This window comes from Serratia sp. NPDC087055, from assembly GCF_044900985.1.
In the GTDB taxonomy this organism is placed as follows: Bacteria; Pseudomonadota; Gammaproteobacteria; order Enterobacterales; family Enterobacteriaceae; genus Serratia.
Genome location: NZ_JBJDOG010000001.1, coordinates 2,754,197 through 2,810,756, shown reverse-complemented (window position 1 = coordinate 2,810,756; position 56,560 = coordinate 2,754,197). Strand labels below are relative to the sequence as shown.

Genomic DNA, 56,560 nt, shown 5'->3' with positions numbered 1-56,560 from the left:
ATCCATCACCATTTAGTGTCGGTCACGGTGTTAAGCCCTACCTGTATGGCTGCCGATGGTTTGTCGACCGGGCTGAACGTTTTGGGGCCGGAACGCGGCATGGCGCTGGCGAACCTGATGGGGATCCCGGTGTTTATGATTGTGAAAACCGCGACTGGCTTTGAAGAGCGCTACTCCGATGCGTTTAAACCCTATTTGAACAATAACTCGTGAGGTCGCTATGTTGACCGTATTTATCGCCAGCTTCGTGTTGTTTCTGCTGATTGTCGGCGGGATGTCATTGGGCTACGTGTTCAAACGCAAAAGCCTGCAAGGCAGCTGTGGGGGTATTACCGCGCTGGGGATGGATAAAGTGTGTGATTGCCCTGAACCTTGCGATGCACGCAAGAAGCGTCTGGAGAAAGAGGCGATGCGTCAGAAGCAGTTGGACAAGCACCGGATTATTTGAATACAAGGGGCGCATGCAGCGCCCCTTTCGCTATCTGTTATTTGGCTTGGCGAAAGCTTTTCGCCTCGGCCGGTGAGTTGACCATCACGCCGTCTACACCCAACGCCAGCGCCTGTTGGTGTTCCGCCGGTGAGTTAATGCCGAACAGAATAATGTGTGCAGGCCCCTGCGAACGGAAGCAGTCGATCGACTCTTTATCCCAGGTCAAAAACGCCTTGGAACGCCCTTCACCCAGCGTAAATTTCTCCACGACTTCCACTTCTCGCTTCAGTTCCAACCCGTACCAGCGCGGTTGCTGATTATCGGGTTTCAGCTCGCACTGATGTGACAGGCTGATATTTGCCAGCAGATCGCGGGTTTCATCGCGCGTCTCAAAACGTTTGATGGCTTTCGGTAGCGCCTGCAGATAGTTGGCATCGGTGGAATACACGCGGGTGCGGTCCAGGCTGTTGGTTTTCTCCAATGTCGCCAACAGGGCTTTGCCGAATTGAACAGGGTCTGCGTCCGGCGACTTGATATCCAGATAGAAGTTGACCTTGGGGAACGCCGCCAGAATCTCATCCAACCTTGGAATGCCAATGCCTTTTCCGCGGAACGGGTGTGCCTCGCCTTGGGTGAATGACCAACCGGCATCGACTTTTGCCAACTGCGCGGCGGTAAAGGCGGAAACCAATCCCTGTTCGTTGGTCAGCGCTTTCAGATCAGAAGGGCGATACAGCACGATCGCGCCGTCTTTGGATTCCTGTAAGGTGATCCAAATGGCGTCTGCGCCGTTTTTCAGTGCCGTTTCTATAGCGACGCGGGTGTTTTCAGGCGCGTCGGCGGTGCCACCCCGGTGCGCAATAATGGCAGGGGCGGCCTGAGTGGCAATGGATATCAGAGATAAAGCAGAAGCCAACAAATAGACAGATAATGTTTTCATGTAGGGCACCATCCTGTGCGAGGCGTTATGGTTGTCAGTCACTGGGGGGATTAATTTTCACAGCGTACTATTGAAAAATTACGCTTTTTTAACAAGTCGAAGATAATTGGTTGAAACCCTGTTTTCTTCGAACTGAACCGAGGCTTGAGCTTTCTCTTTTTGCCTGTATACTTATACAGTATTATTGGAGGCGCAATGCGTAAAATCATTCATGTCGATATGGACTGCTTCTTCGCAGCGGTAGAAATGCGCGACGATCCCAGTTTGCGTGAGATTCCGCTGGCGATCGGCGGCAGTGCCGATCGGCGCGGGGTGATCAGCACCGCCAATTATCCTGCGCGTCGTTATGGTGTGCACAGCGCGATGTCGACAGCGATGGCACTCAAGCTTTGCCCGCATCTTAAACTGCTGCCAGGCCGTATGGCTGCCTATAAAGAAGCCTCGCAACACATCCGCGAAATATTTGCGCGCTACACCCCGCTGATTGAACCGTTATCCCTGGATGAAGCCTATCTGGATGTGACCGACTGCACCCAGTGCAACGGTTCGGCGACGCTGATCGCCCAGCAAATCCGTCAGGCTATTTCCGATGAGCTGAACCTCACCGCGTCTGCCGGTATTGCCCCCATCAAGTTCCTCGCCAAGATTGCTTCAGAGCTCAATAAGCCGAATGGCCAATACGTCATCACGCCGGCACAGGTGCCGGCATTTTTACAGCAACTGCCGCTGAGCAAAATCCCCGGCGTGGGGAAGGTGACCGCAAAACGGTTGGAAGAGGTGGGGCTGATCACCTGCGCAGACGTGCAACAGTACGATCTTGCTGCTCTGTTAAAGCGCTTCGGCAAGTTTGGCCGTGTGCTGTGGGAGCGCTGCCAGGGGATAGATCTGCGTGAGGTTTCGCCAGAACGGCTGCGTAAGTCGGTGGGGGTTGAGCGTACGCTGGCGGAAGATATCCATGACTGGGAGGAGTGTGAAACCTTGATCGTCGATAAGCTCTATCCCGAGCTGGAGACGCGGTTGCGTAAAGTGAAACCGGATCTGCACATTGCCCGCCAAGGGGTGAAGCTGAAGTTCCAGGATTTCCAGCAAACGACGCAGGAACACGTCTGGCCGGTGCTCAATAAAGACGACTTGATCAACGTGGCACGGCAGGTATGGCGCGAGCGGCGTGAAGGGCGTGGGGTGCGGCTGGTCGGCTTGCACGTAACGCTGTTGGACCCGCAACTGGAGCGTCAGCTGCTGCTGCCGTGGGAATAATAAAGGCGCAATGCAAGATTGCGCCTTTATGTAAACGGCTCGGTCATTTTTGGGGTTCAGCGTGCCGAACCCGGCAGATTACGCGCGCTCCGGGATAGCCTTCAACAGTGCGGTCAGCAGCTTCCAGTACAGGCCCACGCTTTCGATATGCACTTGTTCATCCGGCGAGTGTGGCCCGGTAATGGTTGGCCCAATTGATACCATATCCATATTTGGATACGGCTTTTTGAACAGGCCGCATTCCAGACCGGCGTGGATCACCATGATGTTTGGCGTCTTGTTAAACAGATCCTGGTAGATCTCACGCACCAGGTGCATGACCGGTGAGTCAGCATCTGGCTGCCAGCCCGGGTAGCCCCCTTTTGGTGCCACTTTGGCGTTAGCCAATTGGCCCAGAGCGGTCAGCATACCCACCACATAATCTTTGCCACTGTCGATCAGTGAACGGATCAGGCAGATGATTTCTGCTTCGCTGTCGTTGGTGGTGACCACGCCCACGTTCAATGAGGTTTCTACCACGCCTTTGACTGCGTCGCTCATGCGGATCACGCCGTTTGGCGTGCCATTAAGCAGCGCGACGAAACGCTGTTGGCAGTCGGCGGTCATTGCCTGAGATGCACTGGTGGTTGGCTCCAACAGCACGGTAATGTTTTTCTCTTTCGCGGCCAGTTCGTTTTGCAAGGTTGCCAGAAACGCCTGGGTCAGCGCTTTCAAGGCATCGGCTTTTTCGGCCGGTACGGCAACCACTGCAGAGGCTTCACGCGGGATAGCATTGCGCAGGGTACCGCCGTTCAGATCCAGCAGGCGCAGGCTCAACTCAGCGGTATGATCAAACAGGAAGCGTGCCAGCAGTTTGTTGGCGTTGCCCAGACCCACGTGGATATCGGCACCGGAGTGACCGCCTTTCAGGCCCTTGATCGTCAGCTTCAGGGTCTGATAACCGGCAGGTACGGCTTCGCGCTGCAGTGGCAGGGTGGTGATGAAATCAATACCACCGGCGCAACCCATGTAGATCTCGCCTTCTTCTTCGGAGTCGGTGTTGATCAGGATATCCGCTTGCAGCCAGTTAGCTTGCAGCCCGAACGCGCCGTCCATACCGGCTTCTTCGGTCATGGTCAGCAGCACTTCCAGCGGGCCGTGCTCAACGCTGTCGTCGGCCAGCACTGCCAGGGCAGAAGCCATACCGATACCGTTGTCGGCCCCCAGCGTGGTACCGCGTGCTTTAATCCACTCGCCGTCAATGTACGGCTGAATCGGATCCTTGGTGAAGTCGTGCACCGTGTCGTTATTCTTCTGTGGCACCATATCCAGGTGCGCCTGCAGGGCGACGGGCTTGCGGTTTTCCATGCCTTTGGTGGCAGGTTTACGCAGCAGAATGTTGCCTACATGGTCACGTTCGGCGTGCAGGTGTTTCTCTTTCGCCCACTCGAGGATGTGCTGTGCCAGCGCTTCTTCATGATAAGAAGGATGCGGAATAGAGCAGATTTTGGCAAAAATATCCCACAGCGGCTGTGGTGAAAGTTGAGACAATTCAGACACTATAAGTCTCCTGTAACAGCATTCTCGGCAAGGCGGGAATGCCGCTCGGTTAGGGTTAGGGGCATCTGTGCGGCTTTGGCACGATCTCCAGAGAATATCACTTTATTCCGGGCGGTGCCCGTACCGTATTGCGCTGTTTAAGCGCTTGATCACACTCGTTTGACGCGTCATTGCTCATTTATTCAGCATCAATCACCAGACGAATTACTTATGAATTCCACGGTTCAACTGGTATTTGGTGCGTCCAGTCTTTATAATCTCGCGCAACCTTTTTTCCCCTGATTACTGAGTAAGCCGCACCACTGCTGGCTGGGACACCATTCTATGAGCGAAAAATACGTTGTTACCTGGGATATGCTGCAAATGCAAGCGCGCAAGCTGGCTCACCGCCTGCTGCCTGCTGACCAATGGACAGGCATTATTGCCGTAAGCCGCGGCGGCCTGGTGCCGGCAGCCTTACTGGCCCGTGAGTTGGGTATTCGCCACGTGGATACCGTCTGCATTTCCAGCTATGACCATGACAACCAACGCGAAATGAAAGTGCTCAAGCGTGCGGAAGGCGACGGCGAAGGCTTTATCGTGATCGACGATCTGGTGGATACCGGCGGCACCGCGAAAGCGATCCGTGATATGTACCCGAAAGCGCATTTCGTCACCATCTTCGCCAAGCCGGCGGGTCGCCCGCTGGTGGATGACTATGTGGTTGATATCCCGCAAGACACCTGGATCGAACAGCCATGGGACATGGCGGTGACCTTCGTGCCACCGATCGGCGGCCGTTAAGTTCGCCACACTGATTCGTGAAAACGCCCGGCTTTGCCGGGCGTTTTTGTTTCTGATATTCGCCACTGGGCCATGGGGTGTGCATCAAGGTAGCAAGCGAGCGGGGCCGGCACAGATGTCGCTTCAAGTATGACGGGTATATCGCGCCAGAGTTCGGTACACTACCTCGAGTTAATTAGTAGGCTGTTTGCGGCCTACGGCCAGATTTACGGAGGCTGTTGTTACCATGGCACAGGCCAACCTTTCTGAAATCCTGTTTAAACCCTCATTTAAGCACCCAGAGACCTCGACACTGGTCATGCGTGCGCGCAACAAAGTCAGTGCAGAGCTGCATTCCACGCTAGAAGGCAATACCGTCAGTAACTGGTATCGCATGCTTAACCCCCTACTGTGGACCTGGCGCGGTGTCGATCCGATCGAGATCAACGAAGTGCTGGCGCGCATTGCGGTCGCAGATGTGGAACACACCAACGACAAGTGGCTCGATACCGTGGTCGGTTACCGTAACGGCAACTGGATCTACGAGTGGGTACACCAGGGCATGCGCTGGCAGCAGAGCGCGCTGGAACAGCAAGATCCCCTGATCGGTGGGCAGCACTGGCTGAACGCCGCCAATTTTTACAGCATCGCCGGTTACCCGCACCTGAAAGGGGATGAGCTGGCCGAACAGGCTGAAGCGCTGTCCTGTCGGGCCTACGAAGAGGCCGCGCTGTTACTGCCGTACCAGTTGAAAGAGCTGGAGTTCCGCATTGAGGGCGGCAGCAGTATCACCGGGTTCCTGCATATGCCAGAGAAAGGCGAAGCGCCGTTCCCAACGGTACTGATGTGCGGCAGTTTGGACACGTTACAGACCGATTATCACCGCTTTTTCCGCGACTATCTGGCACCGCATGGCATTGCCATGCTGACCATTGATATGCCTTCTATCGGTTCTTCTTATAAGTGGAAACTCACGCAAGATTCCAGCTTCCTGCACCAGCAGGTGCTCACTCAACTGGCCTCGGTGCCGTGGGTTGATCATCAGCGGGTGACGGCGTTTGGCTTCCGTTTCGGCGCCAACGTCGCCGTCCGTCTTGCCTACCTGGAGCCGCAGCGGCTGCGGGGTGTGGCTTGTCTGGGGCCGGTGGTGCACCGCTTGTTGTGCGACATCAACACGCAGCGACACGTGCCGGATATGTATATGGACGTGCTGGCCAGCCGCATGGGCATGGCCAACGCGTCGGATAACGTGTTGAAGATTGAGCTGAACAGTTATTCGCTGAAAACCCAGGGATTGTTGGGCCGCCGCTGTCCGACGCCGATGTTGGCCGGTTACTGGGATCAAGATCCCCTCAGCCCGAAAGAGGAAGCGCAACTGATCGCGTCGTCTTCTATGGACGGCAAGCTGATCGCCATACCGCGCGCGCCTGTCTACAGCAGTTTCCACAAGGCATTGCTACAGATGACACATTGGATGAAAGATAAAATGCGTTAAATAGTTGCTAAATTTTAACAATTTGTTAAAAAGAGTGGTCTACATTGAGGAGGTTAAAGAATGACGTTACCGAGTGGTCACCCTAAAAGCCGACTAATGAAACGTTTCGCCAGCTTGGGGCCGTATCTGCGTGAAGGGCAGTGTGAGAACGACCGTTTTTTCTTTGATTGTTTAGCCGTTTGCGTCAATGTTAAGCCCGCACCAGAGAAACGCGAGTTCTGGGGCTGGTGGATCGAACTGCATGCTGAAGATACGCGCTTCACCTACGCCTATCAGTTCGGCCTGTTTGATAAAGAAGGGCATTGGACGCCGGAAAAGATTAAAGATACTGAAGTCAAAACCAAGCTGGAAACTACCCTGCGTGATTTCCACCGCCGCCTGGGCGAACTGCTGAACACAATGGAACTGACGTTAGAGCCCGCCGCTGATTTCAAAGAAAAACTGATTAAACTTTCCGCCTGACCCCGTTTGACCACAAGTATTCTGCTGATTTCGCGTTGTGCCTGTTGGCATAACGCGTCTCTCCTGTTACAAAGTCCCTAGTATTATTCTTCTCATCTTATACGGCAGAAACACTATGAACGGCAGCCAGACACTGGTTGTGAAATTGGGCACCAGCGTGTTGACCGGCGGATCGCTGCGTCTTAACCGTGCCCATATTGTCGAACTGGTACGCCAGTGCGCACAACAGCATGCAGCGGGTCACCGCATCGTTATCGTGACTTCCGGCGCGATTGCCGCCGGGCGCGAGCATTTGGGTTACCCCGAACTCCCCGCCACCATCGCCTCTAAGCAGCTGCTGGCGGCGGTTGGGCAGAGCCGGTTGATCCAACTGTGGGAACAACTGTTTTCCATTTACGGTATCCACGTCGGGCAGATGCTGCTGACGCGTGCCGATCTGGAAGACCGTGAACGCTTCCTCAACGCACGCGACACCATGACGGCGCTGCTGGACAACCGTATCGTGCCGGTAATCAATGAGAATGACGCGGTCGCGACCGCAGAAATCAAGGTGGGCGACAACGATAATCTGTCGGCACTGGCGGCGATCCTCGCCGGGGCCGATAAGCTGTTGTTGCTGACCGATCAGCAGGGGTTATACACCGCAGACCCACGTAACAACCCGCAGGCGGAGCTCATCCGTGAAGTGCACGGCATCGACGACGCACTGCGCGCCATCGCTGGCGACAGTGTTTCCGGCCTGGGTACCGGCGGTATGGGGACCAAACTGCAAGCCGCTGACGTGGCCTGCCGCGCCGGTATCGACGTGATCATCGCCGCCGGCAGCAAGCCAGGCGTCGTGGGCGACGTGATTGAAGGCAAACCGGTGGGCACGCGTTTCCATGCGCTGGAAACCCCGCTGGAAAACCGCAAACGTTGGATCTTTGGTGCACCACCGGCCGGCGAGATCACCGTAGACGACGGTGCCGTCGACGCCATTATGGCGCGTGGCAGTTCGCTGCTGCCGAAGGGCATCCGCGAAGTTAAAGGCGATTTCTCCCGTGGTGAAGTGATCCGCATTCGCAACCTGGCGGGGCGCGATCTGGCGCACGGCGTCAGCCGCTACAACAGCGACGCGATGCGCATGATTGCCGGGCATCACTCACAGGAAATCAGCGAAATTCTCGGTTATGAATACGGCCCGGTGGCAGTGCACCGCGACGATATGATAGTCAGTTAAGGAGTGAGCATGCTAGAGCAAATGGGGAAGGCCGCCAAACAGGCTTCCTGGCAACTGGCGGTGCTGAGCACGGCGAAGAAAAATCAGGTGTTGTCGGTGATTGCCGACAGACTGGAAGCCGAAAGCGAAGTGATTTTACAGGCTAATGAACAGGACATGGCACAGGCACGCGCCAGCGGGATGACCGAAGCGCTGCTCGATCGCCTGTTGCTGACCCCGGCGCGGCTGGCAGCGATCGCCAACGACGTGCGCCAGGTGTGCCGTTTGAACGACCCGGTCGGCCACGTATTGGACGGCAGCCTGCTGGACAGCGGGCTGAAGCTGGAGCGCCGCCGTGTGCCACTCGGCGTGATTGGCGTGATTTATGAAGCGCGGCCGAACGTCACCATCGACGTCGCCAGCCTGTGCCTGAAAACCGGCAACGCGGTTATCCTGCGTGGCGGCAAAGAAACGCACCACACCAACCAGGCGACGGTGAAAGTGATCCAGCAGGCGCTGGAACAGTGCGGCCTGCCGGCTGCAGCGGTGCAGGCGATTGAAAGCCCGGATCGCGCACTGGTGAATGAGCTGCTGCGTCTGGATCGCTACGTTGATATGCTGATCCCACGCGGTGGTGCTGGCCTGCACAAGCTGTGCCGCGAACAGTCGACCATTCCGGTGATCACCGGTGGTATCGGTGTTTGCCACACTTACGTTGACGACAGCGTTGATTTCGACAAGGCGTTGACGGTCATCGAGAATGCCAAAATCCAACGTCCAAGCGCCTGTAACTCGCTGGAGACGTTGCTGGTGAACCGTAATATCGCTGCTGAGTTCCTGCCTGCGCTGAGCACCCGAATGGCTGCAGTTGGCGTCACTCTGCATGCCGCAGAGAACGCGATGCCGCTGTTGCAAGACGGCCCGGCAACGGTGGTGGCGGTAGCGGCGGAGGATTATGACGACGAATGGCTGTCGCTGGACCTGAACGTGGCGCTGGTGGATGACATCGATCAGGCCATCGACCATATCCGTACCCACGGCACCAGCCACTCCGACGCGATCCTTACCCGCTCACTGAGCAGCGCCGAGCACTTTGTGCGTGCGGTGGACTCCAGCGCGGTATACGTCAACGCCAGCACCCGCTTCACCGACGGCGGCCAGTTTGGCCTGGGCGCAGAAGTGGCCGTCAGCACCCAGAAACTGCATGCCCGCGGCCCAATGGGCCTGGACGCACTGACCACCTATAAGTGGATCGGCTATGGCGACGATTTGGTTCGCAGTTAACTTTTAGTACGGCGTTTAGATTACGGTAGGGGCGCAGCATGCTGCGCCCTTTTTGCATTTGAGGGATATCAAAACGTTTGAAGACCGATACTAATATATCTTAGTTTGTAGTGTTGCTGGCTTAAGCGAAACCGAATCTAACGGTCGGCTTTGCGCTAGAGGTGGGCGCAAAAATTAGGGATCAACTCAAATCCACAATGTCCCCTGAGGCTGAATCATTCCATCCAGCCACGAGCTGGAAACTTTGTGATTAAGATCTAAGTCGGTACATATGTTACATATGCATATCTGACTTCCGGCAGTGCATCCTCCACAGATTCCTCTACGATACGTTTTAATTCAGCATGCTGACGATCACTGCGACGTAGAATTTCTCCCGCAAGTCTGACACATGCGGCACGGACAAATGAGACACTGACTGATTCTCTGCTGAAAGGGACAATATTACTGTATGCCGCGTTATCAAAAATAATAGGTAAGGTATCAATTAACGATGCATTGCTATCTGCGTCCAGAAAACCTTTACAGTACATCTCATTTGCTGTCCAGATAAGCGACTGGAGTCCGGTCATCCGACCCGACTCAACAACCATGATAAAACGAGCTATCAGGTTTTCGATTATGGGTGACTGCGTTTGCTCTCGCCAAGCTAGTAAAGCATATGCGGCATACGCGATTGTATTAGAATCTTTTGTTTGTAATTCCCTGCGGAGAATTTTTTCCAGACTTGATGGAGGGACTGTGCCTTCACAAACAAAACGTGGTAGTGCAACAAGTAATACCGGGATATTGTATTCTTTAAAGAAATCATAAATTCTCTTAAAGTTCATCTCTGTAAGCGCCGACTGAGGCAGAGACGGTACGATCGAGCGGGCGAGTGCTTTGCCAATCATATTTGCGCATTGTTCGTTTTCATGCTGTGAGAACCCCAGAACATCTTTCTTTTCCCTTTGCGCTCGCCACATTACCATTCGGTTGAAGAAATCACTTGCCTGCTCTGGCTCAGGCAATTCCTTTGCCCTTTCATCCAGCGCTACATTAATAATATTTGCAAGACGGGTTTGATTGAACAAGCTGTCACCCTCTGCATCAAAGAGATATTTTCTAACGAGCTTTCTTACGACATTCGGGGCCGGGGAAGGAATCTCAAGCAATACATAAGTAAATAATCCCGTTGCCGGTAAAACCGTGATATCAGGTTTATCACCCCATACTCGTTTCTGGATTTTTCCCAGTTCATCTTTCGTCAGAAAGCCCTTTGATATCAGCGGGAGCAAGCGTTCCAGTGCGGGCCCGCTTTTTGGGGTATTAGGTACAATCTGGTCAATAATGGCATCTATCCGGCGATCGATTGCCGAATTCTGCGATCGCTCTCCGGGAAATTGAATAACGGGATTTATCCATTCGCGCTGGTCACTGTTATTAGTTTCAGACGTAAGCGGAACGCTTAATGCATCAGAAAGAATGCGGAATTGCTGGTTTTCTGGGATGCTTTCAAGGGAAAACTCTGCCAAATGGCGCAGCGCATCGCTGAGCCAAGCATGCTGGAGCTCGGAATTATTACACAACGAACAGGCAAGCTGAAAATGCGTGATTGCCTGTTCAGGTGTTGTTCGTACGGAAATTCGCGCCAGGACCTCAATAAACACGCGTAACCGGCCCAGAGCATAACCACGACCATTCTCGGGGTCTCTGGCCAGCTTTGCCACCCAGTAATCAATAGCCGGTTTACACCGGCTGAGTAAGGTATCCACATCCGTCTGTGGCAAGCATGCAATTTTGATCCTGGAAAAAACGCTATTTATGACATCGCAGTTATCGCTGTTTGCCGAGCGGATAGCGAGTGTGAGGCAGTGGAGATTACTCATCTCCTCCAGGTCTGTAAGTCTGGCTGCTGCGTCTGTTAGGAAACTTGAATGCTGCCAGCGCAGTGGGATACCTACCGTAGCAGAAAGCCCTTCAAACAACTGGAGCGGATGCAATTCATTACTGTGTGTTATCCGGTTGGCGTTATCTCTGTAATATCCAGCTTCGAATGAGGGTTCAATAGTCTTTTGTTTCTGCTGTTCTTCACGCGCCTTGTTGATACTTTTACGGAGATTTTCAAGATGATCCCAGGGATTGCATTTTGAACTCTGATGATCCGCTGAAATCGTTTCAGAATCATTTTTAGTGGACCAGAAAGTTGTCGTCCGCAGCATCCACTGTACCCATGCCAACCGGGACTGGATATATAACGAGTTTCGACTGTGCCGGTATTGACCAAGAAGTTCACGATGGGCTTCAGCAATGTATTTTTCACCTTGTTCAAACTTTCCCAGTTCTGAAAAGAGAGCTGCCTTTCTCAGCTTCCATACAGCACTGAGGTCTTCAATCTGATCGGCATATTTATCCAGTGCTGAATAATCAAAGATATCACGTGCAATAAGTGCCTGTTGATAGGTCAGTTCGTTGTGGCTTTCAGGCCAGTATTTTGCCCCTTTTTCGAGGATCGTGTGGGTGAGCTGGTAAACGTAGCTACTTTCTTCAGATATTATCCAGCGAGTGTTTTTCAAAAGAAAAAGTGCAATTTCCAGTTGCTGCTTTTTACTGAGCGTACAGGGGAATGCAGGATCACACACCTTGAGTAATTCCTTTGACAGCCAGGAAGGAGCTACGTCGAATGTTTTTTCAAGGCGCCAGACCATTTCATACAAGAGTGATTCCCGGCTGTTTGCAGACATCAGTGGTAAATGCTGTGGGCGAGGCCAAGGATAATTGATCTGCGTTCTCAGTTCCCAGCGTATGTATTCTGGACAAATCAACCAGCCGGGATAAGACTCCCGGTCTTGCCTGAGTGACGGTAGTTGATCTTCCAGCATCTTTGCGCCATATGCTGGATCCTGTTTTTTATTATATTCATCTTCAGTAAAGGTTTTAGGATGCAGTTGCGTAGGTTGCCATTCCCAGGTTGGGGCGGGTTTACTATCTTCAAGAAACCGGAGAAACAGTTTTGTTGCTTCAAGATGTTTCGTGTCGTGATCGTCAAATTCTGCAACGAGGTCGCTAAGATCGATTGGAGCAACATTGATGGAATCAAGGTATTTCCGCTTCGGACCATTTAGATGCAGTGCACCGACAAGGTAAATACGTCGGGAGTGTGTGGCGAGATTATCTCTTACCCATCCGGCCCATTGTAAAAAATTAGGGTCATCGCCGGAGAAGCCCAGTAAGCAGAGTTCATTTTCGATAAAGACCTGACGAGCAAAATTAACGAACGCGGCACAGGATTGCGGATATCTTCGATAATCTTCTTGGGTAAAAATCAGTTCACTCGTAACATCTATTGTACCATGAAGTTTCACGATTCGCGGGGATCTGCAGCCAGAAAGATCGCCCTGTTTATTGACAACACTGTATACGCGGCTGTGAAGCTCGGCGGAGGCGCGTTCAAGTAGAGTATCCCAGTTAGTTGTTAACACTTCTGACCAGGGAAACTTCAGGAGGTTCTGGTGGAGTTCGCCCGGGCACCAGGCTACATCATTTATCTCATTCTTGATCAAATCATGGAGCGCCTGTTTACCGAAAAAAGCACAGTATTCCTCTGCCAGACGAAGTGGATCATTACTCCAGGATTTTAGCTCTGTGGTAAGTGTTTGTGAAAAATCATTCCACAATGGCAGTTTCTTACGTGCATCGCCGGACGTGGCAGCACTTCTGCTGAATCCCGCGCCAACCATTACTGCAGCACCATGATAGGTGTTGTCCTGTTGCCACAATGAAGACGCTAGTTTTTTTAACGCCGGGTAGTCAGGGAGAGATGAAATTTTCTTATCCACGCGCCTAAATCCAGATTTGTTCAAAAAGTTGAAACAACTATGATTACTTTATCACTCATGCAGGTCATAAAACACTAACATGAGATCCCTTATGAGCTATTGAGGTGAGTATTACAGTTACTACCTCAAAGTGAGGCTGTTTCCAAAGCGAAGATCGCAGGTATGAGATTACCGGAGAAAACGATATCGGTTGACTTTTACAGCTATCGTACATCCTTAGGTTTCTTTAAAGTGGGTTTGCATTCATGCAGCATTCAGAATATTAATATATATTGAGAGAGTGCGAAATTTAGCCGCCATAGAATATTTATTTCTGTAGGATGGAGGATACGCTTGTGCCCGGAAAGCGGAAATATCATTACAGTCGTAAAGATAAAATCTACCTTTCTTTTCCTCCTTTGCCAAGTAACCGAGAATCCAATGGATTTTGATGATATGAAGTGTGTTGTTGCAAAAGACTGTCTGGTTAATATCAGTGATTTAGTGCTCATTTAATTCACAATGATGAAAACTACCTTCTTGAACGGTCAGTCTATTCTGAATAGCGGATACTCTTCGTGATGCTGGCTATATGGTCTTTGTAATATGTCTATCTAACAAGAATTACATATGTGAAGATTTTTCATTAACCAATTTTTATCAAATGATTATATTGATTTTTGTGATATGTAGTGAGATATGCTGAAATTGATCTTTTTAATCTCATAATGCAAAAGTCGTAGGTTCGATTACGCGTTTACAACAAATGAATTCGCCCACCAATCCGTTCCATAACCGCTCCAGCATCCACCCCAAGCAGCCTGGAGATAAGAGCAAACTCCACCACATCCAGCTTGCGTTCGCCGTTCTCAACCTTGGCGACAAAGGACTGCGGGCGGCCCAGCGCCTCGGCCAGCTTGGCCTGAGTGATGCTTTTTTCTATACGAGCATCCCGAAGTATTTTTATAACTAATTGATACTCGGTTGAATAAACTGAAGTCATGGCGTTTTCCGCGAGTGATATCCCAAAATCGAATATCTGCCATTGCTGCAATTATCCCAAAACGGGATAATTAAGTCATCAGATAACCAGGAGGATTAAGCATGATGGATAAACGTGATTGGCACCCAGCGGACGTGATTGCTGCTTTAAAGAAGAAGGGAACAACGTTATCAGCAGTGCCCAGAGAGGCGGGACTGGCTTCCTCTACTTTGGGCAATGCACTGGCGCGGCATTGGCCGAAGGGTGAGCGATTGATTGGCGAGGCTTTGAATCTGTCACCTGCGGAGATATGGCCTTCAAGATACACTGAACCTGTAAACAGGGAATGAGCAGGGCGAGCATTTTGCATCAAAACTCGGCAAAGTTTAGCGATGATAACAGTAGATACAAATATGGGGGCTGGACAGTAAACACCACCCACGCCCCCATTATTACCCATCAATATCCCACGCTATTTCTTAACCATAAGGTGCTTACGTTCTTCTTTGCTCATCGCCTTGTTTGAGCTGGAAATAACGCAGTTATATTCTTTGCCTTTATTAATAATCATAAAGGTGCTGACGGGGTTTTTAAAATCCTTGTCGATGGTGAAATAAACATAGTCCTGCGGCAACACATTAGGTTTAAAGGCACCAAACGCATAAACCCCTTCCAGACCCAGTGCCGATAAATCAATCGTCAACTCCATCGGTTGCGTGGCCATTGGGGACGGCAGCATAGATTTTGCGGACATCATCATAGAGCTGGGGTTAACGGTGTATTCGCTGGTGACTTTCATGCCGACATACTTGGATGTGGGCATCGAAAGCTCTTTCATACAGGCGGCATCGTGCTTGGGTGCAGGGCTGCCATTTTCTTGTACGGCATGGACGTGTTCCAGGGTGACCGTCTCTTTGCCGGTCACCGGTTGTTTGCTGTCTGCTGCCTGTGCCATACCAACCATAGTGATGGCGGCAACTGTCGGTAGAATAATGCCAGTCATTACTTTCATTACTTTTCTCCTGACTTTTTATGAATGGAAAGCCTTATTAACTTTCCTGTGTGTGTAGTCGGTGGGATCTAATTAATAAAGTCATAGGCAGCACTCTGTCGTCTCATATAAATATGAGAAATGACGAGTTAACCCGAAAATTAACTGGCGTTTTTAAGCTGTATAAAATGAATGTTGTTTTAACGTTGTCGGCCAGTTGGCTGGCATATTCGTTGTATGAATAACCTTAGTCAAAATCTGGAATAGATACAACTCGACATATAAGAATTTTTTATCTTGAATTTAAGGTCGAGTTGGCGGGTTGATATAACTCATTTTCTTACAGAGGGTTATGTTTTTCTACGGTAAATTTGTCAGCTCTGTTTGCCTGCAATCAGGTCTTCCTCTAATTAATGAGGATATTTATTATTTAAATTGATATGTATGCATGTGGTCATTATTGCTTTGATTATTTTCTTACCTGGAATAGGTGCTCTGTAATAAACAGCCCTTTAACCAAGGGTCTATCAGCCGCAGGGCGGTTTATTAACATTTGATGTTAGCGCTTATTTAACCACGGCAGCATCCGCACCAGCGCGTTGTCCTTCACGATGTAGTGATGGAACAGCGCAGCGGCGGCATGCAGCCCAATCAGCCAGTAGCCAAAAGAGGCGAGCGTCTTGTGCCAGCCGATGATAGCCCGCGCCTGCGGGCGGTCGGCAACGTCGGCAAAGGGCATTGGCAAACCGAATAGAAACCACTCTTTACCGCCCAGATAGCGGGAATAGACACCCAGAACCGGCAGTGTCAGCAGTAAGAGGTAAATCAGGCTATGCACCAAATGAGCCGCGCCGGTTTGCCATTTTGCCGGTTTAGGGGCAATAGCGGGGCTGGTGTGGCGCCAGCGCAGGAACAGGCGGGCGATCATCAAGACAAAGACCGTTACGCCGCAACTGAAGTGGGTCACGACCAGCACGTACCATAACGGGGTGCCTGGCAGGGTAAAACCTCTCAGCTCAATCGTTGTGCAGGTCACGACCAGCAGGATCGCCACCAACCAGTGCAGGCGGATCTGCATTGGCATATAAGAGTTCTGCACCGGGTTACCTTTTGATGTTAAATCGTCTAGCTGCTGAGAGTAACGAAATGTTACAGGCGAGGAAAGCGCCGGATGCGAATTTCATCCGGCGCGGCAGTCACACTCAGTTTACCTTGGCTTTGGCAAAGTCACTGCCGTTAACGTCAACCACATAACCGCTAACGTTGCTGCGGGTGGCGTAGAACACCTTGCCGTTAGCCAGTGGCAGCAGCGGAGCCTGTTGGGCAAAAATCACCTGCGCTTGCTGATAAAGCTTGGCGCGTTCGGCAGGGACGCTGACCTGAATCGCCTGCTGGATCAGTTTGTCATAGCTGCTGTCGCACCAGCGGGCCGCGTTGGCACCGGTTTGCACGCCAGCGCAGTTGAGCAGGGTAGCGAAGTTATCCGGGTCGCCGTTATCCGACATCCAGCCGTACAGGGCGCTCTGTTGTTCCCCTTTGCGCAGCCCGGCCAGGTACTGGCCCCACTCCCAGGTGACGATTTTGGCTTTCACACCCACTTTCGCCCAGTCGTTTTGGATCATCTGGGCAATTCGCCGTGAATTAGGGTTGTAAGGTCGCGCCACCGGCATCGACCAGATGTCGGTCTCAAACCCTTTCTCCAAACCGGCCTGCTTCAGCAGTTCACGGGCTTTTTCCGGGTTGTAAGCGTATTCAGGCAGTTTGTCGTTATAGCCCAGCATGCCCGGCGGCAATATCGAATAGGCCGGTGTGCCGCTGTCTTTAAATACCGCAGCCACAATCGCCTTTTTGTCTACCGCGTAGCTCAGCGCCTGGCGCACCAGCACGTTATCAAACGGCTTCTTCTGGGTATTGAACGCCAGATAGCCGACGTTCAGGCCGTCGATACTGTTCAACTGCAAGTTTTTGTCGCTCTTGATGGCGTCAAATTGCTCCGCCAGCGGAGCAGGGATGATCTGGCACTCGTTGGTTTTCAGCTTGGCCAGCCGGGTTTCAGGGTTGGGTGTAATGGAAAAAATCAGGTGCTTGCTGGCCACTTCGCCCTGCCAGTAATGGGGGTTGGCGATGTAGCGGATCAGTGAGTCCTGTTTGTACTGTTGCAGTGCGAACGGACCGGTGCCGATAGGCCAGTTATCGACATTTTCCGGCGTGCCTTTTTTCAGCATGGCGTCGGCATATTCGGCGGAAAGGATCGACGCAAAATCCATTGTCCAGTCAGCCAGGAACGCGGCGTTAGGCTGGCTCAGCGTAAAGCGCACGTGGTCGTTATCCACTGCCTCTACCTTGGTGATCAACGTGTCCAGCCCGGTGTCGGTAAAGTACTCGTAGTTGCCGCCGGATACCTTGTGATACGGATTATTGGGGTCTTTTTGACGCATCACGGTGAACACGACGTCCTCGGCGTTGAAGTCACGCGTGGGGGTGAAGAACTTGTTGCTGTTGAATTTCACGCCTTTACGCAGCGTAAAGGTGTAGGTTTTGCCATCCGGGCTGATGGTCCACTCGGTCGCCAGTGAAGGCGCCGGAGTTTTATCGCTTTCACGCAACGTCAGCAGGCGGTTGTACAACACCTGCGACGTCGCGATAAAGGTGGTCCCAGAGCTGGAAAGCTGCGGGTTGAATGATTCGGGTGAGGCCACGGTGCAATAGACCAGAGTATCCGTGGCGGCCAGTGCGCTGCCCGCCGCCAACAAACCGGTTCCCGCCAATAACAGACCCACAGTGCTTTGTTTAAAATGCATAAAATGGATGGCTCCCTCAGGTTAATCGAGGACACTGCCGCCGCTGTGGCATTCAGGCAGCCCTCAATTTAAATATAAGTGATTGATCGCGAATATGGGAGCTAGCTGTCGATTGTTGTTTTTGTCACAGCATCCTCAACAGCGCTTTTCGGTATAGAGCCTTCCCGGTCAGGCAAATTTACAGTATGAACAGGTTGTTCTATATTCATGAAAATGATAATAAGTGTTATTATCATTTTCATTTGTAACCGAACCGAAACATCTTCTGTGCGTTGTCATGGCCTTGCAAAAGGCGGATGCGCCGTCCCGTTTTACGTGCGCCAGGGGGGCAAGCACGCAAACCACAATAAAAAGGATCACGCCAGGTTGCCTGTGTATAGGGCGGCAGGCCGTATCCGGTATTTACCCCGTATTGGCCGTTATTAGACGCAATCTGCGGCGGCGGGGTTTTGGCTTCCGTTGTTTCAACATTTGTTTATGGCTTATCAAAGGTAGGTAACATGTCGGAAACTGTTTTGGCTACAGAATGGCTGCCGCTGACACCGGCTCAGTTAGACTTCTGGGAAGAGTTTACTTTGCATCCCGGGCAGCCGTTTTCCACCGTCGCCCACGCCACTGAATTACGCGGAGCGGTAGACGAGATAGCGCTGTGCCGGGCGATTACCCTCACGCTTGCCGAAACGCAGGCATTTGCACTGCGCTTTAATGCGGGTATTGGCGACCGTCCGCCGCAGCAGCGTTATGATCCTTCCTGGGCACCGGCGTTGAATTGTATCGACCTGCAAGAGCAACCCGATCCCTACCTATCCGCGATGCGCTTGATCCAGGCGGATATTGGGCAACCGATGGATCTGTGCAATCGGCCGCTGGCGGCAATGTGGTTAATCAAACTGGGGCCGTCACGCTTTATCTGGTTCGTTCGTGCGCACCATATCGTGATTGATGGATTCGGCATGGCGCTGATCGAACACCGCTGTGCCGCGCTGTATGCGCACTTCCTTGGCAAGGGTGCGGCAGGGCAAGCATTGGGGGCGTTCGACACCTTCCAACGTCATGAGCTGGCCTATGCCACGTCTGAACGCTGCACTAAGGATCGTCTTTTTTGGCAGCGTTATTTACCGCCGTCACAGACGTTACCCACGGTACGCAAAGGCGGCAGAGAATATGGCGTGAAATGTCTGAGCACCAGCACGGCGCTGCCGGGCGAGATCTCACAGCGGCTGCGTGGGTTATCGGAACGTAGCGGCATCGGCTGGCCCGATTTGCTGCTGGCACTGTCCGCCGCCTGGCTGTTCTTTACCTTACCGCCGCTACCGCACGATAAGGGCGATACGCGCACCATGTGGATGCCGGTAATGAACCGTCGTAGTAGCAAGGCGACCAGTACACCAGCACTGGCGGTCAATACACTGCCGTTTTTGGTGTCGCTGCGCGTGGAAGAGACTCTCGGGCATTTTCTTTCCAACCTGGCGCAGACGCTGCGTGAGCTACGCAGCCACGCCGGTTATCGCCTGCGGCAGATCGCCGCCGATCGTGGCGTGACGCCGGCTTCGCGTCTGTTTATTTCCCCGTTTATCAACGTTCAGCCGTTTGATCCTGCGGGTTTCAGCGGGTGCAACAGCACACGCAAGGTATTGGCGGGTGGCTCGGGTGACGGCGCTAATCTGACCTTCCGCGGGCGCACCGATGCCGACGATTTACATCTGGATATTGATATCTACGTGCAGCAGTTCCCTGGCATTGGGGTTGCTGACTACGGTAACGCCCTGCAGGATTTTTTACTGCGAGCATTGCGGGAAGAGGCGTTGGAGACCGCGGTGGGTGAACTGATGGCGGTGCCCGCCTGAGGGGGAATAACCCGGCATAATAGCGCAACCGGTAGGGGTCGAACACGTTCGACCCGATTTGCCTTTGTGAGCGGGCGCAGCATGCTGCGCCACGACGTTTAAAGGGTGTTAACGCGCCAGCAGCGCTGCGACCTCCCGCGCATTTTTACAAGGAATGAGCAGCGTGGGGGGGAGCCGGGTGCCAAAAGCATCATTGAGCTGGGTAGCCACTTGCCGGATATGTGGCAGCTTCAGCCCCATGCTGATAAAGGCCGTTTCTTCCCCCCACTCAGGGCGCGGCGTTGCACCGATGGCCTGCAAATAGATAGCCAAAATCTTGCCGCTGTTTGCCGCGGGGGCATGTGGCAACGGCGCCGCGCAGGCGTTTAGCCCCGGTGCTGCACGCTCAGCGCTGAACGCCGCCCGGATGCGGTGACGGTCCGTTTTACCGTTGCCGGAAAGCGGCAGCGTTTCGGCGTGGATAAAGCGCGTTGGAATATGGGTGCAAGGCAGATAGCCGGTGGAAAAGGCGCGGATGGCCGCTAGCGACAGCGGTTTGCCGTCATGGGTAAGGTACATCGCCCCCAGCGTGGCTTCGGCATTGTCGCCGCCTGGGTAATCCACGACCACGATATCGAGAATGGCCTCATGCCCGCGCAGCACGTCTTCAATCTCCGGTAATGAGACGCGCACGCCACGGATTTTCACATAACCGTTCACCCGGCTGGCGAACAGAATATTGCCGTCTGCACGATAGTAACCCTGATCGCCGGTGCGGAAGGCTCGCAGCGATTGCCCGTCGGGGCCGTCCAGGGTGACAAAGTCATGTTGCTTTAGAGCGCCGTCTTCCAGATAGCCCAATGCCAGATTAACCCCCGCCGTATGAATACGTCCAACCACCCCTGCCGGGCAATGGGTGCCGTCGTCATGGCAGATAAAGTATTGGTTGGCCGGCAACGGCTGGCCATAAGGCACGGTGCCGGTATCCTGTTCCGCAATCGGGTGCCAGATGCTCCAGATGGTGGTTTCGGTCGGGCCACCGAGTGAGAACAGGCTGATGTCGGGGCGCAAACCACGTAACAGCTGCACCGTTGCCGGTTTGATGTAATCACCGCCTTGGGCCACCAAGCGCAGTGAGCGCAGGCTGTCGTCTGTTTTGCAGGTGAGCAGCATTTCCAAAATGGCGGGCACCGAACACCACAGGCTAACGCGATGGCGCTCTACCAACTGGTTCCAACTGATGGCGTCTTTTTCCTGATGCGGTGCCGGTAGTACCAGCGTCGCCCCGGCGCTGAGCGAACCGAACAGATCAAACATCGACATATCGTGGTGCGGCGGCGTGACTGAGATCATCACGTCATCAGCGGTAACCACCCAGCGTTGCAGGGTTTGGCCGATGACGTTGGCCGTTGCGCGGTTGTTGAGCACCACGCATTTTGGTTTGCCGGTCGTGCCGGAGGTATACAGGTAATAACTGGCCTCGGTGCTGGCGCTGCGATCGGCCAGCGTCTGGCTGTCCGGTAGCTTGGCTGCGTCTGCCGTGGGGGCCAGCAGTTCCTCTGGCGTCACCCCGTGCTCTGTTTCCAGCTCACCCTGGTGTACCACCAGATCCGGCCGACAGTTGCTCAGCAGATAAGCGGTGCGCTCAGGGGGGGAGTTGATGTCGATCGGCACCCAAATAATACCCAGCAGTGCACAGGCGAGGGAGATCGTCACATGCTCTGGGCTGCGTGCCAGATACAAGGCCAGCACGCTGCCAGGTTTCAGGCCACGCCGTTGCAGATTGGCCATTACGCTGCCGACTTGCCGGCCAAGTTCTGGGTATGTCAGGCTCTGTTGATCGCAGATCAAGGCCGGTCGCGGCTGTGGATCGTTAAACAGCCGGTCAGCCAACTGCGCCAGGTATGGATAGGCGGTAAATGCCGTCTCGCTGTGGTTATGGCGATAGTGCTGATAATCGATAAATTGCGCTGGGGCGATCTCCAAATCGCCGTCCCGGCACATTAACGTTATCCGACGTTGCAGCGCACTCAGCATCGCCTGCACTTGCTCACCGTCCAGTGCCTGTTCGGCATAGTCGACGCACAGCAGCAGATTCTTGTCGGCGTCCTGCGTCAGCCGAATATCGATCGCCACCTGCGGTGTCTGCGTCACGCCGTCATGGTAGCGCACCGGGGCATTGGCTGGCAGCGTCTCCCAGCCTAAGCAATTGGTGAGGATCACCGGCAGCGCAGGCGATCCCTGGCTGTGGTTCAGCAACTGTCGCGCCAAATCAACACCGGAAAATGTCAGGTGATCGAGCGCACCTAATACGTCGTCTTGCAATGCCTGCGCGCGGCTGACAAAGGTGCCACCCTGACGCGCATAGCGCACCGCCACGAAGGTGGAGGCGTTGCTGAGTGCGCCGTCCGCAGCGGGAAAGGCGACGGGGACGCCGACGCACAACTCGCCGTCGGTGGTCCACTGCGCCAGAGTATCGAGGATCAGTGCCGACAGGCTGCTGTTGCGCAGCAATGCGTGGGCAGAGCCCAGGCGTGAGAACTGTTTTAACGTTTCGCGTGGCAGCGTCAACGTGGCGCGGCGGTAGCGTGAAGACTTGATATTAGCCAGCGGAGTACGCCAGGGTAGCGCCGACGGCGTGGTGACGTTCTGCAACTTGGCCTGCCAATAGGCCGCATCCGTCTGGCGCTGTTCTGCGCTGGCGGCGGCGGGTGGTGCCGGGGGGGCGACGGGTCGCAGCGGGGTGTCGTCAAATAACCGGGCAATCACGGTAGAAATGCCCTGGCCGTCGAGGATCAGCGCGTCGAAGCTGGTGAAAACCACGCTGTCGTGATGGGCGTCCTGCATCTCTGGCAATTGAATGACGGCGATACGCCACAAAGGCTGCGTAGGATCGTGCCGCTGGTGCGAGTATTGATCGCGCAGGGCTGCCAGCCGTTGTTGTGCAACCTCATGATCGCACTCACGCAGATCGTGACGATCCAGGTTTAGCGTGGCTTCCTGTCGTACATGCTGGGTGAAACGGTGAGGATCGATACAGGTGCGCAGCGCCGGATAGTGCTGCACCAGTTCACTCAGTCGGTTTTCCAACCGCGCCACGTCCAACTGCAGACCGCGATATTCGCGAAAGTCGTGCATTGCCACGCCGCCTAGCGGCCATTGTTCGCTGCGCCCGAGCAGGTAAGCCTGCTGCAGCGTGCTTAATGGTGTCTCCATGGTATTTCCCTATTGTCGCTAACCAACGAAAAAGAAAACAGGGCGCGTGAGGCCACGCACCCGGAACCGATATCAAGCTTTGGGTGCCAGCACCTTTAGCAGCATGTGCACACCTTCAGCGGCATTGGGGGCCCGTTCACAGATCAGGGCGGCAAGTGCCGTAGGGGTAGGGTGAGCCGCCACATCTTCTGGGGTCAGCGCCACCGACAGATATTTGTTAAGCACGGCCAGTAAGGCCAGCAGGCCATCCTGCGGTAGCTGCAGGGTGTTGATGTCGTCGTCATCACCCAGCTGGGTGTCCGGCGCGACGCGCGCTAACAGCCGGTGTAACAGTTGGCGTACCGGCGCCTGGCGGCTCAATGCCTGCGCGGAACATTGTGACAGCCACTGCGCCAACGGCTGGTTGAAACTGTCCGGCTGGTTGGCGGCCCGTTTTAACAAGGCACCGTAGGTAGCGAACAACTGCGGCAGCAGCCGATCCGGGAAAGCGTCCTGACGCACATCCCAGTTGATCAGAATGCCGCCGTTGGCGTGCGCGACCTGGGCATCAAGCGCAACCTGCGGGCCCTGGGAAATCACCCATTCCAGCGGACCAAAGGTACGGGTGACATCATCAGAAAACAGCGCTTTACCCTGGATGCCAAAACCGGCGGTAAACACCACCGGCGAAGGTTGCATGCTGCCTTGCAGGCGCGACAGGTCGCGCATCACGCTGACGCCGGGGTAGTCGGCGTTCGCGATCAGTTCCGCCAGTTGGTCCATCAGGCGGCGGCTGAACGTTGACAGGTTTTCCGTCGGATTCAGCGTGATGCCGAGAAGCACCAGATTAGAAAAATCGCCAATGATGTTATCGACGTTTTCTGCTTCCCGGTGGAACAGCGGCACATTCAACCGGAAGCGTGACAGGTTCCAGCCATGGCCGACGGTCACGGCAAACAGCGCCAGAAACAGTGATGACAGCGTGACGTGGTGTGCCTTGGCGGCCTCTTCCAGCGCTTGGGTTTCTCTTGCGCTCAGTTGCAGCGCCAGCCGATCGCTACGGCAGCGATCCGGCGTGCGCAACAGATGCGGTGCGGGCGGTAACTGAGTCAGACGTTCACGCCACCAGGCTTGGGCACGGGCGCGGCGTGCCTGTAGCGCCGTGTCGGCACGGTGACGGTCCAGGTAATCAAAATAGGGAATACTGCTGTCATCGGGTGCTGTTGGGCATTGATGATAAAAACGCGCCAGATCCTCCATCAATACACGAAAACCCATCGCATCACCGGCAATCATGTCCAGATCCACATGCAGTCTGCTGTGACCACCGGGCAGCAGGCTAAGGCTGATATCGCAGGGGACACCCTGTTCCAGCGGCAATTTTTGGCTGCTTTTCGTTTGGCGTTTATGGGCTAGCCGGTTGGCAACATCAGGAGCATCGGCGTGGCTAAAATCGTCCAGATGCAGGCGATGTTGAGGGCCACTGGCATCGATTGTCTGCTGGCCATCCGCCGTCACGCGCAGGCGCAACATGGGGTGATGCAGGTAAAGAGCGGTAACGGCCTGTCTCAGTCGTTCGACGTCCAGGTCACTGCAGTTAAATTCCGCATACAGGTGGGCAGATACGCCCCCCAGCGGCGCTTCAGATTGCCTGCCAACCCAGTAGGCAGCCTGCATCGTGGTCAACGCTTTCATCGGGTTTCCATCAGTATTGAGAGACTGTAAGAATATATGTCAATGTTAATGGGAATGAAAATTATTACTATTTTTATTTGTTTCAATAACGCATGTAAATAATACGGTTAATACCGGTTTTTGCTCGACGGGTGAAATTGTTAATTCCAATATAGTTATGTTTTGTATTCATTTTAAATGAAATTATTGGTTTTTATCGTTACGGGTAACTTCGATTTTATTTCTGTGCGTTGTGGCTTTTTATCTGCACGGTTATTTTCTTAAGTGATAATGATTTGCATTAAAATATGTAAAATATTATCATTATTAACATTTCTTTACGTTTCCAGACAAAAGAACTGCTCTCGCCCGCTGTGCGTCTGGGGTGGGGCGGTCGTCTGCGGCAGGGATATGCAATAGCAAGGTCAGGAAGGCCGTAATGCCATTGTTAGTGTGAGAATCAGCGTCGTTACCTATGTGAAAACAAGTAAATTTTTGTGCATCTGGGATGAAAGGAGAATACATCTATGAGCAAGCATTCAGCGGCTCAAAGGCATAAAATCGTAGGAAACAAGGAAAAAGCAGGCTTACAGGCCATTGGGGCATTTTCCTCACTATTTCTGGGTCTTTGTTCTTTATCTGTAGGGAGCGTTAACGCCGCCGCAGTGGACGAAAAGGTTCAGGAAGCCGCAGACAGCAAACGTAAGGACAACTGGCAGGACTCAGAGAGCCTGCTGGTAACCGGTGAAAAAATTAAACGCAGCATTTTTGATACTGGCTCCAGCGTGCAAGTCTTTGACAGCGAGCGGATATCTTCCATGCCCAATGCGTTGCAGGTCCCCGATTTGCTGCGCATGACCCCCAACGTGGTGGATTTGGGAATTGGTAACAATCTCCCGACCGTGCGCGGTATTGACGGTTCCGGGCCGAATGTCGGCGCCAATGCCTTCCTCAGCGGCACCCGTCCGCGCCTCAATCTGTCACTCGACGGCCGCTCATTGACTTACAACGAGCAGGCGTTCGGCCCGCAGTCGCTGTGGGATCTGGATCGTGTTGAAGTGTTCCTCGGCCCGCAAAGCTATATTCAGGGGCGTAATGCCATTGCCGGCGCCATCGTGATGACCAGTAAAGATCCGACATTTGACTGGGAAAGCGCCTTCAAGGGCGGGGCGGGTAATCAGCATTCTTCACAGCTGTCTGCCATGGCCTCCGGCCCGCTGGTGGAAGACCAACTGGCATTCCGCGTCAGCGTCGATCGCCAGCGCCGCCGCAGTGATGTCGACCTGCCCGCCTATGCACCCGTGGGCGATCCACGAGAAATTGAAGCCACCACGGCGCGTGCCAAACTGTTATTCAACCCGGCTGGCCTGCGTGATGTGACCACCAAGCTGACCTTTAACCATTTTGGCAGTACCTCACCACAGAACGAAAGCCTCAACCCGCAAGTCCACCCAACCAACCTGCGCCACGATCCGCGCCGTGCGGTGTTTAAAAGCAACATGAACAGCGGCGTCTGGGATCTGGCCTGGGAGCAATCCGACAGCCTGACGCTCGAAAACCGGGTGATTTACACCGATTTTAATATCAACCGCCCGACAGCCTACAACATCCAATATGCTGAAATCGGTGGTAAAGAGGTGCATGTCGAGCCAGTCGCGCGCTTTGGTGGGCCGGACAGCCGTTTGCGTGGGTTGGCGGGGCTGCGTTATTTCCACGCCAAGCAGGATGAGTTCGTCAATATTTTCGGTGGATCCAGCTTCAAGGATAAAACCGACACTAATTCCGCCTTTGCCGAACTGACCTACGCCATTACGCCAGAGGTAGACCTTACCGCTGCCAGCCGCCTGGAGCGTGAGCACCGTCAGCGTACCGGCGGCAGCAAAGCCGTGCGTATCGACTTTGACGAGACCTACACCGTATTCCTGCCGAAGCTCGATCTGGCCTGGAAGCCGACGGATACCCAGACCTACGGTGCCAAGGTGGCACGTGGCTATAACGCCGGTGGCGGCGGTATCACTATTGGCACGCCGGTGGTCAGCTATACCTATGGTTCTGAGTATGTCTGGAACTATGAGCTGTACAGCCGCCATCACCTAAAAGATGCCAACGTCATTCTGACCAGCAACATCTTCTATAACGACTACAAGGACATGCAGCTGCCGTATTCCCTGGGGCCTGACTCGTCGGTGATCCGCAACGCCGACAAGGTGGAAACCTACGGGGCAGAAATGGGGGCAACCTGGCAACCGCGTTGGGATTTCGAACTGTTTACCAACGTTGGCCTGCTGAAAACCAAGATCAAGAAGTTCTCGGGCAGCGGTGTAGAAGGACATGAGCTAGCGCGTGCGCCAGCCTATACCGCCAATATGGGCGCCAAGTACCAATTGATGGCCGGATTGGAACTGAGCGGCAACGTCGCATTCTCTGATTCCTACTACTCGCAGTATGACAATGACTCTCGCGGACATATCGGTTCTTACTGGTCGGCAAATACCCAACTGGCGTACACCTTCGCCTATGGTCGCGCCACCCTGTATGCACAGAACCTGTTTGATTCAGAGCGTCGTGTGATGGTCAGTGGCAATGACGTGTATACGGCAACCCAGCAGCGTCCACGCATGGTGGGTGCGGCACTTGAACTGACATTCTGATGCGGTAACAGCCAGTCTGCGCAAGGGGCGTATCAACGCCCCTTTTAATGACCAGCGTTTCCCCGATGTTCCGGGCTGACCGGGCGCAAGGAGATAGAGCAGTGAGCGGTTATTTTGACAATATTCTCAGCGATGAAGAGGCCCAGCGTCTGGATCTGGCGTTCGAGGCACTGGGCGAACGTACGGCAGATGCCGTTCAGTCGCTGAGCGAAGCGGAAGAGCTGGCATGGTTCATGCACCAGCAGCGGGGTGATGGTGGGAGCCAGCAGGCAATGGCCTGGCGGTTAGGTGGTGAACCGGATATCGGCAGATTGGTCAGTGCGCTGGAAGCCCTGAGCCGCTTGATGCCGGAACTGGATGTTCGCTATGACTTTGATGACGAACAAGGCTTACGCAAGCTGCGCGGTAATACGGCGCTCAACCCGGTAAACATTCAGTCTGTGGCGAATGAGCAACAGGCGGTTAGCCGTTTGCTGCAGGCACAGGCCACCCCTCTCGAATTGGCACGTGAAGCGCCGGTACGCTTTTGGGTTTTCACCGGTAGCGGCGTGGTATTGGGCGTTGTGGCGCACGATATTTTGGCGGAAACGTTGTCATGCCGACAGTTATTGAAGACGTTATCGGCACTGTATAACGGGAATGACCCTGCGCAAGGTTTTGAGGGGGTGCCACCGGTTGCGCCACTGCCGGAAGTGGCCGATCTCGTGCTGCCGTGGGCGCGACAGGCGGCGACATTGCGGGACTATCGTACGTCGGTTGTTCAGGATGACGTTCTGGCACAGGCCGGGGTACGTATAGCGGCCCGTGTTGCGCGTAAAATCCTGCCTGTTGCTGATAACCCGGCAACGTTGTTGGCGGCGATCGCGACGCGTTTTGGCTGCTTTATCTCAGCCCAGTCCGGCGGATTACCGGTACAACTCTGTGTACCACAGGACGATGCACAACAGGCAAGCGGCATGGACGCGTGGATGAGCGCTGCCCGGTTGAAACGCCTGACGCTACAGTCTGCCGATCCCGAATTGGAAAGCCGACTGCTGGCGCAGCACACGCTGGAGGCCCCTAATCCGCAGTTGGCTCAACTGTTGGTGACCTGGTTGGCGGACCCGTCAGTGGCTCTGCAACTTGACGGCGTCAATGCTGAACGTCTGCTGTTGCCGCCTCTGCATACGCCTTTTGAATTGGTGCTGGCGCTGAGCCTGCCCGATCCGGATTCGGTGGTGCTGGAGCTGAGCGCGGATCCTCGTTTAACTCCGCACGCGGCCCCGTTCCTGTTGGAACAGTTTGTCGCTTTCCTTGCGGGGCGGACGATCACGACGGCGCGGCTTCCTGCCATTGAGCCGCCGTTAGCCGTGGTTGAGCACGCTTTGTCCGTAAATGATGGGCAAGAAAACGACGCTATTGCACAACTGATCTTGGCGGAGTTCCGCGATGCCCTGGTTGCGCCAGAGATGACCCTTGATGAGGATTTCTTCGATCGCGGCGGGCATTCGTTGGTGGCTACTCGAGTGATCGGCCGTTTGCTCAGCTTGCATCGCATAGAGCTCAATATTAACGATCTGTTCAGCCATGCCACTGCCCGCGGGCTGTCAGTCTATGCCAAACGTCAGGCCGCTGTAGCGCCGGCAGCCCAGGAAGGCGTCATGCAACAGCAGGGCGACACCGTCCAGGCACCCTTGTCGCTGGCACAGCACTCCCTGTGGAAAGTGTATGAGGCGTTCGGTCATGACGAGATCTTCAACCTGCCATTTGCCATCAGCTTCCTTGACCCGGTAGACGAAACGGCGTTGCGCCAGGCATTTATCGACGTGATGACACGGCACAGCGTATTGCGTTCGCTGTTTATCACGCGTGACGGTGAGGTATGCCAGCAAGTGGTGCCTGCAGCTGAATTGCTCGACTATGCCTGGTTCCGCTTCTCTCATGAAACACCGGCCGGTAACGGCAGTGAATTGCTGGCCAATGCTGGCGACCACCGCTTCAACCTCGCCATCGAGCTGCCGCTGCGTGCCACCTTCCTGCGTGACGCGGCCACCGGCCAGCAATGGTTGTCGTTGCTGTTCCACCATGTCGTGCTGGATGAATGGTCGCTGAACCTGATGATGGACGAACTGGGTATCGCCTATCGCCACCGCGTTGCCGGGCAGAAGCCACAGTGGACGAACGACGTGCCGCAGTTTTATGCCTTTGCCCGGCAGCAGCAGGCGGGCGGCGTCGCACAGCAACACCTGGATTACTGGCTCGATAACCTGCGGGATGCGCCAGTGGGGCAGCCGCTGTTCCAACAGGAGCCTTCCCACCATCCAGCAGTACCGGCAGAGGCCGATGTCAACGGAGGATGGTTGGAGTTCGACGTCGACCCGGCGGTGGCAGACGGCTTGTACGCACAGGCCAGAAAGAACAATGCCTCGCTGTTCAACGTGGTCTATGCCGGTATCACCTCGGCTTTGCGTCTTCTCGGTGGCCCGGCAGATCTGCTGGTGGGCACCTCGACTTCCGGGCGCAACGATGCTGAGTACTTCGACACCATTGGCTACTTCACTACCGTGGTGGTACACCGGGTGCGCTTCGCCGAGCAACTCACGGTGGCTGGCCTGATCGATCAGGTCAAAAACACCATCAATGGCTCGATGCCCTACACCGATATTCCGATTGACCTGGTGGAAGAGGGGCTATTTGGCGCGCATGCCGATCGCAAGAATCACATGTTTGAAGTGTTCATCCAGATCCACAGCCGCATCAAGCTCAATGGGGCATTCACCCTGCAAGACGGCAGCACGGTAGCGTATCGCCAGATTGAGCCGGAGAAAACCGAATCACTGCTCGGTTTGCAGTTTGAAGTGATGGAAGAGAACCTCGACGGCGTGAAATCCCTGCGCGTGATGATGACCTATCGGACCGATCACTACACCGCGCAACAGGCGGGACTGATCGCCGGGACCATTCAGCACGTGTTCGCGCATTTTTCCCAGCAGGACGGTGGGAATATGCCGCTTGCGGACCTGCCACCGGCACCGCAGCAATGACGTTGTTCACCCTAACTGACTTTATTACTTTCATGGAGATAAATGGATGTCTGGAACAATAGGAACACCTCGCGCTTTACTGTCGCTGTTGATCGCAACGTCGTTGGTGGTGGCCGGTGCGGCACAGGCCCGTGACACAGGGATCAAACCTGAGGATATCAAGCGCCAGCCGTTGTCGTCGGCGCTGGTGGAGATGGCTTATAGCCCGAGCCAGCAGTCGCTGTTTGTCAGTGCACCAGACTGGAAAGAAGAGGCAAAATCCCGCGTGTTGCGTTTAGATCCGACCACGCTGGCGGTGCAGGCGGAGATCCCTTTGCAGGTGAAAGGCTTCGGCGTGGCGCTGGATGATGCCGGTCACCGGTTGTATCTGACCCAGGGGTTTAACGGCTCGGTCGGTGTGGTGGATACCACCACCAATCGTGCGGTGGGCAGTATCCTGGTGACCGAAAAGTCGATGCTTGAGAAGACGTATAAAGACGCAGGCATCAGCGGTAAACGGCTGGAATTCTTACTTGAGGAGCTTAAGCGTTTCAAGATCACGGAAGACTACCAGTACCGTATCCGTGAGATGAAGTACGACGCGCAGACTGGCCGTCTTTTCTTACCGGGACTGGGCTTCGGGGTGGACAGCGTGCTGTTTGTGGTGGATACCCGCAACAAAAAACTGGAGAAAATGATCCCCGGTTTTGGCTATAACGCGGTAGGCATCACGCTTGATGAGAAAGGGCGGCGCGTCTTTGTCTCCAATATGCAGGGGCAGTTGATCACGCTGAATGCCGATACGCTGGCAATCACGTCCACCAAAGAGATCCAGGCGGATCAATTGCTGAACCTGGTGTATGACGGTAAGAACAACCGTCTGCTGGGTGTGGATCAGGGGATCGATCGCGACAATTACCGTAATACGCATCTGGGGCACGACTACGTGAAGCGCAGTAGCGGGCACCGGGTCTTTGCGTTGGACGCGGACAGCGGCAAGGTCTTGGCCAGCGAACTGACCGATGAGGTGCCGATTGGTCTGCTGCTGGATGAGAACAATCAACGGGTATATGTCACCAACCGCAAAGGGGTACGCGTCGAGCACGGGGTAGGTACGTTGACGGTGTTTGATTCCAAGACTCTTAAGCGGCTGCAGACGGTAGAATTGCCACCGCATCCGAACAGCCTGGCGCTCGATACCCGCAACAACCTGTTGTTTGTGAGCGTGAAAAATGACGGTGCCAGTACCAAGGCCGGCAAACCAGAAAGCGTCGTGCGCATTCAACTGCCAAAAAACTAGTTTTACCCTATTGCGCCAGTGGATGCTGGCGCAATATTTCCTCGTCAAACCTCAAGGCTTCTGCAACATCAGGCTTATTACAGGCACACATTCCGTGCTTCTGTGCCGCCAACGTGATTGATCCCCACGGCAACGCAGATCTACACTGCAAAACACAGACAGTCTCCGTTACTACCTTCTGTTTGATTACCCAAAGACATCAATAAGGGCCTCCCATGAATCATTTTCGTCCCGTTGCACTGGAACATGCCAGCCGCTTGCTTAACCATGGCCCGACGGTGTTGATTACCAGCAGAAGCCAGGATGCTGCGCGGCGTAATGTGATGGCGGCTGCCTGGTCGATGCCGGTTGAATTTACCCCGCCACGGATTGCTATCGTGGTCGATAAAAATGCGCATTCCCGACAGATGATCGAAGAGAGTGGCGTATTTGGCATCTGCATCCCGGCGGCTATGTTTATCGACACGACCTATGCGGTGGGCAGCATCTCGGGGCAAGACGTGGAAGACAAGTTTTCTCGCTTTAATATTGCCAGCTTCCCCAGCGCTACGCTGAACGTTCCCTTGATAGAGCAGGGGTGTGTGGCGTGGTTGGAGTGTCGCCTGTTACCTGAACGTGGTGCCCAACAGAAATACGATACGTGTTTTGGTGAGGTGGTTGCCGCCGCCGCAGACGAACGCGTGTTTCAGGGGGGCCGCTGGAACTTTGCCGACGCAGATCCGCAATTACATACTATTCATCATCTGGGCGCCGGCAATTTTATTCGCAGCGGCGATACCCTGCGCGCTAAAGCGATGTAAGCGATTCCCCCTGCCGCATGCGTAGGGGGAATCGTTTAGCCATGACTGACCTAATCACTGACATTAATCGTTGCGCGCGTGGTGGAACGCTTGAACCCGTTTTTCTGACGCTTTCTTATCCGGTTTCCTGAGTGGTTTTTTATTGTGGTGTGATTTTGGCTGTACTTTATTGTCATGAGGTTTTTTATTATTCTGATGAACCACTGGCTTGCCGTTAAATTCATTGGCAGGCGGCGCAGCAAAAACCGATACACAGGTTAATAGCAATGCGGATGAAATAATAAGGCGTGTTTTTTTCATTATGATGACCTACAGGCTTAAATTTATATTCAAGTCACGCGCCAAGGATATGAACGTTATTTAACGTGGCCCGTTAAAATAATGCCCCGGTCCGCCTGGGCCACCACGCCCACCGCCACCGCCGCCACCTGGTGGCGGGAATATACAGCCGGAAAGCATGGCGCTAATAGTCAGCGCACTGATGAACATCAGAATACGACGCATAATATAACCTTTTAACTTTAGATTGAGGCCGTTAGTATCATCTTCTGCTAAGGGCGTTAGCAATAGGGAAAAGGTAGGGAAACCGAAAAGGTTCTGTAAGTAAGATTATTCTAATCGGGAGGATATCGGTCATTGAGATAACGCGAGTTAATATCCGGCGCTGAGCATTTCATCTCGTAATAAATCGATAATCGCTGGCTCTATATCAGGGAATTGCCGGGTAATATCGTCAATGGCTTCTGCGACCGATGTAGCCGAAAAGGTACCGGTGAAAGGCAACAGTGGGAGGCTGGCATCGCTGTCTGGGAATTCGCCGCTGATGGTTCCGGTGATCACACCGTCCCTCTTCTCTGCGGTGAAGTCATATTCGCCAATACCTTTATTAATTACTGTCATTTTTACCTCGACTCAGGCACGCCAGCGGCAATTCGCACCCTCTTTCAAGCATAGTTCCTGGGCTGGAGAATGCCACTGACAGGCCAGGCTATGGCTTTGATGTGCATCAATCCCATATAAATATAAGGTAATAAAGCCTGGCCTTAAGCCGACAATTTGATTATAAACACCGGCGTTAGGGACAATGATCTCATCTGAAATGGAGTAGGTATGTTGGCTAAAATTAATCGATTGATCGCCGGTTCATTACTGGCACTGTTACTTCCGACCCTGGCTGCCGCGGCGGATTATCGTGCAGGCGAACAATATACTCGTCTGGATAAGCCGGTGGCCTCTGCGCCGGCTGTCGTGGAATTCTTCTCCTTCTATTGCGGCCCTTGCTACCAGTTTGCTGATACCTACCACGTGGGTAGCACCGTTAGCCAGGCGTTGCCTGAGGGCACCAAACTGACCAAGTATCACGTTGGTCTGATGGGGAAATTAGGCAATGAACTGACCGAAGCCTGGTCGGTGGCGATGGTGATGGGCATTGAGGATAAAATTGAAGGAATGCTGTTTGACGCGCTGCAAAAGAAACGTGCCATCAACAGTGAAGAGGATATTCAGCGGGTGTTTGCCGCCGCCGGTGTTGACGCAGCGGCTTATGAGAATGCGCGCCACAGCCTGTTGGTGAAAGGCATGATTGCCAAGCAGAATGAAGCAGTAAAAGCGCTGGATGTACGCACAACGCCATCATTTTACGTTTCCGGTAAGTACAAGATCGACAATGCCGGCATGTCGAGTCAAAGCATCGACGGCTACGCACAAGAGTACGCGGCCGTCGTTCGCTATTTGCTGGATACCCAGCCTTAAGCATTATTTTGCGGCAGGCAGGCCCAATGCGTGGCGCAGTTCTTCGCGGGCCTGCTGGTATTGCTGCTGGAAATCTTGTTGGTGTGAGATCTGCTGGCTGATGACGCTGCCGGCGATCCGACCCATTTCAATATCCGACGGGTAGTGAATACCGGCAACCACGCGGTTGTCGCCGTATTGCCAGGCGCGTGCCATGATCTCGGCGCGCTTTTCCGGCACCATATTGGCCAGCGTAATGCCCATCAACGTGCCCAGCGTGGTGTGACCGGAAGGCCAGGAGCCGGAGGTAGAGCGTTTTACGATCGGTTCAATGCGGCTGTCCAGCATGTGTGGGCGCGGGCGTTTCCAGAAGTCTTTGGCGGGATCAACCACGGCGGCTTCTGTCGCGACAACGCGATCAAAGAAAGCACTCAATACCGGCAGCGCCTGGGCATTGAATTTCGGCCCCATCACATTGCTGTATACCCATACATTCTCTTCCGCATCTGCCTTGGCCTGCGTGGCCATGTCCGGCGTCCGTTTCTGCTGCATATCCACGACTTCTTGCAGTTCCCGTTTGGTTTGCACGGAGTCATTGGCCGGCGGTGGCGGCAGGATCTGGGTCAGATCAACCTGCTGTGAGGTTGTGAAGGGTTGTGCATCTTCGGCGGCATAAACGCTGAACGCAGACAGGGCGGCAGCCGTGAACAAACACAGTGCCAGCGCAGATTTTTGTAATAATTTCATTAGGAATACCCATGGTGTGAAGGTGGCTGTCAGCAAACTGAGCTCTATATTTGGCGAGTCATGTGATGGTTACATGACGGCTGGGTGTCAATTTGATGACTGTGCCCGTGTGGTGGGAGCAATGTGTGATCCCTGCGCCAGATCCCGGTCACGGCATTGATTGTATGTTATCGGATTGTTATGTTGGTTTTCTGTTCAATGCCGCTTGCGGTTCGACAGCGTTTATCGCTGATGTTTGAAGGGGAAAGCCATGACAATTTCCGCCCAGAGCAGGGAAGTTGGCTTTGAGGAGTGGCTGGCGAAAATCAACTCCGCCTGCGGCCGGTTTTGCGCCAAGACGCTGGGGCCAGGGTTTAGCGGTGCTATGCAAGAGTTCCGCGCCCATGCGCTACGTCTGAGTGTGGTTGATGCCGCTCACACCCGCTTGTATCGTACCCCTCAAGAGATTTCCCGCAGCGACGGTTCGCACTTTTTCACCGTCTTTCAACTGCGTGGCAGTTCATTGATGGAGCAGGGGGAGCGGCAGGCGGTACTGTCCGCCGGCGACGTTACCTTGATCGACGCTTCACGCACCAGCAGCTTTACCTTTCAACAAGATTCCCGCCAAATTTCGTTATTGATGCCACGCAGTTATTTCGAATCCTCGGCGCACGGGGCCGATGTGCAGTGTGCGCGGCGTCTCGACGCGCAAAGCAGCGTAGTGCGACTTAGCCGGCAACTGGTGCTGGGTTGTATGCAGGACCCGCTGATGAGCGCCCCAGAGAGTGAAGCGATACTGAGCGCCGTCGCGACGCTGTTACGCCCGGCGTTGGTTGATCGCGAGGTTGAGGTTGATAGCCACCCTCGCAGCTTCACCCGAACGCTGGCGTTTATCGATACGCATATTCAATCGCCGCAGTTGCGGCCGGAATGGATTGCCAGTGAGTTGGGCGTATCGGTACGCAGTTTGTATCGGATGTTTTCCCGCCAGGGGTTGGTGGTGGCGCAATATATCAAGCACCGCCGTCTGGATCTGTGTGCGCAGGCCTTGCGCCGTGCACCGGAACGACAAAAGCTGGCGACTGTCGGTTATGACTGGGGTTTTACCGATCACAGCCACTTCTCTACTGCCTTCAAAAGCCGTTTTGGCGTCTCGCCGAGCGAATACCGCAAACAGCATCAGTAGCCTCATAAAATGGGCTACTGATGCTTTGGGGCACGATCAGTAACGAATACACACTGATTTGGATTCGGTATAGGCATCCAGCCAATCCGGGCCAAAATCACGCCCACTGCCCGACTGTTTGAACCCACCGAAAGGCATATTGGCGTCGATCAACGTATGGGTGTTGACCCAAACCGTACCGGCCTGAATGCGCGGCGTATAAGCCATGGTCGATTGCAGGCTGGTGGTCCACAGGCTGGCAGTCAAGCCGTAGTCGGTATCGTTGGCCTTTTGCAAGGCTTCTTCGGCGTCCGCGACGCGGATCAAATTGACCACCGGGCCAAAGACTTCTTCGCGCGTCAGGTTCAGCTTGTCATCCGGGCTAATCACCAGCGTAGGGGGGATATAGAACCCCTGTGAGTCTGGCCCGGATGCGCCGCTGATCAGCTCCGCATGTTTGGATCTGGCGTCATCCAGATACGCGGCCACTTTATTGCGGTGATCGCTGGAGACCAACGGGTTGATCTGCGCACTGGCATCCATTCCCGGCCCAACAGACAGTGATTTCACCGCCTGCTCGAACCCCGCGACCAGAGTGTCATAGATCGGCGCTTCAATATAAATTCGCGAACTGGCGGCGCACACCTGACCCTGATTGAGGAAGCTGCCAGCCATCAGGCCTTCGATGACCTGTTGCGGATCGGCATCTTTCAGCACGATAGCCGGGTTTTTACCGCCAAGTTCGAGGGTCACGCGTGTCAGACGATCTGCCGCGGCACGTGCGATCCCTTTGCCAACGGGCGTGGAACCGGTGAAGCTCACTTTGGCGATCAGCGGGTGTTCTGTCAGCGCTTTGCCACAACCGCTGCCTTTACCGGTCACCACGTTGAATACGCCTGGCGGAATACCGGCTTCGGTTGCCAGTTCTGCCATGCGCAGTACGGTAAGCGGGGTGGTTTCCGACGGTTTGATGACGATAGAACAACCTGCGGCCAGCGCTGGCATCACTTTCCACATGGCGATCATCAGTGGGAAGTTCCACGGCACAATACCGGCGACCACGCCAATCGGTTCTTTACGGGTATACACCTGATATTTGGCACCCGGCGGCATCGGGATTGACACATCGAGTGTCTGGCCGGTGATTTTCGTGGTCAGCCCGGCGGTGTAACGCATCCAGTTCAGCGTACAGCCAACCTCGAACATACGGGCAATATTGATCGACTTGCCTTGTTCCAGCGTTTCCAGCTGTGCCAGCTCTTCAGTGTGTTGCTCAACCAGATCGGCATAGCGCAATAATATGCGTTCGCGCTCTGCGGGTAAGCGTTGCGCCCAGACACCAGAGGTAAACGCGTTGTGGGCCGATTGGACGGCGCGTGCGACGTCCTGCGCGTTGGCGTCTGCGGTGGAGGAAATTTGTTGCCCATCGGCGGGGTTATACACTGCCAACCGACCTTCGGCGCTGGATTCACACCACTGGCCGTCGATATACAGCCCATGATGACGATCGAGAAAACGTGAAACGTTGTCCATCACTGCTAGGGTATTGTCAGGCATACGCCCTCCTGTCAGACAAAAAAGGTCGTACCCTTAATTCTTGACGCGATACCTGCGTTGGCTGCACTCATCCGAATCACCGACTGGTGTAAGCGCATCGGGATTTGCGCGCGGGCTGCCCTGATACCACGCCAATTATTTTGGGTAAATCGTTAACCTTGAAAGTCTACAGCAGGTTGAGAAGATCGACTTTGGTCTGCCTGACAATCGGTTTGTCCTGCGTGACATAACGGGGGAGGGCTAACGGCTGAGCAAGTCAGCCGTTGTGAGCGAGGCTAGGAACTGAGGGTTGCCAGGCGGGTAGCGAAACCCAGGAACAACAGACCAATCAGACCGTTACCCAGTTTTGCCAGACCTTTCTTGTGATTAAAGAAGTGTGCCAGCATGGCGCCGCTGAAGATCAGCGTAGTCATGTAAATAAAACTGACCGATTCGAGGATCAACGCCAAAATGGTGAACGACAGGCCGGTGTGGGCATAGTCAAAGTCGATGAATTGCACGAAGAACGAAACATAAAACAGGATCGCCTTCGGGTTGGTCAGACTGAGCGTCAGTGATTTACGCAGGATGCTATGGCCGCCTTCAACCTGGGGATGTTGCTCCGCATTTTTCTGGATAAAGGTGGCATAGAGAATTTTTGCACCCAGGAACAACAGGTAAATCGCACCGAGAAATCGCACCAGCGTAAACAGAAACGGCGTCGTGCGGATCAGTGAGGCCACGCCAATATAGGCGCAAAAAATCAGGATAGCATCGCCAATAAACACGCCCAGAGCGGCGGTATAGCCAGCGCGTACGCCACGTGTAACACCGGTTTTTAAAACGTACAGCGTATTCGGGCCTGGCAAAATGATGATGAAAATCACCCCGACCAGATAGGTCCAAAGATTCAGGACGCCAAAACTTTCTAACACAATTACCTCTCCATGCGCGGAACTGACAACTCATTACACTGGCTACACCCGTAGCCGGGCGCGATCCTAACGCCGCAGCCACGGGTTGGCAACGTAATAAACTTCATGTTGTTTGCCGCATTTCGGCGCAGGCAGGCACGAGCCCGTTGGACGGGGAGTACAGGAATGTTAGGGCTTGCGTGCCAGTAGCGTGGCGAAACGCAAAGAAATACGGTTGCCGGCAGCATCAGTTTTGTGCAGTTGGCCAACGTCTTCGTTGTATTTAAGCACGTCCCAGCCAGCGTAATAATTGTTCAATTCACCTGGCTTAAAGGTGAACGGGAAGGGCAGAGTGCAAGGGTAGTCTGGGGTATCCATCGCCGCGACGATCAGGTTGTAACCGCCACTGACAGTGCTGTCCTGCATGTTTTTCACCAGTGCGGGGATCTGCGCCGGGTTGAGGAACATCAATACCACGGTGGAAAGAATAAAGTCGTACTCACCGCTGAAGCCGTGTGTATTGAGATCTTGCACGCTGGCGCGAATATGTGACAGGCCTTCGCTGTCGATAATGGCGTTGAGATTATCAATAGAGGGAGCGTGTTTATCCCAGGCAGTGACATCGAAGCCTTTCAGGTTGAGGTAGAGCGAGTTGCGTCCGCCGCCACAGCCTAGATCCAGCGTTTTACCGGGCGCGATACGTTGCGCGGCCTCAATCACTTCGGAATGGGTGCGCGTCAGTTGATGCTTCTTGTGGTAGTAATCTTCAGGCGAACAATAGAACGCCAGTTGGCAGGTCATGTCATCGGAAAATGAAACGATGCGATGCCATTGCTGCGGTTCGATAAACGGCGGTTGGCTTTCGGGGCTAAACTGCCAGGTTTCGGTGGTTTCGCCCTCTTCGGTCATGAGCGCGAAGGTCAGTGTGCCGCTCAGCAGGGTGAGTTTGGCCCAGGTGCCACTTTGGGTGTTGTGCTTTTGTTGGAAACTCTCTGGCAGCGTGGTGCTGTTCCATTCCGGCAGGGTTTTATAACGCAGCAGCTCGGTCATGCATCTCTCCTCAGGTTCTGTATTGCCGCACAGGGCGGGCGAATAGAATGATTTTATATGTTGCATATAAAATACATGTTTATGGGGGCTTTGAACATGCCTGATATCATCAAAGGCGTGATTTAGAGTTTACGATGCATTCGTGTGTTGACGGCCTTAAAGCCGAGCCGAGTATACAGACGGGCCGCCGTCGGATTGTCGTCGAAAACTGCCAGCTCGGCATATTCTGCACCGGCAGCTCGTCCGGCATTCAACACGGCGCTAAGGATTTTCTCACCATAGCCTTTGCCCCGCCAGGCAGTATCCACTTCAAAATCGTAGACAAACAGCTGCCTGCCGAAGGTGCGTTGTTTAATGCTGTACCAGACGATGGCTATCTTTTCCGTAGACCCACTTAAGCGAGCGCAAACCAGTCGATGGTGTGGTGTTGCCAACCCATTGGGGAGCGCATCGTTGTAGGATGTTGTGGCCTCTATTCGGGCTTGCTCCTGGCTCAACGACAACGAACGCGCCAAATCCTGGGCATATTCTTCGATCCCATGAACGCGATAACGCTCGAAATCCTGTTGGCTCATGTCTATGAGTTCAATCATTACGCTATTCCTTTACGATTAATGTCCTGTCATAGCCTGGTTCTGATAGCCGAGGGCATATTTAAACTGGATCACGGCCCTCCGCTGGGCTAACGTCAGTGCAGTTTATGCTAAAACGATCAGGGAAAAGATGCTTATTCGCCGTTTTATCAACCCGATGACTTTGCGTCCATTGAGCCTGGCTGCGCTGATGGTGCTGGTCGGTTGTACCACTAAGACAACGACACCGGTACAACGCCCGGAAGACGTTAAAGCCCAACTGGTAAGGCTGATGCCGGCCAATACGGCCGATCGTCAAGGGTGGGCCACCGACATCACTGCCGCTTTTGCTGCGCAGGGCATTGAACCTAGCGTTCAAAACCTGTGTTCGGTTCTGGCGGTCACCGAGCAGGAGTCGACCTTCCAGGCAAATCCGCCGGTACCGGGGCTACCAAAAATTGCCTGGAAAGAGATCGACCGCCGTGCTGATCAGCTGCATATTCCTAATTTCCTGGTGCATACCGCTTTGTTGATCAAATCACCGAACGGTAAGAGCTATAGCGAACGTCTGGATAAGGTACGTACCGAGAAAGATCTTAGCGATATTTTTGATGACATGATCAATTCGGTGCCGATGGGCCAAACGCTGTTTGGTAACCTGAATCCGGTACATACCGCTGGGCCGATGCAGGTGAGCGTTGCCTTCGCCGAAGCGCATGCCAAAGGCTACCCGTATCCGATTGACGGTACCCTTCGCCGTGAAGTGTTCAGCCGCCGTGGTGGCATGTATTTTGGTATCGCCCATTTGCTGGGCTACCCCGCTAACTACAGTCAGCCGATTTACCGCTTCGCCGACTTCAATGCCGGTTGGTACGCTAGCCGCAACGCGGCGTTCCAGAGTGCAGTCAGCCGAACGACGGGCATTCCGTTGGCGTTGGATGGCGATTTGATCAACTACGGTACGGATAAACCCGGCACCACTGAGCTGGCAGTGCGCACCCTCGGCAAACGGCTGAATATGAGTGATTCGGCGATTCGTCGGGCGCTGGAAAAGGGCGATAGGTTCGAGTTTTCTGACACTGACCTGTATGAGCGGGTCTATGCCTTGGCGGAGAAAAGCACGGGCAAGAAATTACCGCGGGAAATGCTGCCGGGTATTCAACTGGAAAGCCCGAAAATCACCCGTAAGTTGACCACCGCCTGGTTCGCCAAGCGGGTGGATGAGCGGCATCAGCGCTGCATGACGCGCGCTTCAGCGGGTTAAACCTGCGGAGTACTGACAAATGCCGGGTGTTTTTCTGCATTGGCGGAAAATGCCGCCAATGCAGGGTGTTGCTCGGCGCTTATCTGCCCGGGCAGCATGAGTTGGGTGAAGCTCCAGGCAACAGCCACGCTGACCTCTGCGCTGCCCATCCAGTCAGGCATTGCGGCCTGTGGCAACTGCTTTTCGAGTTCGGCATAGGCGGCCAGCAGTTGGTTCTGAATACGATCCAGCCAAGGCTGGTGCTGTTTTTCTTGCGGGCGAAGTTGCTGTTCATAAACGATTTGCACCGTTTTTTCGCAGGCCGCCAGTGCCAAGCCGTTGAGCTGTAGGGCACGTAGCCGCTCTGCACCCTGGGTCGGCAGCAAGATCTTCCCTGTGGGGGCGATGCTTGAGGCGTATTCCAGGATCAAGGAAGAATCCATCAGGATTTGATCGTCGGCCAGCACCAGCGTCGGGGCTTTCACTACCGGGTTAATGGCTTTAAACCGATCGAAGCCGCTAAAGACTGAAATGGCATGGTGCTCAAACGCGATCCCCAATAATTTTAAACAAATGGCGACCCGGCGCACGTAGGGTGAATCCAGCATGCCTATCAATTGCATCATGTACTCCTGAGCCTATTCGCCCGGTTTAAAGTGAATGAATAAATGCGACCAGCTGTTGAGCTAGGGTTTCCGGTGCATCCTCCATGAGAAAATGCCCCGCCTGCGGGATTACCTGCAGCCTGGCTCCGGGAATGTCGCCTTGTAAACGGTAAGCGTAACTGACCGGCTGCCATTCGTCGTTTTCCCCCCACAGAATTTGCACCGGCAAACGTAGTTCCGGCAAACGCAGTGCGAAATCATCAGTATAGCGGGCGTCGTAATGGGCGATTTGATGTTGATAAAATGCGGGTTGGCCGACCACGCCGACGATCGGCGCCAGATACTGTTGTAATAGCGTTCCCGTCATCTGGGATTTATTGAACACTGCCATTTCCAGCTGTCGCGTTAGGATTTGCGCATGTTGCGATGCGTCCAAGACGGCATACTGACGATAGTTATCACGGATGCCGCGCCAGCTAGGCGAAGGCCAGGAGTCATAGCTGCAAATATCCGCAATGCTCAGCGAGCGAAAACGCCCGGCGTGACTAAAAGCTGCGCGTAGCGACAATGCACCGCCAATATCGTGGCCAAACACGTGGGTGGACGCCAGTTGCCAATGGTCCAATAGGCCGATCAGTAATTCCGCTTGTGCGGCAATTGAGGTATCTGCTGACAATGGACGTTCCGAGGCACCGTAGCCCAGCAAATCGTAGATATGGACGTTGAAGCCTGCCGATGCCAATCGGGGCAGCAGATCCCGCCAGATTATCGAGTGGGCAGGGGTGCCATGCACCAGTACCAAAGGTTCGCCCACGCCATGTACGCCGGCAGCAATACGATGACCATTGATGATAACCTGCTGATTAAGCAAAGATGCTAAGCCATTCATGAAGCTCCTCCCGTTTTGGCCTTGTACATAAACCATACCCATCGTCTTTCCATGACGCTAATGACAAGTTATGGTAGTTAAATCCAATTTTTGTCATGATCAGGCCTATGAACCAGCGCTTATCTATTGATGCATTGCGGGCACTGCAAAGTGTTATCGACACCGGCAGCATGACGCGTGCGTCACAACAGCTAAATCTCAGCCAGTCGGCGGTGAGCTGGAAAATCAAACGGCTGGAAGAGCAGTTGGGCCGGACTCTGGTCGATCGTCAGGGCAGTATCTTGACCGCGACTGTGGATGGCGAGGCGCTGTTGTCGCATGGGCGGCAAATTTTGCATGCTCACGATCGGGCGTTGGCGCATTTTTCCCCTTCTTTATTGCAGGGGACGGTGCGTTTTGGTGCCACAGAGCAAATGTCGTTGCCCCAGTTGGCGGCCTTGTTGGCGGCATTTACTCATGAGCATCCGCAGGTTGATATACAGTTGGTGATTGAGCAAAGTCATGTGCTGCGAAACGCGCTGGATCATGGGACGTTAGACCTGGTACTGCATCAGCAGTTTTGTGATGCACTGAGTGCAGAAGATATTGTGTTGGCGACGGAACCTATTCATTGGTGTGTGCCACCCGGCTGGCGTTATCAGCCAGGAGATAACCTGAAGCTGGTCAGTTACGGGCCGGATTGTTTTTACCGTCGATTGGCTGAAGAGCGCCTAAGGGCCGCGGGGATCGCTTATAAGGTGTCGGTGGAGTGCCCATCGGTGACGGGGATGCTGGCTGCCATCTCTGCAGGAATGGGGGTTGGGTTACTCAGCCAGCAGTCTATCGATCGGCGAGTACAGATTGAAACGGTCTTTGATCACATGCTGCCATTACCGGCGGTAGCACATGCACTGCGTCTGGGGGCCAAGCGGCAACAGCCGCTGCTGCAGACGTTGCAGCGGCAGGTTGTGCAAGCACTGGGAAAGGCCGCCGTTACCTGAGCAACGGCGGGCTGGGCGCCGTTATGCGCGGCGTGGATTGGTCAGGCCGAAGTTAAAGTTATTGCAGCGGTTGCAGAATTCTTTCATCACGGGCGGGGTGTCCATCATGGGCACCTTCACTTCGATAAATGCCAACCGATCTTGCCGTGAGGCGTGCTCCAACGCTAATTCCAACTGTTGGGTGGTTTCAACTGACACGCTGAACGGCGTTGCTTGGGTGTTGAGTACCGCTGGCAGTTTGGCGTAGTCCCACGGCCCGATGTCGTTATACGACGAGTTTTCCCCCAGAATGTAGCGTTCGATGGTGTAACCGTCGTTATTGATCAGGAAGATAATCGGCTTTTGATCGTAGCGCAGCAGGGTGGAAACTTCCTGAGCGGTGAGTTGGAAAGAACCGTCACCGATAAACAACAGGTGCCGCCGATCCGGTGCGGCCATCATGGTACCCAACAGTGCCGGCAGTGTGTACCCGATCGATCCCCAGATCGGCTGATTGACCACTTGAACGCCGTCCGGCATACGCATGCCACCAATCGCGGCACCCGAGGTGCCATTCTCGACCACAACCACGTCATCGGCTCGAATAAAACGCTGTATACGTTGCCATAAATAAGCCTGGTCGATCGGCGTTTCGCTCGGTGTAGCCAACCGATGGCGTGCTTCAGGCAACGGTGCCGGGTGGTGGTCTGCCACGTTTTCACCCAGTGCCAGCAATGCCTGCAACAGGTCTGCCGCAGCGACTGCCGGGTAGGAGGTGTTGCCCAGATTCAGCGAAAACGGCTGAATATCAATTTGCGCGTCGGACGGGATCCGATGCGAGAAATAGCCGGTCGTGGAATCTACCAGACGCACGCCGAAGCTCAATACGCAGTCGGCATGCGCCATGTGTTCATACAGCTCAGGGCGCGACAAATTACCGCTATACCCGCCCATCCAACCTGGCGTGGTTTCAGGAATAATGCATTTTGCCGTTGGCATATTGGTCAGTGGAATCGCGAATTTATGAGCGACGTCGATCACTAATTGCTGTAACTGGAAACGGTCTACCATTTGGTCGACCAGAATAATCGGTTTTTTCGCGAGTTTTATCCGTGCCAACAGCGCCATAGCGGCCAACTGCACATTATATTTGTCGCTTGGGGGTAATTGCGGCGCGGTGACGGCCTGAGCGATTTCAATTTCTACATCACAAATATCAGAAGGCAATTGCAAATAAACCGGTTTCTTTTCCGTCCAGGCGCGGGAAATAACGCGAGGAATTTCCACTGCGGCATTTTCAGGCGTGATGAGCGCTTGGGCAACGGTAAATTGTTTAAAGCAGTTCATGACGTTATCAAAATTACCGTCCGCCAGCGTATGGTGCAACAGCAGATGGTTTTTCATCGCGTGCAGTGGCGGTGTACCGGACAGGCAAACTACCGGTGCAGATTCGGCGTAAGCGCCGGCAATGCCGGACAGCGCGGCCAGATCGCCGACGCCGTAGGTAGTGATCAGTGCTCCTGCGCCTTTTAGCCGCGCATAACCGTCGGCCGCGTAGGACGCATTCAATTCATTACAGTTACCGACAAACTCAAGATGACTATCCTGCTCGATCAATTCCAGCAGCGCCAGATTATAGTCGCCGGGCACGCCATAAATACGATCGATGTTCAGGGTGCGGAGCTGTTGCAGGATGAAAGCTCCAATAGTGATTTTCATGTGTTTCTCCGGATTTTTTATCTTTCTTTTATCAGGCAGAGAGCAGCAAAAAATATTGCTGGCGATGTTGTGTGGCGAACAGTGAAATAATGCGTCACCCGTTTCAAACCGAGGGCGCTCATCAGCTTTAACAATTATTTAAACTGTCGGCTTGTTCAAGTTGGTGCAGAGGTATGGGGGATCGGTCGATTGTATTCGCGGGTTTACGCGGTGAACATTCACTATAAAGAGTGTGGATATTGCGGATGGTATTTTTCATTGAATGTAATAGAGATGTAAAATCCGGCTTCTCTAGCCAGATCATGCAGGGGGAGATGAACGTCCGGTACTTTACCTGCGGGTTACGTCGCCAGTTGTAACCTGAAAATTATGGGTTCGGCCATTCTCTACTGTGGTATGTAACTGGACATTTACACTGCCATTGCGCAGGCAAAGCCTCATCGGGGTTGGATCGCCTGTAAGGCGGGGCTTCGGCAGCAACCAAAAACGTGATCGCTGTTACATTCGGTTGCCGGGTGCCCGTAAACATTTTGCTACGCTCAGCGTAAAAAAGAAGTTATCTCGCATGCTGGTGTGCTGTCTGTCGCTCCTGCGAATCGCCGCTATTGCGGAATATTCCGACAGACGCTGCCTTGGGTGCGCAGTAGCCTGTGCGACCCGAATCGCAACGCCGGGCTTTTGTCATTTGCGACAACTAAACTTAACCAAAGGAAAACGAGGGGTAAGAAACAGGTTGGGTAAATAAGATACAGCTTGATCTTGATGTGGCGATCGGTAAGAATCGCCGGCCTTATTTTTTACAGGAGTTTATGATGTTTTTTAAACGGACAATGTTAGCTTGCTCAATGTCGTTGATATTTTCTGCACTACCTTCTTACGCTGAGGTTGGTGCAGAAAATAGCAACGCTACGCAGGCTGAAAAGCCGGGGTTATGGCAGCGCTTCACGGATAACGTGGCAGAGACCTGGAACAACTCACCCAATAAAGATATCTATCTGCCTGCCATCACCTGGCACAACCGTTTGACCTACAGCCAAGAAAAAATCGACTCGTACAACGAGCGGCCTTGGGGCGGTGGCTATGGTATCTCGCGTTACGATAGCGACGGTGACTGGCACGGCCTCTATATGATGGTGTTTAAGGATTCGTTCAATAAGTGGGAACCGATCGGTGGTTACGCTTATGAGAAGATCTGGCGTCCACTCGATGACAAGGATTTCCGTCTGGGTCTGGGCTTTACGGCCAGTGTCACTGCGCGTGACAACTGGAAATACATTCCGATCCCGGCTCCTTTGCCGCTGGCGTCTATCGGTTATAAACGATTGACCTTCCAGGCGACCTATATCCCCGGTACCTACAATAACGGCAACGTGTTTTTCGCTTGGCTGCGTTGGCAGTTCTGATTACCGGCGGGCCATTCGGTCTGCCGTTCTCTATCATCCTGTTTGTACATTCTCCCACCAGAAAATTACCTGAATTCTGAAAAAACCGCGGCATTGCCAGATAAAAGGAACTTGTCGCGGGAGGTGGCGTCCGAAGAGGTGATCCGGCGCATTGCGCTTATTGCACATGATATGCCCAGCAGATTTCCCGAACCCCAGAGAAAACGGGAAAGACGAAGGGATGGCGAGATAAACAGGAGTTTTACCCCATGAATACCAAGCATCGTTTACTGTTGGCGCTGACATTGACCACGACTATGGCTTGCGGGGCGGCTCAGGCTGCCGGGCTGATGGATTCTCTCAGCAGCGCAGCCGGTGAGCTAAGCAAATCAGGTGGCAGCACGGGCGGCACTTCGCTGTCTTCATTGACCGGTCTGTTGAACGGTGGCGATAAAGCCTTGAGTTCCAGCAGCATGACTAACGCCGCCGGTATTTTGCAGTACTGTGTGAAAAATAACGTATTGTCAGCCAATGGAACCGAGGCAGTGAAAAACCAACTGCTGAGCAAGCTGGGTATCAGCAGCACTGAAAATGCCAAAAGCCAGGACTACCAGCAAGGGCTGGGCGGTTTGCTGAAAACAGGCGAAGGCAAGAGCCTGGATCTGAACAGCCTGGGAACGTCGCAAATCACCGAAAAAGTGAAACAGAAAGCCTGTGATCTGGTTCTGAAGCAGGGCGCGTCCTTTATTTCCTGATGGCATAAACGGCGGTATGCCTAGGTTGCCGCCGTTTCCAATTCTTCCCGCCATAGTGTAAACGGGCTAACTGCTGTTTGACTGGGGCCGGGAGTGGTAAGAGAAGAAATGAAAAAAATGCTAATGGTCTCCCTGCTGGCTGGGATGGCGATGCTACAGGGGTGCGCGATGAAATCCAACGACGCGCCACCGCCGCCGCAGATGAAACCTATCGGTATGGCGAACCCGGCAGACGTGTATTGCACAGAGATAGGTGGGAAATTAAACGCCAAGCAAAATGCCAATGGCCAGTATTCCACCTGTACCCTGCCTAACGGCCAGGAAATTGAAAGCTGGGAGTTGTTCCGCCGCGATCATCCCGTGAAGAAATAAGTACCTCGGTTAAAACTCACGATCGCTGATGGGCTGCAGCTTCACGCTGCCGCCCGTTTGCGTATTTAACGGCAGGCGCCAGTCTTGATGGCTGCTGAGGGTGAAGGGCTTGGAGCGGAAGTTACAGCCGCTTTTGATATTTCTGATTTTCATCACATATTCACCGGCCGGATTGGTTTTGATATTGAAACTGCTCGCGGCGGGAATAAATACCTCGGCCAGTTGTTGTGGTTCCCCGGGGGTTTCCAGTTTGACCAGCACGGCAAAATCGTTGTTTTGGTTGTCCAACGTCAGTTGCTGCAAGCGGCCAGTGGTTTTGTGTTCCGGTTGATGCAAGTAACCGGCTGACGGTGGCCAGGGCTGCCCCGCATTGTCATGCAGCGGGCCACCGCATTGCTCGCGCGCCTCTCGCAGTGGCAATTCACGCTGGATAGCCCGATTGTAATCAGTGGCGGTAATGCTGATAAACTCATCGTCATTTTGATGCGCACGCAGATAGCGTTTAGCGCTGAAGACCCCAGCAGCTATCAGCATAAAGAAGATAAATATTGTCAGGCGATTCTTGAAAACCCCTCCGAACAGCCTGCCCGGTAATTGAAATAGCCACTTCGCAATTTTTGACAGCATCTTTTTCCTTCGCGCCCAAGCCGTTACGTTCTGCGGTAACGTTGTTTGCCTCAGTATAGCCAAATCGTTCGAGGTGAGTTGTTCTGCCCTATGAAATTATTGCGCAGTCATCCCATCCCTTCTTCCAGCAGTAACAACAATAAAAACCCGGCAAAGAACATAGCGGTAGTCAGCGGCGTGTCTTTACCCCCTTCATGTGCTTCGACCAGCAGTTCTTCCGTGACCAAATAGAGCAAGGCAATTAGGCCGAAGGCCAGAAATGCCGTTAGCCAAAAGGCACCCAGAGTGGCAATGGGGGCACCCAACATCCCGCCGATGGGGAGCAACAGTGCCAGACCGGCGACTGCCAATATGGCTCTTATCCGTTTGCCGAGGAAATCACGCAGGTCCCCGACGATCGATAATCCCAGAAATAACACTTCCAGCGTGAGCGCCAGGGTCAATAACAAACCGGCTTTTGCACCGGCGGCAAAGGCGATCCCCAAAACCAAGCCATCAATAAATATATCTATGCCGACCGCGGCCACAAAGCCAACCGGCCCCTGAGCACGTTCCCCCAAGCGCCTGACCAACAGCATCAGCAACACGCCAACGCTGCCCCCGAGCAGAACCGCCCAGGGTGATTGTTGCTTGAGATCAGGCAGGATTTCGGTCGCCGCGGCGGCAAACACAATACCGGCGGTAAAGTGATGAATGATGCGCATGGTCGCATCGCCAGGGCGGCGATAAAGCGCTACGGCGGCACCAACAAGGGTAGCTGCGGCGGGGAACAGCGTATAAAGCACGGCAGAAGTCATCAATATTCCTTTATCTGTGACGTAGAACCTCAGTCTAGCTTAGTCCTGACACGTCGATGCAAGACATAAAACATTTGTACGTTTTTGTACGTTTGTGTACATTTATGATCGCTTATTTGCCATCGAGAGACAGAATGTCCAAGCTGTTACCTAATCAACGCCATGAGGTTATCCTCACTGCATTACAGCAACAGGGGCGCGTGCTGGCCGTTGACATGGCGGAACGCCTGAATACGACTGAAGCGACCATTCGACGCGATCTACGCCAGTTGGCGGCGCAAAATTTGTGCAAACGCATTTATGGCGGCGCGCTGGCCCCCACGCCAGCAACCGGGCCTATAAGCGCGCGGCTACGTTTGAGCAGTAATGAGAAACAGGCATTGGCGCTGGCTGCGCTTGAGCTGATCAAAGAAGGGCAGGTTATTTTCCTGGATGCCGGCAGCACCCACCTTTATCTGGCTGAGCTGTTGCCGCGCGACCAACGGCTGACCGTGGTGACCAATGCACTGAGTATCGCCAGTAAAATGCTGGAGCAACCGGGGATCCGCACTATTTTGATTGGCGGTGAACTGGACGCGGATATTGGCGGTTGTGTGGACGCCAAAGCGGTGCAGGACATTGACGGTTTCCATTTCGATCTGGCGTTTACCGGCATCTGTGCCTATGACCCCACCAGCGGTTTTTCGGCGATGAACTATCAGGATGCCCAGTTTAAGAAACGTTTGTTGACGCGTTCTGGCAACGTGGCGGTGTTGTGTACCGACGACAAACTCAATACCTACGCCCCTTATCCTTTTCTGGCCGCCAGCCGGGTTGATTATTTGGTCACGCCGCCCGGTCGACATCCGCAGCTTGAGCAGCAAGTGACTCACAGCGGCGGCAAAGTCGTGTACAACCCTTCAATTACGGGAGAGTGAAATGCAAATAGCCCATGTTGCACTGTGGACCCGCGATATTGATGCACAAGTGGCATTTTGGCAGCGTTATTTCAACGGCGATGCCGGGGAGCTGTATGTTAGCCGCAACCGCCCGGGATTTGTGTCCCGCTTTGTTCGCCTGGCCACCGGTCCGACGCTGGAAATTATGGGCCTGCCAGAATTATTGCCGGCGGAACAGGCTAATGTACGTGTGGGTTGGGCGCATATAGCTCTGTCGGTCGGCGACGAAGGCCTGGTCGATCGGTTGGCGCAGCGCGCGCAGCAAGAGGGGATCCTGCTGGCAGCGCCGCGCCAGACCGGTGATGGATTTTACGAGGCAGTCATCCGCGACCCTGATGGTAATGCCATAGAAATTACGGCCTGATCACTCTTCTTCGAGGGTGGCGAACTGCTGCGCCAGATAATCGAGCAGCAGCCGCACCGCCGGTAGCAGTCCGCGGCGTGATGGGAAGACCGCATGCACCACGCCGCCCTGGGGCTGCCAACCGGGCAACAGCTGTACCAGTTCGCCACGCAACATGTCGTCGCGCATCATCATAGACGGCAGTTGTACAATCCCGGCCCCTGCAATTGCGGCGGTTCGCAGCATCAGCATGTCGTCGGTGACCAGCCTTGGCCTATGCTCCCATTCCATTTTTTCACCGTCGGGCCCGGTCAACTGCCACAGGTGCTGCGCACGTGCCGGCCCGAGATCCAGCGTGGGGTATTTACGCAATTCCTCCGGTCGTTGTACTGGGCCAAGGGTTCTCACCAGCGCAGGGCTGGCGGCGATACACCAGGTTCGCTGTGCCAAAATTTTCAGCACCAGATCGCTGTCTTCCAACGGTGGCGGCCGCACGCGAATCGCCAGATCCAATCCTTCACCGACCACGTCAACCCGGCGGTTGGTGGCCTCCAGGTGCACAGTGACTTTCGGGTAATCGGCCATAAAAGCCGCGACCATGCTGCCGACCCGGGTATGCAGGATGGCTACCGGGCAAGACATGCGCACGGTGCCGCATGGCTCAGCGCGGGTTTGTTCAATAGCCTGTTGCGCTGCATCGGCTTCAACCAGCATCGCCTTACAGTGCGTGTAGTAATTCAGGCCCACGTCGGTGACGGAAAAACGCCGCGTTGAGCGTTGAATAAGGCGCACGTTTAAGCGTTCTTCCAGTAATGCTACGCGGCGGCTCAATTTTGACTTCGGTATGCCCAGCGCGCGGCTGGCGGGGGCGAACCCCTGATGATCGACCACGCTGGCGAAATAAAACAGATCGTTTAAATCGGTGAACATCGCCTGTCCTTATCGTCCTATATATAGAACGCTGAGTGTACATCTTGACGACTACTGCAGCAAAGTGGGCTGGATTAAACTTCTGGCATCAACGTAAGGTCGTGAGACCTGAAACAGGAGTTCAAGATGAAAAAAATCCTCGGTATTTACAACAGCCCTGAAGCCCACTGGGTCGGCAACGGTTTCCTGGTGAATTCGCTGTTCTCCTATAACGATCTGGGGGCGGAAATGAGCCCGTTCCTGCTGTTGGATCATGCCGCGCCCACCAAGTTCCGTTCTGCCTCCGGCACGCGTGGCGTCGGTCAACATCCGCATCGCGGGTTTGAAACGGTCACCATCGTGTACCAGGGGGAAGTGGAGCACCGTGATTCTACCGGTAGCGGCGGGGTGATTGGCCCCGGCGATGTTCAGTGGATGACCGCTGCTTCGGGCATCTTGCACGAAGAATTCCATTCACGGAATTTCTCGCGCAATGGCGGCACCATGGAAATGGTGCAGCTGTGGGTGAACCTGCCAGCCAAAGACAAAATGGCCGAGCCGGGTTACCAGACGCTGCTGAATGCCGATATTCCGGTCGTTCCGCTGGCGGATGGGGCAGGGCAAATTCGCGTAATTGCCGGCAACTTTGACGGTCACGACGGCCCGGCACGCACCTTCAGCCCGCTCAACGTTTGGGACATGAAGTTAAATGCAGGCCATACCACCACGTTGACGGTAAAAGAAGGCCATACGCTGGCGCTGGTGATATTGCACGGTGCTGTTCACGTTAACGGCGAGGAAGTGGTACGTGAAACCCAAATGGTCAGGTTTGATCGTGCGGGCGATACGATCACTATCGAAGCCAATAACGATGTTGCTTTGCTGGTGTTGAGTGGCGAGCCAATCGACGAGCCTATCGTAGGTTATGGCCCGTTCGTGATGAACAGCGACGCGGAGATCCAGCAGGCTTTCCGTGACTTCAACGGTGGCAAGTTTGGCAGCATGACGGCAGAACATGACGCCAGCCCGCAATAAGCATCTCAGAACCGATCCGGAAAGTGATCTCCGGATCGGGTTCTACACTTAGGTAACCTCTGCGCTTTGGCCTGTCGGTCAAAGGCAACTTTTAACCGCGATAATCAATCCCAAAAGGAGTAAACCATGACTGCAAACTACAAACGCCTCGATAAGGATCAGGCCGTCGTTTTGCTGGTGGATCATCAGGCAGGGCTGCTTTCTCTTGTACGCGATATCGATCCCGATCGTTTTAAAAATAACGTACTGGCGCTGGGTGATTTAGCGAAGTATTTCAACCTGCCCACCATTCTGACCACCAGTTTCGAAGATGGCCCTAACGGCCCGCTGGTGCCTGAGCTAAAGGCTCAATTCCCCGATGCCCCCTTTATTCCGCGCCCTGGCCAGATTAATGCCTGGGATAACGAGGATTTCGTCAACGCAGTGAAAGCCACCGGCCGTAAGCAGCTGATCATCGCCGGTGTCGTCACCGAAGTCTGCGTAGCTTTCCCGGCGCTGTCGGCCCTCAGCGAAGGTTTTGAGGTGTTTGTGGTTACCGATGCGTCCGGCACCTTCAACGAACTGACGCGTCAATCGGCGTGGAGCCGTATGGAAGCCGAAGGTGCGCAGCTGATGACCTGGTTCGGCGTCGCCTGTGAACTGCACCGCGACTGGCGCAATGATGTGGAAGGGCTGGGGGCCTTGTTCTCCAACCATATTCCTGATTACCGCAACCTGATGACCAGCTACAGCACGCTGACCAAAGGCAAGTAATCCCGCGAGAAAGAAAAACCGATGATTCTTTACATAATCCTTAAATTTTCATCACGTTAGCGGCGGGATGTAAGCAAAGATCATCGGGGTGAAAAGGTCGTGAAAAGCGGCTTTCTCATTGGCCGGGGGCGGGGTAGGTTAAGCCCAATCCCGGCAAATGAGGACATGACATGAAAAATGCAATTAACGTACTGACACTGCCTTTTTTGGCTGCTGTGACGCTGTTCAGCGTTAGCGCGCTTTCCGCTCCGGCACCGGCAGATAAAAATGCCCCACCGCTGGCAGAACAAGGTTTCCGCTTACCCCCGTTCCCGGGCGGACATATGCCTAAACCGGGTTTCTGTCACGGAGGGGAACTGTTCTGCGCGACGTCTGCCAGCGATAACCCAACCGAAACAATCAATAAGCTCACTGCGGTGATCCCGGCAAGTAGCGCCAAACATTATGAAGTCCGTGTCTCTGTCGTTGCCTTGCCAGATACGCCACCCGTGCCCCTCGCGCCTTAAACGGACCGGCTAGCTCTGAGGGGGAATGCAGGGTAGTCTGAGGAGGTTTTCCTCAGGAGGCAGGATGAATCTATTAACGCTCCCCCCTTATCTCCAACCTGATGATCGGGTGTTGTTATTCGATGGCGAATGCAACCTGTGCCACGGACTGGTGAGATTTTTGATCCGTGCGGATCGGCAGGGCAAGATCCTGCTGGCTACGGTGCAATCTGCGGAAGGGCAAGCCATCTTAGGCGGGTTGGGCTTACCGACCGACCGTATTGACTCCATTGTGTATCTTGAACAAGGGCAGTACTGGCTAAGATCGGCAGCTTTTTTTCAGGCAATGCGCCAGCTTGGTTGGCCATTTCGGTTACTGGCGCTGGCGCGTTTTCTCCCCCCTCGGCTGGCGGATGCGTTTTATAACCTGGTGGCCAGCAACCGCTACCGGCTGTTTGGCCGCAATGAAGGCACCGCCTTACCCGGGGAGCATCTGCCGGGGCGTTATTTGCATCATCGCTCTGACTATACCCGCTGAACTTTACGCTTCTTTACCCTTTAATCGATTGAAATATCAGCACTCTGGCCGCATATAATGGAGCATTCAGCCGAAAAGGAGCGTGTATGGGAATCAGTGAAGAAGAGCATCTCCGCCGTTTAAGTCAGGAAAAGAACGCGGTGGGGAATACGGCGAAATGGGTAGCAATTGTCTCTGCCATTTACTTCGCCATGATGGTGTTTTACGGTCATCCGATGGGGGTCTTGACGATGTCAGGGCTGATTTTTATCGTCTCCACCACGACCTGGCTGAAGAAGCGTCAAAAAGTGAAGTCCTATCGCCGGGTTTTGGCGAAAATCAACGATGAACCACCGGCTTAGCGACCCTGATATTCACGGCTTGTGATACTGTAAACCAGGCTTGGCGTATCGCCAGGCACGTCATCCAGGGTATCGACCAAACGTAAACCCGCTTTTTCCAGCACGCGGCGTGAGGCCAGGTTTTTTTCACGCACAATCGCAGAGATTTCTGCCAGCCGTAGATGTTCGAAACCAAATTCGAGTGAGGCCTGTGCCAGTTCTGTGGCTAACCCACCGCCCCAAACCTGCGTATCAAAACGATAACCCAGATTCACCGTGCGCTGCGCGCCCAGCGGCCGCCAGGATATCCCACCAAAACCGATGACCCATTCCGGTCGCTCAAGCCGCACAATAGCCCAAGAGCCGTAGCCGTGATGCTGCCAATTTTCGATCCGTTCAGCCAACGCCTGCTGCGCCTGCGCCTCGCTGGCAATGGGGCCGGCCGGATTAAAACGTTGCGTGTCGGGATCGCCAAAAATGGCGTAAAAGCGAGCTAGATCGTCGGCGACGGGCGGGCGCATCAGCAGACGGGCGCTAATAAAAGGAGCGGTAGGGTGAGTCTGTGGCATGGTTTCTCGTCAGCTGCGGTAAAAGGCAGGTTTAACTGTAGACCCGCTGTGCGGAGAAGGGAACACACCCCCCTCTCCAGGTGGAGAGGGGGAATGGATCAGATAAATGAATCGTCGTCGTTGTAGTCGTCATCAGAGAAGTCGTTACTATCGTCGTTTTGATAGTCCGCGTTCTGGAACCCGTTATCCTGGTTGAGGAAACGGCTGTCGCCACCGTTATTAAAGGTATCGAGATTATTGGATGCGTCGAAGTTACGCATTGCGCTGTCATCTACCGGCGTTGCCGGTGTCTCATCGATAATGTTCACAATCTCTTCCGGCTGTGAATGGCGGAACATGCCGGTTAGCATATCGGCGAGCACCACCCCTCCCGCTACGCCGGCTGCAGTTTGCAATGCGCCACCAAGGAACCCGCCAGCACGTGAAGGTGCCGCCTGTTGTGGCTGGCTATAAGCGGGTTGCTGCTGCTGTGGAGCGTAGCCTGCTTGCGGCTGATTGTTCCATGCCGCGTTGTTCTGCTGTTGCGCCTGATATTGCTCACGCGGGCTTGGCGTGTTGCGGTTACCGCCGCCAAACAGGCCGGCCAGGAAACCGCCGCTGCTTTGCTGGTTGGCGCTATTTTGCTGTTGTTGGGCAATCTGGCTTTCCAGATCTTTTACCCGCTGGTCCAGCTGCTTCAAGGCCGCTTCCTGAATAATCATTGCCTGCGCCATGTAATAAGGTGCTGAAGGCTGCTCACGAATGTGCTGATTGATTTGCTGCTCTGCCTGGAGATCCCTCTGGCCTGTCTTGGTCTCGGCATCTTTCAAGCGGCCAAACAGACCATCGATAAGGCGTTGTTCTTCAGATTGCATAGGATTACCTCAAGGAGATTAATTACGGTACTGGATGATCGATATCATCGGTAACTCTCACCCTAGCGCGTTTGTATGAAGCAATAAATAAATGGTAGGTAAACCTGATTATGAATTTGTTACCAGTTAAGGCAAAGGGATTAACATCACCAGCTTTAGCCCGCTGTTTTCCGCAGGATGAAACGTCAGTTGCTGAAAGCGTAAGGGACCGCGTTGGGGGTGTTCGAACCCCCTTTCGCCCCCTTCGCGTGCCATGACATCGTGCTGTTTCCACCAGTGGTTAAACGCCTCGCTGTTGTGGGTCATATTGCGCACAAAAGCACGAATCTCTTCGGTATTTTGGTGATGGCTGGTTTCGGCGCGAAACTCGGCGACCACGCGCCGCGCA

General features: G+C 54.1%; 54 protein-coding genes (2 of these 54 cut by a window edge). 28 read left to right on the top strand and 26 right to left on the bottom strand.

Translation table 11 applies throughout. The annotated features are described in order from the left end of the window. Together ACI2J2_RS13330 and nqrM are read left to right on the top strand one after the other, a co-directional pair. A protein-coding gene (locus tag ACI2J2_RS13330; RefSeq protein WP_209636765.1) for an FAD:protein FMN transferase crosses the window boundary here: on the top strand, positions 1 to 213 show its 3' end. It extends 819 nt beyond the left edge of the window; only the last 213 of its 1,032 coding nucleotides appear in the window; its start codon lies off the left edge, out of view; the stop codon is at positions 211 to 213. A gap of 7 nt (positions 214 to 220) precedes the next feature. Further along, positions 221 to 448, top strand: a complete 228-nt coding sequence (nqrM, locus tag ACI2J2_RS13325) for a (Na+)-NQR maturation NqrM (RefSeq protein WP_209636763.1) — start codon at positions 221 to 223, stop codon at positions 446 to 448. Between the two features lie 37 nt (positions 449 to 485). On the opposite strand, the gene ACI2J2_RS13320 is transcribed toward nqrM, so the two are convergent. After that, the gene (locus tag ACI2J2_RS13320) at positions 486 to 1,370 is read right to left on the bottom strand and encodes a glycerophosphodiester phosphodiesterase family protein (protein WP_404760219.1); all 885 of its coding nucleotides are present in this window, start codon (positions 1,368 to 1,370) and stop codon (positions 486 to 488) included. A 195-nt stretch (positions 1,371 to 1,565) separates the two neighbouring features. On the opposite strand from ACI2J2_RS13320, the gene dinB reads away from it, so the two are divergent. Continuing rightward, entirely contained in the window at positions 1,566 to 2,627 is a 1,062-nt protein-coding gene (gene dinB, locus ACI2J2_RS13315) for a DNA polymerase IV (RefSeq protein ID WP_404760218.1), read from the top strand. A gap of 78 nt (positions 2,628 to 2,705) precedes the next feature. Here dinB and pepD read toward each other — a convergent pair whose 3' ends face one another. Beyond that, positions 2,706 to 4,166 (bottom strand): beta-Ala-His dipeptidase, encoded by a 1,461-nt coding sequence (pepD, locus tag ACI2J2_RS13310; RefSeq protein ID WP_404760217.1) that lies wholly within the window; start codon positions 4,164 to 4,166, stop codon positions 2,706 to 2,708. A 324-nt stretch (positions 4,167 to 4,490) separates the two neighbouring features. Here pepD and gpt point away from each other — a divergent pair, with 324 nt between their 5' ends. The 5 genes from gpt (at position 4,491) to proA (ending at position 9,367) form a co-directional block, all read left to right on the top strand. After that, the gene (gpt, locus tag ACI2J2_RS13305) at positions 4,491 to 4,949 is read left to right on the top strand and encodes a xanthine phosphoribosyltransferase (protein WP_209636750.1); all 459 of its coding nucleotides are present in this window, start codon (positions 4,491 to 4,493) and stop codon (positions 4,947 to 4,949) included. Positions 4,950 to 5,175: 226 nt separating this feature from the next. Continuing rightward, positions 5,176 to 6,423 carry an esterase FrsA gene (gene frsA, locus ACI2J2_RS13300; RefSeq protein ID WP_209636748.1) on the top strand — a complete coding sequence of 416 codons (1,248 nt, stop codon included), beginning with the start codon at positions 5,176 to 5,178 and terminating at the stop codon, positions 6,421 to 6,423. A 60-nt stretch (positions 6,424 to 6,483) separates the two neighbouring features. After that, positions 6,484 to 6,885 carry a sigma factor-binding protein Crl gene (gene crl, locus ACI2J2_RS13295; RefSeq protein ID WP_209636745.1) on the top strand — a complete coding sequence of 134 codons (402 nt, stop codon included), beginning with the start codon at positions 6,484 to 6,486 and terminating at the stop codon, positions 6,883 to 6,885. 115 nt (positions 6,886 to 7,000) lie between these two features. Continuing rightward, positions 7,001 to 8,104, top strand: coding sequence for a glutamate 5-kinase (proB, locus tag ACI2J2_RS13290; protein WP_182824943.1), 1,104 nt, complete (start codon positions 7,001 to 7,003; stop codon positions 8,102 to 8,104). A gap of 9 nt (positions 8,105 to 8,113) precedes the next feature. Further along, positions 8,114 to 9,367, top strand: a complete 1,254-nt coding sequence (proA, locus tag ACI2J2_RS13285; RefSeq protein ID WP_209636743.1) for a glutamate-5-semialdehyde dehydrogenase — start codon at positions 8,114 to 8,116, stop codon at positions 9,365 to 9,367. Between the two features lie 257 nt (positions 9,368 to 9,624). On the opposite strand, the gene ACI2J2_RS13280 is transcribed toward proA, so the two are convergent. Next, positions 9,625 to 13,185 (bottom strand): SIR2 family protein, encoded by a 3,561-nt coding sequence (locus ACI2J2_RS13280; protein ID WP_404760216.1) that lies wholly within the window; start codon positions 13,183 to 13,185, stop codon positions 9,625 to 9,627. Positions 13,186 to 13,921: 736 nt separating this feature from the next. Further along, positions 13,922 to 14,167 (bottom strand): helix-turn-helix domain-containing protein, encoded by a 246-nt coding sequence (locus ACI2J2_RS13275; RefSeq protein ID WP_404760215.1) that lies wholly within the window; start codon positions 14,165 to 14,167, stop codon positions 13,922 to 13,924. Between the two features lie 104 nt (positions 14,168 to 14,271). On the opposite strand from ACI2J2_RS13275, the gene ACI2J2_RS13270 reads away from it, so the two are divergent. Next, positions 14,272 to 14,496, top strand: a complete 225-nt coding sequence (locus ACI2J2_RS13270; RefSeq protein WP_404760297.1) for a helix-turn-helix domain-containing protein — start codon at positions 14,272 to 14,274, stop codon at positions 14,494 to 14,496. 122 nt (positions 14,497 to 14,618) lie between these two features. Here the strand turns inward: ACI2J2_RS13270 and ACI2J2_RS13265 are convergent, their stop codons facing one another. From ACI2J2_RS13265 to ACI2J2_RS13255, 3 genes are all read right to left on the bottom strand, one after another. After that, the gene (locus tag ACI2J2_RS13265; protein WP_404760214.1) at positions 14,619 to 15,158 is read right to left on the bottom strand and encodes a hypothetical protein; all 540 of its coding nucleotides are present in this window, start codon (positions 15,156 to 15,158) and stop codon (positions 14,619 to 14,621) included. Positions 15,159 to 15,696: 538 nt separating this feature from the next. Continuing rightward, the gene (gene cybB / locus ACI2J2_RS13260; protein WP_209636924.1) at positions 15,697 to 16,221 is read right to left on the bottom strand and encodes a cytochrome b561; all 525 of its coding nucleotides are present in this window, start codon (positions 16,219 to 16,221) and stop codon (positions 15,697 to 15,699) included. 118 nt (positions 16,222 to 16,339) lie between these two features. Further along, entirely contained in the window at positions 16,340 to 17,938 is a 1,599-nt protein-coding gene (locus ACI2J2_RS13255; RefSeq protein WP_265554731.1) for an ABC transporter substrate-binding protein, read from the bottom strand. A 500-nt stretch (positions 17,939 to 18,438) separates the two neighbouring features. On the opposite strand from ACI2J2_RS13255, the gene ACI2J2_RS13250 reads away from it, so the two are divergent. Next, on the top strand, positions 18,439 to 19,785 hold the full coding sequence (locus ACI2J2_RS13250; RefSeq protein ID WP_209636733.1) for a condensation domain-containing protein: 1,347 nt from the start codon (positions 18,439 to 18,441) through the stop codon (positions 19,783 to 19,785). Between the two features lie 108 nt (positions 19,786 to 19,893). On the opposite strand, the gene ACI2J2_RS13245 is transcribed toward ACI2J2_RS13250, so the two are convergent. Both ACI2J2_RS13245 and ACI2J2_RS13240 read right to left on the bottom strand, forming a co-directional pair. Continuing rightward, on the bottom strand, positions 19,894 to 22,980 hold the full coding sequence (locus ACI2J2_RS13245) for an amino acid adenylation domain-containing protein (protein ID WP_404760213.1): 3,087 nt from the start codon (positions 22,978 to 22,980) through the stop codon (positions 19,894 to 19,896). Positions 22,981 to 23,052: 72 nt separating this feature from the next. After that, complete coding sequence (locus ACI2J2_RS13240) at positions 23,053 to 24,654, bottom strand: condensation domain-containing protein (RefSeq protein ID WP_404760212.1); 1,602 nt, start codon at positions 24,652 to 24,654, stop codon at positions 23,053 to 23,055. Positions 24,655 to 25,160: 506 nt separating this feature from the next. Between ACI2J2_RS13240 and ACI2J2_RS13235 the strand changes: the two genes are divergently transcribed. The 4 genes from ACI2J2_RS13235 (at position 25,161) to ACI2J2_RS13220 (ending at position 32,386) form a co-directional block, all read left to right on the top strand. Then, positions 25,161 to 27,284: a TonB-dependent receptor gene (locus ACI2J2_RS13235; RefSeq protein ID WP_404760211.1), complete on the top strand. Its 2,124-nt coding sequence runs from the start codon at positions 25,161 to 25,163 to the stop codon at positions 27,282 to 27,284. Between the two features lie 101 nt (positions 27,285 to 27,385). Continuing rightward, positions 27,386 to 30,307 (top strand): condensation domain-containing protein, encoded by a 2,922-nt coding sequence (locus tag ACI2J2_RS13230; protein ID WP_404760210.1) that lies wholly within the window; start codon positions 27,386 to 27,388, stop codon positions 30,305 to 30,307. Positions 30,308 to 30,353: 46 nt separating this feature from the next. Next, positions 30,354 to 31,586: a YncE family protein gene (locus tag ACI2J2_RS13225; RefSeq protein WP_404760209.1), complete on the top strand. Its 1,233-nt coding sequence runs from the start codon at positions 30,354 to 30,356 to the stop codon at positions 31,584 to 31,586. Between the two features lie 215 nt (positions 31,587 to 31,801). Beyond that, entirely contained in the window at positions 31,802 to 32,386 is a 585-nt protein-coding gene (locus tag ACI2J2_RS13220; RefSeq protein WP_265554720.1) for a flavin reductase family protein, read from the top strand. A 63-nt stretch (positions 32,387 to 32,449) separates the two neighbouring features. On the opposite strand, the gene ACI2J2_RS13215 is transcribed toward ACI2J2_RS13220, so the two are convergent. The 3 genes from ACI2J2_RS13215 to ACI2J2_RS13205 all read right to left on the bottom strand — a co-directional run bounded on the left by ACI2J2_RS13215 (position 32,450) and on the right by ACI2J2_RS13205 (position 33,286). Continuing rightward, positions 32,450 to 32,686 carry a hypothetical protein gene (locus ACI2J2_RS13215; RefSeq protein WP_209636718.1) on the bottom strand — a complete coding sequence of 79 codons (237 nt, stop codon included), beginning with the start codon at positions 32,684 to 32,686 and terminating at the stop codon, positions 32,450 to 32,452. A 60-nt stretch (positions 32,687 to 32,746) separates the two neighbouring features. Beyond that, on the bottom strand, positions 32,747 to 32,890 hold the full coding sequence (locus ACI2J2_RS13210) for a hypothetical protein (protein WP_209636716.1): 144 nt from the start codon (positions 32,888 to 32,890) through the stop codon (positions 32,747 to 32,749). Between the two features lie 147 nt (positions 32,891 to 33,037). After that, positions 33,038 to 33,286 (bottom strand): hypothetical protein, encoded by a 249-nt coding sequence (locus ACI2J2_RS13205; protein WP_209636714.1) that lies wholly within the window; start codon positions 33,284 to 33,286, stop codon positions 33,038 to 33,040. A 210-nt stretch (positions 33,287 to 33,496) separates the two neighbouring features. Between ACI2J2_RS13205 and ACI2J2_RS13200 the strand changes: the two genes are divergently transcribed. Further along, positions 33,497 to 34,138, top strand: coding sequence for a DsbA family protein (locus tag ACI2J2_RS13200; RefSeq protein ID WP_404760208.1), 642 nt, complete (start codon positions 33,497 to 33,499; stop codon positions 34,136 to 34,138). Between the two features lie 3 nt (positions 34,139 to 34,141). On the opposite strand, the gene ACI2J2_RS13195 is transcribed toward ACI2J2_RS13200, so the two are convergent. Beyond that, positions 34,142 to 34,864 carry a phosphatase PAP2 family protein gene (locus tag ACI2J2_RS13195; RefSeq protein ID WP_404760207.1) on the bottom strand — a complete coding sequence of 241 codons (723 nt, stop codon included), beginning with the start codon at positions 34,862 to 34,864 and terminating at the stop codon, positions 34,142 to 34,144. A gap of 250 nt (positions 34,865 to 35,114) precedes the next feature. On the opposite strand from ACI2J2_RS13195, the gene feaR reads away from it, so the two are divergent. Continuing rightward, positions 35,115 to 36,029 carry a transcriptional regulator FeaR gene (feaR, locus tag ACI2J2_RS13190; protein WP_404760206.1) on the top strand — a complete coding sequence of 305 codons (915 nt, stop codon included), beginning with the start codon at positions 35,115 to 35,117 and terminating at the stop codon, positions 36,027 to 36,029. 36 nt (positions 36,030 to 36,065) lie between these two features. Here the strand turns inward: feaR and ACI2J2_RS13185 are convergent, their stop codons facing one another. The 4 genes from ACI2J2_RS13185 to ACI2J2_RS13170 form a co-directional block, all read right to left on the bottom strand. Further along, entirely contained in the window at positions 36,066 to 37,565 is a 1,500-nt protein-coding gene (locus ACI2J2_RS13185; protein WP_404760205.1) for an aldehyde dehydrogenase family protein, read from the bottom strand. A 275-nt stretch (positions 37,566 to 37,840) separates the two neighbouring features. Then, on the bottom strand, positions 37,841 to 38,479 hold the full coding sequence (leuE, locus tag ACI2J2_RS13180) for a leucine efflux protein LeuE (RefSeq protein ID WP_209636703.1): 639 nt from the start codon (positions 38,477 to 38,479) through the stop codon (positions 37,841 to 37,843). 168 nt (positions 38,480 to 38,647) lie between these two features. Further along, entirely contained in the window at positions 38,648 to 39,508 is an 861-nt protein-coding gene (gene tehB / locus ACI2J2_RS13175; RefSeq protein WP_209636701.1) for an SAM-dependent methyltransferase TehB, read from the bottom strand. A gap of 122 nt (positions 39,509 to 39,630) precedes the next feature. Beyond that, positions 39,631 to 40,101, bottom strand: coding sequence for an N-acetyltransferase (locus tag ACI2J2_RS13170; protein WP_209636699.1), 471 nt, complete (start codon positions 40,099 to 40,101; stop codon positions 39,631 to 39,633). A 130-nt stretch (positions 40,102 to 40,231) separates the two neighbouring features. On the opposite strand from ACI2J2_RS13170, the gene ACI2J2_RS13165 reads away from it, so the two are divergent. Next, complete coding sequence (locus ACI2J2_RS13165; RefSeq protein ID WP_404760204.1) at positions 40,232 to 41,344, top strand: DUF1615 domain-containing protein; 1,113 nt, start codon at positions 40,232 to 40,234, stop codon at positions 41,342 to 41,344. On the opposite strand, the gene ACI2J2_RS13160 is transcribed toward ACI2J2_RS13165, so the two are convergent. Next, positions 41,341 to 41,946, bottom strand: a complete 606-nt coding sequence (locus ACI2J2_RS13160; RefSeq protein WP_404760296.1) for a glutathione S-transferase — start codon at positions 41,944 to 41,946, stop codon at positions 41,341 to 41,343. The two genes, ACI2J2_RS13165 and ACI2J2_RS13160, sit on opposite strands and share 4 nt — an antisense overlap. A gap of 28 nt (positions 41,947 to 41,974) precedes the next feature. Then, positions 41,975 to 42,817, bottom strand: a complete 843-nt coding sequence (locus ACI2J2_RS13155) for an alpha/beta fold hydrolase (RefSeq protein ID WP_404760203.1) — start codon at positions 42,815 to 42,817, stop codon at positions 41,975 to 41,977. Positions 42,818 to 42,924: 107 nt separating this feature from the next. On the opposite strand from ACI2J2_RS13155, the gene ACI2J2_RS13150 reads away from it, so the two are divergent. Then, entirely contained in the window at positions 42,925 to 43,797 is an 873-nt protein-coding gene (locus ACI2J2_RS13150; protein WP_404760202.1) for a LysR family transcriptional regulator, read from the top strand. Between the two features lie 21 nt (positions 43,798 to 43,818). On the opposite strand, the gene ACI2J2_RS13145 is transcribed toward ACI2J2_RS13150, so the two are convergent. Then, on the bottom strand, positions 43,819 to 45,495 hold the full coding sequence (locus ACI2J2_RS13145; protein WP_404760201.1) for an alpha-keto acid decarboxylase family protein: 1,677 nt from the start codon (positions 45,493 to 45,495) through the stop codon (positions 43,819 to 43,821). Between the two features lie 809 nt (positions 45,496 to 46,304). Between ACI2J2_RS13145 and pagP the strand changes: the two genes are divergently transcribed. From pagP to ACI2J2_RS13130, 3 genes are all read left to right on the top strand, one after another. Then, positions 46,305 to 46,898 (top strand): lipid IV(A) palmitoyltransferase PagP, encoded by a 594-nt coding sequence (gene pagP, locus ACI2J2_RS13140; protein WP_404760200.1) that lies wholly within the window; start codon positions 46,305 to 46,307, stop codon positions 46,896 to 46,898. A gap of 248 nt (positions 46,899 to 47,146) precedes the next feature. Continuing rightward, positions 47,147 to 47,632, top strand: coding sequence for a DUF2501 domain-containing protein (locus ACI2J2_RS13135; RefSeq protein WP_209636689.1), 486 nt, complete (start codon positions 47,147 to 47,149; stop codon positions 47,630 to 47,632). Positions 47,633 to 47,740: 108 nt separating this feature from the next. After that, a complete protein-coding gene (locus ACI2J2_RS13130) occupies positions 47,741 to 48,004 on the top strand; it encodes a DUF333 domain-containing protein (protein ID WP_404760199.1) in 264 nt (87 codons plus the stop codon). A 9-nt stretch (positions 48,005 to 48,013) separates the two neighbouring features. On the opposite strand, the gene ACI2J2_RS13125 is transcribed toward ACI2J2_RS13130, so the two are convergent. Next, positions 48,014 to 48,631: a hypothetical protein gene (locus ACI2J2_RS13125; RefSeq protein WP_404760198.1), complete on the bottom strand. Its 618-nt coding sequence runs from the start codon at positions 48,629 to 48,631 to the stop codon at positions 48,014 to 48,016. 107 nt (positions 48,632 to 48,738) lie between these two features. Further along, positions 48,739 to 49,428 carry a ZIP family metal transporter gene (locus tag ACI2J2_RS13120; RefSeq protein WP_404760197.1) on the bottom strand — a complete coding sequence of 230 codons (690 nt, stop codon included), beginning with the start codon at positions 49,426 to 49,428 and terminating at the stop codon, positions 48,739 to 48,741. 134 nt (positions 49,429 to 49,562) lie between these two features. Between ACI2J2_RS13120 and ACI2J2_RS13115 the strand changes: the two genes are divergently transcribed. Continuing rightward, a complete protein-coding gene (locus ACI2J2_RS13115) occupies positions 49,563 to 50,345 on the top strand; it encodes a DeoR/GlpR family DNA-binding transcription regulator (RefSeq protein WP_404760196.1) in 783 nt (260 codons plus the stop codon). A gap of 1 nt (position 50,346) precedes the next feature. Further along, entirely contained in the window at positions 50,347 to 50,730 is a 384-nt protein-coding gene (locus ACI2J2_RS13110; RefSeq protein WP_404760195.1) for a VOC family protein, read from the top strand. Here ACI2J2_RS13110 and ACI2J2_RS13105 read toward each other — a convergent pair whose 3' ends face one another. Continuing rightward, positions 50,731 to 51,639, bottom strand: coding sequence for a LysR family transcriptional regulator (locus ACI2J2_RS13105; protein ID WP_209636677.1), 909 nt, complete (start codon positions 51,637 to 51,639; stop codon positions 50,731 to 50,733). It lies immediately after the preceding gene. A gap of 126 nt (positions 51,640 to 51,765) precedes the next feature. Between ACI2J2_RS13105 and ACI2J2_RS13100 the strand changes: the two genes are divergently transcribed. The 5 genes from ACI2J2_RS13100 (at position 51,766) to ACI2J2_RS13080 (ending at position 54,770) form a co-directional block, all read left to right on the top strand. Next, complete coding sequence (locus ACI2J2_RS13100; protein ID WP_265554697.1) at positions 51,766 to 52,653, top strand: pirin family protein; 888 nt, start codon at positions 51,766 to 51,768, stop codon at positions 52,651 to 52,653. A gap of 126 nt (positions 52,654 to 52,779) precedes the next feature. Further along, a complete protein-coding gene (ycaC, locus tag ACI2J2_RS13095; RefSeq protein WP_209636673.1) occupies positions 52,780 to 53,406 on the top strand; it encodes an isochorismate family cysteine hydrolase YcaC in 627 nt (208 codons plus the stop codon). A 170-nt stretch (positions 53,407 to 53,576) separates the two neighbouring features. Further along, positions 53,577 to 53,912 (top strand): hypothetical protein, encoded by a 336-nt coding sequence (locus ACI2J2_RS13090; protein WP_404760194.1) that lies wholly within the window; start codon positions 53,577 to 53,579, stop codon positions 53,910 to 53,912. Positions 53,913 to 53,976: 64 nt separating this feature from the next. Continuing rightward, positions 53,977 to 54,429: a thiol-disulfide oxidoreductase DCC family protein gene (locus ACI2J2_RS13085; protein WP_209636669.1), complete on the top strand. Its 453-nt coding sequence runs from the start codon at positions 53,977 to 53,979 to the stop codon at positions 54,427 to 54,429. A gap of 86 nt (positions 54,430 to 54,515) precedes the next feature. Next, positions 54,516 to 54,770 carry an ABC transporter ATP-binding protein gene (locus ACI2J2_RS13080; RefSeq protein ID WP_209636667.1) on the top strand — a complete coding sequence of 85 codons (255 nt, stop codon included), beginning with the start codon at positions 54,516 to 54,518 and terminating at the stop codon, positions 54,768 to 54,770. Here ACI2J2_RS13080 and ACI2J2_RS13075 read toward each other — a convergent pair. From ACI2J2_RS13075 to ACI2J2_RS13065, 3 genes are all read right to left on the bottom strand, one after another. Beyond that, on the bottom strand, positions 54,767 to 55,318 hold the full coding sequence (locus tag ACI2J2_RS13075) for a GNAT family N-acetyltransferase (protein WP_265554694.1): 552 nt from the start codon (positions 55,316 to 55,318) through the stop codon (positions 54,767 to 54,769). The two genes, ACI2J2_RS13080 and ACI2J2_RS13075, sit on opposite strands and share 4 nt — an antisense overlap. Positions 55,319 to 55,416: 98 nt before the next feature. After that, positions 55,417 to 56,172: a DUF2076 domain-containing protein gene (locus tag ACI2J2_RS13070; RefSeq protein WP_209636663.1), complete on the bottom strand. Its 756-nt coding sequence runs from the start codon at positions 56,170 to 56,172 to the stop codon at positions 55,417 to 55,419. Between the two features lie 126 nt (positions 56,173 to 56,298). After that, positions 56,299 to 56,560, bottom strand: the final stretch of a protein-coding gene (locus ACI2J2_RS13065; RefSeq protein ID WP_209636661.1) for a helix-turn-helix transcriptional regulator. Its footprint extends 524 nt past the window's final position; only the last 262 of its 786 coding nucleotides appear in the window; its start codon lies beyond the right edge, outside the window; it ends in the stop codon at positions 56,299 to 56,301.

Excerpts from the sequence above, each read along its gene's own strand:
- nqrM (WP_209636763.1), top strand. The coding sequence starts at position 221 with ATGTTGACCGTATTTATCGCCAGCTTCGTGTTGTTTCTGCTGATTGTC.
- ACI2J2_RS13320 (WP_404760219.1), bottom strand. The coding sequence starts at position 1,370 with ATGAAAACATTATCTGTCTATTTGTTGGCTTCTGCTTTATCTCTGATA.
- dinB (WP_404760218.1), top strand. The coding sequence starts at position 1,566 with ATGCGTAAAATCATTCATGTCGATATGGACTGCTTCTTCGCAGCGGTA.
- gpt (WP_209636750.1), top strand. The coding sequence starts at position 4,491 with ATGAGCGAAAAATACGTTGTTACCTGGGATATGCTGCAAATGCAAGCG.
- frsA (WP_209636748.1), top strand. The coding sequence starts at position 5,176 with ATGGCACAGGCCAACCTTTCTGAAATCCTGTTTAAACCCTCATTTAAG.
- crl (WP_209636745.1), top strand. The coding sequence starts at position 6,484 with ATGACGTTACCGAGTGGTCACCCTAAAAGCCGACTAATGAAACGTTTC.
- proB (WP_182824943.1), top strand. The coding sequence starts at position 7,001 with ATGAACGGCAGCCAGACACTGGTTGTGAAATTGGGCACCAGCGTGTTG.
- proA (WP_209636743.1), top strand. The coding sequence starts at position 8,114 with ATGCTAGAGCAAATGGGGAAGGCCGCCAAACAGGCTTCCTGGCAACTG.
- ACI2J2_RS13275 (WP_404760215.1), bottom strand. The coding sequence starts at position 14,167 with ATGACTTCAGTTTATTCAACCGAGTATCAATTAGTTATAAAAATACTT.
- ACI2J2_RS13270 (WP_404760297.1), top strand. The coding sequence starts at position 14,272 with ATGGATAAACGTGATTGGCACCCAGCGGACGTGATTGCTGCTTTAAAG.
- ACI2J2_RS13265 (WP_404760214.1), bottom strand. The coding sequence starts at position 15,158 with ATGAAAGTAATGACTGGCATTATTCTACCGACAGTTGCCGCCATCACT.
- cybB (WP_209636924.1), bottom strand. The coding sequence starts at position 16,221 with ATGCCAATGCAGATCCGCCTGCACTGGTTGGTGGCGATCCTGCTGGTC.
- ACI2J2_RS13255 (WP_265554731.1), bottom strand. The coding sequence starts at position 17,938 with ATGCATTTTAAACAAAGCACTGTGGGTCTGTTATTGGCGGGAACCGGT.
- ACI2J2_RS13250 (WP_209636733.1), top strand. The coding sequence starts at position 18,439 with ATGTCGGAAACTGTTTTGGCTACAGAATGGCTGCCGCTGACACCGGCT.
- ACI2J2_RS13245 (WP_404760213.1), bottom strand. The coding sequence starts at position 22,980 with ATGGAGACACCATTAAGCACGCTGCAGCAGGCTTACCTGCTCGGGCGC.
- ACI2J2_RS13240 (WP_404760212.1), bottom strand. The coding sequence starts at position 24,654 with ATGAAAGCGTTGACCACGATGCAGGCTGCCTACTGGGTTGGCAGGCAA.
- ACI2J2_RS13235 (WP_404760211.1), top strand. The coding sequence starts at position 25,161 with ATGAGCAAGCATTCAGCGGCTCAAAGGCATAAAATCGTAGGAAACAAG.
- ACI2J2_RS13225 (WP_404760209.1), top strand. The coding sequence starts at position 30,354 with ATGTCTGGAACAATAGGAACACCTCGCGCTTTACTGTCGCTGTTGATC.
- ACI2J2_RS13220 (WP_265554720.1), top strand. The coding sequence starts at position 31,802 with ATGAATCATTTTCGTCCCGTTGCACTGGAACATGCCAGCCGCTTGCTT.
- ACI2J2_RS13215 (WP_209636718.1), bottom strand. The coding sequence starts at position 32,686 with ATGAAAAAAACACGCCTTATTATTTCATCCGCATTGCTATTAACCTGT.
- ACI2J2_RS13210 (WP_209636716.1), bottom strand. The coding sequence starts at position 32,890 with ATGCGTCGTATTCTGATGTTCATCAGTGCGCTGACTATTAGCGCCATG.
- ACI2J2_RS13205 (WP_209636714.1), bottom strand. The coding sequence starts at position 33,286 with ATGACAGTAATTAATAAAGGTATTGGCGAATATGACTTCACCGCAGAG.
- ACI2J2_RS13200 (WP_404760208.1), top strand. The coding sequence starts at position 33,497 with ATGTTGGCTAAAATTAATCGATTGATCGCCGGTTCATTACTGGCACTG.
- ACI2J2_RS13195 (WP_404760207.1), bottom strand. The coding sequence starts at position 34,864 with ATGAAATTATTACAAAAATCTGCGCTGGCACTGTGTTTGTTCACGGCT.
- feaR (WP_404760206.1), top strand. The coding sequence starts at position 35,115 with ATGACAATTTCCGCCCAGAGCAGGGAAGTTGGCTTTGAGGAGTGGCTG.
- ACI2J2_RS13185 (WP_404760205.1), bottom strand. The coding sequence starts at position 37,565 with ATGCCTGACAATACCCTAGCAGTGATGGACAACGTTTCACGTTTTCTC.
- tehB (WP_209636701.1), bottom strand. The coding sequence starts at position 39,508 with ATGACCGAGCTGCTGCGTTATAAAACCCTGCCGGAATGGAACAGCACC.
- ACI2J2_RS13170 (WP_209636699.1), bottom strand. The coding sequence starts at position 40,101 with ATGATTGAACTCATAGACATGAGCCAACAGGATTTCGAGCGTTATCGC.
- ACI2J2_RS13165 (WP_404760204.1), top strand. The coding sequence starts at position 40,232 with ATGCTTATTCGCCGTTTTATCAACCCGATGACTTTGCGTCCATTGAGC.
- ACI2J2_RS13160 (WP_404760296.1), bottom strand. The coding sequence starts at position 41,946 with ATGCAATTGATAGGCATGCTGGATTCACCCTACGTGCGCCGGGTCGCC.
- ACI2J2_RS13155 (WP_404760203.1), bottom strand. The coding sequence starts at position 42,817 with ATGAATGGCTTAGCATCTTTGCTTAATCAGCAGGTTATCATCAATGGT.
- ACI2J2_RS13150 (WP_404760202.1), top strand. The coding sequence starts at position 42,925 with ATGAACCAGCGCTTATCTATTGATGCATTGCGGGCACTGCAAAGTGTT.
- ACI2J2_RS13145 (WP_404760201.1), bottom strand. The coding sequence starts at position 45,495 with ATGAAAATCACTATTGGAGCTTTCATCCTGCAACAGCTCCGCACCCTG.
- pagP (WP_404760200.1), top strand. The coding sequence starts at position 46,305 with ATGATGTTTTTTAAACGGACAATGTTAGCTTGCTCAATGTCGTTGATA.
- ACI2J2_RS13135 (WP_209636689.1), top strand. The coding sequence starts at position 47,147 with ATGAATACCAAGCATCGTTTACTGTTGGCGCTGACATTGACCACGACT.
- ACI2J2_RS13130 (WP_404760199.1), top strand. The coding sequence starts at position 47,741 with ATGAAAAAAATGCTAATGGTCTCCCTGCTGGCTGGGATGGCGATGCTA.
- ACI2J2_RS13125 (WP_404760198.1), bottom strand. The coding sequence starts at position 48,631 with ATGCTGTCAAAAATTGCGAAGTGGCTATTTCAATTACCGGGCAGGCTG.
- ACI2J2_RS13120 (WP_404760197.1), bottom strand. The coding sequence starts at position 49,428 with ATGACTTCTGCCGTGCTTTATACGCTGTTCCCCGCCGCAGCTACCCTT.
- ACI2J2_RS13115 (WP_404760196.1), top strand. The coding sequence starts at position 49,563 with ATGTCCAAGCTGTTACCTAATCAACGCCATGAGGTTATCCTCACTGCA.
- ACI2J2_RS13110 (WP_404760195.1), top strand. The coding sequence starts at position 50,347 with ATGCAAATAGCCCATGTTGCACTGTGGACCCGCGATATTGATGCACAA.
- ACI2J2_RS13105 (WP_209636677.1), bottom strand. The coding sequence starts at position 51,639 with ATGTTCACCGATTTAAACGATCTGTTTTATTTCGCCAGCGTGGTCGAT.
- ACI2J2_RS13100 (WP_265554697.1), top strand. The coding sequence starts at position 51,766 with ATGAAAAAAATCCTCGGTATTTACAACAGCCCTGAAGCCCACTGGGTC.
- ycaC (WP_209636673.1), top strand. The coding sequence starts at position 52,780 with ATGACTGCAAACTACAAACGCCTCGATAAGGATCAGGCCGTCGTTTTG.
- ACI2J2_RS13090 (WP_404760194.1), top strand. The coding sequence starts at position 53,577 with ATGAAAAATGCAATTAACGTACTGACACTGCCTTTTTTGGCTGCTGTG.
- ACI2J2_RS13085 (WP_209636669.1), top strand. The coding sequence starts at position 53,977 with ATGAATCTATTAACGCTCCCCCCTTATCTCCAACCTGATGATCGGGTG.
- ACI2J2_RS13080 (WP_209636667.1), top strand. The coding sequence starts at position 54,516 with ATGGGAATCAGTGAAGAAGAGCATCTCCGCCGTTTAAGTCAGGAAAAG.
- ACI2J2_RS13075 (WP_265554694.1), bottom strand. The coding sequence starts at position 55,318 with ATGCCACAGACTCACCCTACCGCTCCTTTTATTAGCGCCCGTCTGCTG.
- ACI2J2_RS13070 (WP_209636663.1), bottom strand. The coding sequence starts at position 56,172 with ATGCAATCTGAAGAACAACGCCTTATCGATGGTCTGTTTGGCCGCTTG.